General features: G+C 52.4%; 39 protein-coding genes, 1 tRNA gene and 1 riboswitch. Of the genes, 21 read left to right on the top strand and 19 right to left on the bottom strand.

The window, feature by feature from the left end; all coding sequences use genetic code 11:
* The 6 genes from WW58_RS04290 to sucB all read left to right on the top strand — a co-directional run.
* A partial coding sequence (locus WW58_RS04290; RefSeq protein WP_288143405.1) for a low molecular weight protein arginine phosphatase occupies nt 1-480 on the top strand: 480 nt, incomplete at its 5' end.
* 25 nt (nt 481-505) lie between these two features.
* Nucleotides 506-976 carry a L,D-transpeptidase gene (locus tag WW58_RS04295; protein WP_046435834.1) on the top strand — a complete coding sequence of 157 codons (471 nt, stop codon included), beginning with the start codon at nt 506-508 and terminating at the stop codon, nt 974-976.
* A gap of 152 nt (nt 977-1,128) precedes the next feature.
* Nucleotides 1,129-2,508, top strand: coding sequence for a cytochrome ubiquinol oxidase subunit I (locus WW58_RS04300; protein ID WP_046435670.1), 1,380 nt, complete (start codon nt 1,129-1,131; stop codon nt 2,506-2,508).
* Between the two features lie 22 nt (nt 2,509-2,530).
* A complete protein-coding gene (gene cydB, locus WW58_RS04305) occupies nt 2,531-3,568 on the top strand; it encodes a cytochrome d ubiquinol oxidase subunit II (RefSeq protein WP_022198840.1) in 1,038 nt (345 codons plus the stop codon).
* 63 nt (nt 3,569-3,631) lie between these two features.
* Entirely contained in the window at nt 3,632-6,397 is a 2,766-nt protein-coding gene (locus WW58_RS04310; RefSeq protein ID WP_046435672.1) for a 2-oxoglutarate dehydrogenase E1 component, read from the top strand.
* A gap of 15 nt (nt 6,398-6,412) precedes the next feature.
* Nucleotides 6,413-7,540, top strand: a complete 1,128-nt coding sequence (gene sucB, locus WW58_RS04315) for a dihydrolipoyllysine-residue succinyltransferase (protein WP_046435674.1) — start codon at nt 6,413-6,415, stop codon at nt 7,538-7,540.
* A 466-nt stretch (nt 7,541-8,006) separates the two neighbouring features.
* Here sucB and WW58_RS04320 read toward each other — a convergent pair whose 3' ends face one another.
* Nucleotides 8,007-8,936, bottom strand: a complete 930-nt coding sequence (locus WW58_RS04320; RefSeq protein WP_046435676.1) for a tyrosine-type recombinase/integrase — start codon at nt 8,934-8,936, stop codon at nt 8,007-8,009.
* Between the two features lie 77 nt (nt 8,937-9,013).
* Here WW58_RS04320 and WW58_RS12955 point away from each other — a divergent pair, with 77 nt between their 5' ends.
* Nucleotides 9,014-10,174: a restriction endonuclease subunit S gene (locus WW58_RS12955; RefSeq protein WP_257229021.1), complete on the top strand. Its 1,161-nt coding sequence runs from the start codon at nt 9,014-9,016 to the stop codon at nt 10,172-10,174.
* Here the strand turns inward: WW58_RS12955 and WW58_RS04330 are convergent.
* From WW58_RS04330 to WW58_RS04365, 8 genes are all read right to left on the bottom strand, one after another.
* On the bottom strand, nt 10,167-10,751 hold the full coding sequence (locus tag WW58_RS04330; RefSeq protein WP_215836761.1) for a hypothetical protein: 585 nt from the start codon (nt 10,749-10,751) through the stop codon (nt 10,167-10,169). The genes WW58_RS12955 and WW58_RS04330 overlap by 8 nt on opposite strands.
* Before the next feature lie 26 nt (nt 10,752-10,777).
* Complete coding sequence (locus tag WW58_RS12960) at nt 10,778-12,013, bottom strand: restriction endonuclease subunit S (protein WP_146023919.1); 1,236 nt, start codon at nt 12,011-12,013, stop codon at nt 10,778-10,780.
* Between the two features lie 38 nt (nt 12,014-12,051).
* Nucleotides 12,052-13,596, bottom strand: a complete 1,545-nt coding sequence (locus tag WW58_RS04340; RefSeq protein ID WP_046435678.1) for a type I restriction-modification system subunit M — start codon at nt 13,594-13,596, stop codon at nt 12,052-12,054.
* Between the two features lie 27 nt (nt 13,597-13,623).
* Nucleotides 13,624-14,007 (bottom strand): four helix bundle protein, encoded by a 384-nt coding sequence (locus tag WW58_RS04345; protein ID WP_046435680.1) that lies wholly within the window; start codon nt 14,005-14,007, stop codon nt 13,624-13,626.
* Nucleotides 14,008-14,027: 20 nt separating this feature from the next.
* Nucleotides 14,028-16,847 carry a type I restriction endonuclease subunit R gene (locus WW58_RS04350; RefSeq protein WP_046435682.1) on the bottom strand — a complete coding sequence of 940 codons (2,820 nt, stop codon included), beginning with the start codon at nt 16,845-16,847 and terminating at the stop codon, nt 14,028-14,030.
* 642 nt (nt 16,848-17,489) lie between these two features.
* Nucleotides 17,490-17,612 (bottom strand): hypothetical protein, encoded by a 123-nt coding sequence (locus tag WW58_RS13810; RefSeq protein ID WP_425122507.1) that lies wholly within the window; start codon nt 17,610-17,612, stop codon nt 17,490-17,492.
* A 661-nt stretch (nt 17,613-18,273) separates the two neighbouring features.
* The gene (gene lpdA, locus WW58_RS04360; RefSeq protein ID WP_046435684.1) at nt 18,274-19,668 is read right to left on the bottom strand and encodes a dihydrolipoyl dehydrogenase; all 1,395 of its coding nucleotides are present in this window, start codon (nt 19,666-19,668) and stop codon (nt 18,274-18,276) included.
* Nucleotides 19,669-19,800: 132 nt separating this feature from the next.
* On the bottom strand, nt 19,801-21,129 hold the full coding sequence (locus tag WW58_RS04365) for an amidohydrolase family protein (protein WP_046435845.1): 1,329 nt from the start codon (nt 21,127-21,129) through the stop codon (nt 19,801-19,803).
* Between the two features lie 147 nt (nt 21,130-21,276).
* On the opposite strand from WW58_RS04365, the gene WW58_RS04370 reads away from it, so the two are divergent.
* A complete protein-coding gene (locus WW58_RS04370) occupies nt 21,277-21,879 on the top strand; it encodes a porin family protein (protein ID WP_161994102.1) in 603 nt (200 codons plus the stop codon).
* A 253-nt stretch (nt 21,880-22,132) separates the two neighbouring features.
* Here the strand turns inward: WW58_RS04370 and WW58_RS04375 are convergent, their stop codons facing one another.
* The 3 genes from WW58_RS04375 to WW58_RS04385 all read right to left on the bottom strand — a co-directional run bounded on the left by WW58_RS04375 (nt 22,133) and on the right by WW58_RS04385 (nt 28,844).
* The gene (locus tag WW58_RS04375; RefSeq protein ID WP_102758558.1) at nt 22,133-24,475 is read right to left on the bottom strand and encodes a beta-galactosidase; all 2,343 of its coding nucleotides are present in this window, start codon (nt 24,473-24,475) and stop codon (nt 22,133-22,135) included.
* A gap of 98 nt (nt 24,476-24,573) precedes the next feature.
* Complete coding sequence (locus WW58_RS04380) at nt 24,574-26,691, bottom strand: extracellular solute-binding protein (protein WP_128153527.1); 2,118 nt, start codon at nt 26,689-26,691, stop codon at nt 24,574-24,576.
* A 146-nt stretch (nt 26,692-26,837) separates the two neighbouring features.
* Entirely contained in the window at nt 26,838-28,844 is a 2,007-nt protein-coding gene (locus WW58_RS04385; protein WP_046435690.1) for a TonB-dependent receptor plug domain-containing protein, read from the bottom strand.
* A gap of 35 nt (nt 28,845-28,879) precedes the next feature.
* A riboswitch (cobalamin riboswitch) is annotated at nt 28,880-29,016 on the bottom strand.
* Nucleotides 29,017-29,362: 346 nt separating this feature from the next.
* On the opposite strand from WW58_RS04385, the gene WW58_RS04395 reads away from it, so the two are divergent.
* From WW58_RS04395 to WW58_RS04425, 7 genes are all read left to right on the top strand, one after another.
* Nucleotides 29,363-31,939: a cobyric acid synthase gene (locus WW58_RS04395; RefSeq protein WP_046435694.1), complete on the top strand. Its 2,577-nt coding sequence runs from the start codon at nt 29,363-29,365 to the stop codon at nt 31,937-31,939.
* A 3-nt stretch (nt 31,940-31,942) separates the two neighbouring features.
* The gene (cbiB, locus tag WW58_RS04400; RefSeq protein WP_046435696.1) at nt 31,943-32,935 is read left to right on the top strand and encodes an adenosylcobinamide-phosphate synthase CbiB; all 993 of its coding nucleotides are present in this window, start codon (nt 31,943-31,945) and stop codon (nt 32,933-32,935) included.
* Nucleotides 32,932-33,972, top strand: a complete 1,041-nt coding sequence (gene cobT / locus WW58_RS04405) for a nicotinate-nucleotide--dimethylbenzimidazole phosphoribosyltransferase (protein ID WP_012420714.1) — start codon at nt 32,932-32,934, stop codon at nt 33,970-33,972. The genes cbiB and cobT overlap by 4 nt, the downstream gene beginning before the upstream one ends.
* A 19-nt stretch (nt 33,973-33,991) precedes the next feature.
* Nucleotides 33,992-34,732, top strand: a complete 741-nt coding sequence (gene cobS, locus WW58_RS04410) for an adenosylcobinamide-GDP ribazoletransferase (RefSeq protein ID WP_046435698.1) — start codon at nt 33,992-33,994, stop codon at nt 34,730-34,732.
* Nucleotides 34,729-35,544, top strand: coding sequence for a cobamide remodeling phosphodiesterase CbiR (cbiR, locus tag WW58_RS04415; RefSeq protein ID WP_046435700.1), 816 nt, complete (start codon nt 34,729-34,731; stop codon nt 35,542-35,544). Before cobS ends, cbiR begins: the two co-directional genes overlap by 4 nt.
* Nucleotides 35,519-36,109, top strand: a complete 591-nt coding sequence (locus WW58_RS04420; RefSeq protein ID WP_046435702.1) for a bifunctional adenosylcobinamide kinase/adenosylcobinamide-phosphate guanylyltransferase — start codon at nt 35,519-35,521, stop codon at nt 36,107-36,109. Before cbiR ends, WW58_RS04420 begins: the two co-directional genes overlap by 26 nt.
* A 442-nt stretch (nt 36,110-36,551) precedes the next feature.
* Nucleotides 36,552-36,634, top strand: a tRNA-Leu gene (locus WW58_RS04425).
* A gap of 65 nt (nt 36,635-36,699) precedes the next feature.
* Here WW58_RS04425 and WW58_RS12965 read toward each other — a convergent pair.
* Nucleotides 36,700-36,855 (bottom strand): hypothetical protein, encoded by a 156-nt coding sequence (locus WW58_RS12965; protein ID WP_153816443.1) that lies wholly within the window; start codon nt 36,853-36,855, stop codon nt 36,700-36,702.
* A gap of 43 nt (nt 36,856-36,898) precedes the next feature.
* Entirely contained in the window at nt 36,899-37,183 is a 285-nt protein-coding gene (locus WW58_RS04430; protein ID WP_012420707.1) for a hypothetical protein, read from the bottom strand.
* Nucleotides 37,184-37,580: 397 nt separating this feature from the next.
* Between WW58_RS04430 and WW58_RS04440 the strand changes: the two genes are divergently transcribed.
* Nucleotides 37,581-38,681 carry a substrate-binding domain-containing protein gene (locus tag WW58_RS04440; protein WP_094140155.1) on the top strand — a complete coding sequence of 367 codons (1,101 nt, stop codon included), beginning with the start codon at nt 37,581-37,583 and terminating at the stop codon, nt 38,679-38,681.
* A 947-nt stretch (nt 38,682-39,628) separates the two neighbouring features.
* On the opposite strand, the gene hxsC is transcribed toward WW58_RS04440, so the two are convergent.
* The 3 genes from hxsC to WW58_RS12975 are packed head-to-tail and all read right to left on the bottom strand — an operon-like array spanning nt 39,629 to nt 42,413.
* A complete protein-coding gene (gene hxsC / locus WW58_RS12970) occupies nt 39,629-40,699 on the bottom strand; it encodes a His-Xaa-Ser system radical SAM maturase HxsC (protein WP_102733494.1) in 1,071 nt (356 codons plus the stop codon).
* 4 nt (nt 40,700-40,703) lie between these two features.
* Nucleotides 40,704-42,116, bottom strand: coding sequence for a His-Xaa-Ser system radical SAM maturase HxsB (gene hxsB, locus WW58_RS04445; RefSeq protein WP_046435710.1), 1,413 nt, complete (start codon nt 42,114-42,116; stop codon nt 40,704-40,706).
* A gap of 15 nt (nt 42,117-42,131) precedes the next feature.
* Nucleotides 42,132-42,413: a hypothetical protein gene (locus WW58_RS12975; protein WP_128153526.1), complete on the bottom strand. Its 282-nt coding sequence runs from the start codon at nt 42,411-42,413 to the stop codon at nt 42,132-42,134.
* A gap of 384 nt (nt 42,414-42,797) precedes the next feature.
* Here WW58_RS12975 and WW58_RS04450 point away from each other — a divergent pair, with 384 nt between their 5' ends.
* From WW58_RS04450 to WW58_RS04475, 4 genes are all read left to right on the top strand, one after another.
* Entirely contained in the window at nt 42,798-43,043 is a 246-nt protein-coding gene (locus WW58_RS04450; protein WP_046435712.1) for a helix-turn-helix domain-containing protein, read from the top strand.
* Nucleotides 43,036-43,821, top strand: a complete 786-nt coding sequence (locus WW58_RS04455) for a sialate O-acetylesterase (protein WP_102733495.1) — start codon at nt 43,036-43,038, stop codon at nt 43,819-43,821. Before WW58_RS04450 ends, WW58_RS04455 begins: the two co-directional genes overlap by 8 nt.
* Before the next feature lie 78 nt (nt 43,822-43,899).
* Nucleotides 43,900-45,144 carry a 6-phosphofructokinase gene (locus WW58_RS04460; RefSeq protein WP_046435714.1) on the top strand — a complete coding sequence of 415 codons (1,245 nt, stop codon included), beginning with the start codon at nt 43,900-43,902 and terminating at the stop codon, nt 45,142-45,144.
* 512 nt (nt 45,145-45,656) lie between these two features.
* On the top strand, nt 45,657-46,643 hold the full coding sequence (locus tag WW58_RS04475; protein ID WP_128153525.1) for a hypothetical protein: 987 nt from the start codon (nt 45,657-45,659) through the stop codon (nt 46,641-46,643).
* A 65-nt stretch (nt 46,644-46,708) separates the two neighbouring features.
* On the opposite strand, the gene WW58_RS04480 is transcribed toward WW58_RS04475, so the two are convergent.
* Nucleotides 46,709-48,289, bottom strand: a complete 1,581-nt coding sequence (locus tag WW58_RS04480; RefSeq protein ID WP_257227956.1) for a beta-N-acetylhexosaminidase — start codon at nt 48,287-48,289, stop codon at nt 46,709-46,711.
* 235 nt (nt 48,290-48,524) lie between these two features.
* Here WW58_RS04480 and WW58_RS04485 point away from each other — a divergent pair, with 235 nt between their 5' ends.
* Entirely contained in the window at nt 48,525-49,904 is a 1,380-nt protein-coding gene (locus WW58_RS04485) for a replication-associated recombination protein A (RefSeq protein ID WP_046435850.1), read from the top strand.
* Here the strand turns inward: WW58_RS04485 and WW58_RS04490 are convergent.
* On the bottom strand, nt 49,899-51,593 hold a 1,695-nt coding region (locus WW58_RS04490; protein ID WP_046435852.1), incomplete at its 5' end, for a glycoside hydrolase family 2 TIM barrel-domain containing protein. The two genes, WW58_RS04485 and WW58_RS04490, sit on opposite strands and share 6 nt — an antisense overlap.

The raw sequence follows: 51,593 nt of genomic DNA on the forward strand, positions 1-51,593 counted from the left end.
CTCCAAAAGAGAACGCCCCGACTCATGACACAGCGCAAACACATCCTCTTCATCTGCACCGGCAACACCTGCCGCAGCCCCATGGCGGAAGGCCTGTTCCGGAAACTTTCCGCGCACCATCCGGAATGGCAGGCCGGTTCCGCAGGAACAGCCGCATGGCCCGGGCAGGCAGCCAGTCCGGAAACACTCCACGTCCTCCGGGAGCATGGCGTCAATCTCTCCAGCCATGAAAGCCGCCCTGTTACGGATGAACTGATGAAAAACGCCACAGATGTCTACGCCATGACGGAAAGCCACCTTGCCGCCCTGCTTGCCAATTTCCCCGAACATGCGGACAAGGTCAGGCTGGTCACCTGCTACACGGGCAACCGTGGCATCGCCGACCCCATCGGCTGCGGACAGGCAGCCTACAACAAAGTAGCGCAGCAATTGACAACCGCCATTCAGGCCATCATCTCCCGGATGGAACAACAGGAGTAACTCTTCTTTGACTCCTTCCCCCGTCATGGCTTCCCCTTTCATACGCATTAATCTGTCCTGTCAGGAACTGGAGCTGGAAAAATCCGGAAAAGTCCTGCTCCGATGCCCCGTCTCCAGCGGGAAGGCGGGCGCTGGCCATGAAGAAGGTTCCGGGAAAACTCCCACAGGGCATCTCCGCATCTGCAAAAAAATCGGGGACGGAGAACCGGAGGATACTATTTTCATCTCACGTCTTCCGGCAGGCCGCTATCCCACCGCCATCCCGAAAAATATGGATGAACATTCCGACTTCATTCTGACCCGAATTCTGTGGCTGGACGGATTGGAACCTCACAACGCCAATACCCGGAGCCGCTATATTTATATCCACGGCACCAACGATACGGAACTGCTGGGAACCCCGGCTTCCCATGGCTGCATACGCCTTTCTCCCAGGGACATGCTGGCTCTTTTTGCTCTGTCGGAAGAAGGAATGGACGTGTTCATCCAATGTTAAACCGTTCTTTTTTAGACACAATCTAAAAAAGTTATTCTCGGAAAAGGAAAATAATTGAACAAAGGCCCTTTTGGGATGTATAAAGTATGAAGGTATCGGTATTTGGCTGCCGTCCTCCTGTTCCATAAACATCCACTCATCCCCAATCAATCATGGACGATCCGGTCTTATTATCCCGTCTCCAATTCGCCATCACGATCATGTTCCACTACATCTTCCCGCCGATGACCATCGGTCTGGGGGTGGTTCTGGTCGCCCTGGAAGGCCTCTGGCTGAAAACGAAAAATGACCTCTACCACAAGCAGGCCAAATTCTGGACCAGAATCTTCGGCATTATCTTTGCCCTTGGCGTAGCTTCCGGCATCGTGATGGAATTCCAGTTCGGCACCAACTGGGCGGATTATTCCCGCTGCGTAGGCGACATCTTCGGCAGTCCCCTGGCAGCAGAAGGCATTTTCGCCTTCTTCCTGGAATCAGGCTTCCTGGCCATTCTGCTTTTCGGCTGGGACAAGGTGGGCCCCAAAATGCACTTTCTTTCCTCCTGCATGGTCGCTCTCGGCGCCCATTTCAGCGCCATCTGGATCATTGTGGCCAACTCCTGGATGCAGACGCCCGCCGGATACAAGCTGGTGGAAGTAAACGGAAAAATCCAGGCCCATATCACCAGCTTCTATGACGTGGTCTTCAATCCGTCCACCGTTGACCGCCTGACGCATGCGCTCTCCGGCTGCTGGCTGGCGGGAGCCACGCTCGTCCTCAGCGTCTCCGCCTGGTATATTTTGAAAAAACGTTTTACCGGTGGATCGGAAAAAAGCTTCAAGGTGGCATTGGTCATCGGCCTCATCGGCGTGGCAGGCATGGGCATCACGGGAGATTCCAGCGCACGAGAAGTCTCCATCCACCAGCCCGCCAAATTCGCGGCTATGGAAGGCGTCATGGAATCCGGCGCCCCACAGGACCTCCATCTCATCGGCTGGATGAACCCGTCCACCCATGAAGTGACGGGCATCTCCATCCCATACTTGCTCACCCTCCTGACCCATCATGACCTGGACACGGCCATCACCGGCATGAACGGCATCCCGCAGGACGAACGCCCTCCCATCCTGCCCGTCTTTTACTCCTTCCATCTCATGATCCTGATTGGCTGCGCCCTGGCGGCCCTGTTTCTGGTGGGCCTGTGGGGCTGGAAAAAGGGCTGGCTCTTCCAGAAGCGCTGGCTGCTCTGGTGCTTCGTTTTCTCCGTACTGGGCCCGCAAATAGCCAACCAGGCGGGCTGGGCCGTAGCGGAACTGGGGCGCCAGCCATGGATTGTGTACGGCATCCTGAGAACGGAACACGCCGTATCCCCCACCCTCACCGCGGCGGAAGCCCTTTCCTCCCTGGGTATGTTCTTTATCATTTATGCCCTGTTGCTGGCCCTCTTCCTCTATCAAATCACCCATAAAATCCGCAAAGGTCCGGATCAGGAAACTGACGAAGACGACGGCGCCGGGGAAGGCAAACTCCAGGTTCCTTTTGTCAAAGACTAATCTTCACCCCTCTTTTAAAACCATGTTGGACAATCTCACTCTCGCAGACCTGCAAATCATCTGGTTCATCCTCGTCGGCGTGCTTTTCTCCGGATACGCCATTCTGGACGGTTTTGACCTGGGAACCGGCGCCCTTCAGCTTTTCATCAAGGGCGATGAAAACAGAAGACTCACACTAAATGCCGTGGGCCCCGTATGGGACGGAAACGAAGTCTGGCTCATCACGGGAGGAGGTGCCCTTTTCGCCGCCTTTCCGTACGTGTACGCCTCCGTCTTCTCCGGGTTTTACCTGGCCTTCATGCTCTTGCTCCTTACCCTTATCTTCCGCGCCGTGTCCATTGAATTCAGAAGCAAGCAGCCCATGAAATGGTGGCGCAGGGGATGGGATACCACCTTCTCCATCAGCAGCCTTCTGGCGGCCCTGCTCATCGGCGTAGCCATGGGGAACGTTACCAAAGGCATTCCTCTGGATGAGCAGGGAAACTTCACCGGAACATTCCTCAGCCTGCTGAATCCTTATTCCGTTCTTCTGGGGCTGACGACGGTCGCCCTGTTCTCCATGCACGGGGGAATCTACCTGCTGATGAAAACCCAGGGCAGCCTTCAGGAACAAATCAGGAAACTGCTCAGACCCTGCGTCATCATCTTCACTGTCCTGATCATCCTGCACGGGGCTGCCACCCTGCTGTATGTTCCGCACGTAGCGGCGGCCCTGGAACGTTCCCCCTGGATTTACGGCATCGCCGCCCTGGCGGTCATTTCCATCGCGTCCATCTGGCTCTTCATCCACAGGAACCGTCCGGGCTGGGCCTTCGTCGCCTCCTGCTCCACCATGGGCTGCATGATGGCTCTCTTCGGGACAGCGATGTTCCCCAACCTGCTTTACTCCATGCCCAACCCGGAACACTCCCTGACGCTCGTCAACGGCTCATCCACGCGGGAAAGCCTGGTCGTGATGACATACATAGCCATCATGGGCGTGCCGCTCGTTCTGGCTTATTCCGCCGCCATTTACTGGGTCTTCCGTGGAAAAGTTCAGCTCAACGAACACAGTTATTGACGCCCTGCGGACAAAAATAGCGATCAGAGAACTGAAAACGCCCCGTACCATCCGCTCTGCCGCATGAATGCCTCCATCTTCTCCAAAATCCCTCCGGAGGAAATTACGGCACTCCATCAATCATGGAAAAACGATCCCCTGTCCGTAGATCCTCTCTGGGCGGCCTGGTTCGAGGGCTACGAACTGGGGAGCGGAGAAGCCCCCGGGAAAAAAGAAAACACAGGGACCGATGCGGACACGTCCCTTTACACCGTTCCTCCGGAAAGCGCGGAAGGCCGCGGGCGCATCAGCCAGCTCATCCGGGCCTACCGGGTCATGGGACACCAATGCGCCCGCTTCAATCCGCTGGAGCCGTCGGACCGGCCCCGATTCCCCGTCACCCCGGAGGATATGGGATTCCGAGAAGAGGATCTGGACCAGCCCGTCAACATCGGCACCTTCATGGACGGAGGGACACTCACGCTCCGTGAAATCATCAATCGGCTGCAAAAAATCTATTGTGGAGCCATCGGCTTTGAATACCACCACATAGACAATCTGGAAATCCGCTCCTGGATTGAAGAAAAAATCCAGCTCCGGGCAAACGGCGTGGATTATGGCCCGAAAGTCCGGAGAGAAGCCTTCTTCCATCTCTGCAGGGCGGAACTGTTTGAGGAATTCCTGGGCAAGCGCTTCATGGGGGAAAAACGCTTCTCCCTGGAAGGAGGGGAAGGAGCCATCGTCCTGCTGGACGCCATGATCAAGCGCTGTCCCGCCGCCGGAGTCTCCCACATTGAAATGGGCATGGCCCACCGCGGAAGGCTGAATGTGCTCGCCAACATCCTCCACAAACCGCTGAAAACCATCTTCCACGAATTCACGCCGGACTACCTTCCGGAATCCCCCATCGGCAGGAGCGACGTCAAATACCACCTCGGCTACGCCGCCACGCGCCACGTGGACGGGCATGACCTCCACATCCGCCTCTCCTCCAACCCCAGCCATCTGGAAGCCGTGTATCCCGTGGTGGAAGGCAGAGCCAGGGCCATGCAGCACAACCTGCAAGACGCGGAACGCAAGCATGTGCTGCCGCTCGTCCTGCACGGAGACGCCGCTTTCTCTGGGCAGGGAATCGTGGCGGAAGTGCTCAATCTTTCCCTGCTGAAAGGCTACCGCACGGGCGGCACCGTGCATCTCGTCATCAACAACCAGATCGGCTTCACCACCGGCCCGGACGAAGCCCGCTCCTCCCGCTACGCCACGGACGTGGCCCAGATGCTCCAGTCCCCCATCCTGCATATCAACGGAGAAAGCCCGGAAGACCTGGTATGGGCGGCGGACTTCGCGCTCCAGTTCCGCCAGAAATTCGGAAGGGACATCATTCTGGACATGTACTGTTACCGCCGTCTGGGCCACAATGAAACGGATCAGGCCGCCTTTACCGCACCCATGCAGACCAAGCGGATTGAGGCGCGTCCCACCGCCGCAGCCCTGTACGGAACGGCGCTCAGGGAACGCGGGGAATTGACGGAACAGCAGGAGCGGGACATCCGGAAAGACCTTTGGGAAGGCATGGAACAGGCCTACCTGCAAATGAAGGAAAATCCCGTGGACTACCTCCTGCCCGCCACCGCGCAGGATGCGGATGAAACGCCCATCCCGCGTACCAGCATACGGACGGGAATCAGCCCGGAGTTGTTCCAGCGCATCGGAAATATCCTTACGGAACTGCCGGACGGCTTCACGCTCCACCCCACGCTGGAAAAACGCTTCCTGGCTCGCCGCAGGGAGGCCTTCCGGGAAGGCGGACCGCTGGACTGGGCCATGGCGGAATCCCTGGCCTGGGGCAGCCTGCTCGCGGAAAACCACACCGTGCGCCTGTCCGGCCAGGACTGTCAGCGCGGCACCTTCTCCCAGCGGCACGCCGTCCTGCATGACTTCAATGACGGCTCCCTGTACACTCCTCTGGAAAAGCTGAACCACGGCACTACCGCGTTCCGCATTTACAACTCCTCCCTGTCGGAAGCCTCCGTGCTGGGCTTTGAATACGGCTATGCGCTGGAAAGCCCGGACGCTCTGGTCATGTGGGAGGCCCAGTTCGGGGACTTCGCCAACGGAGCACAGGTTATTGTGGACCAGTTCATTGCGGCCGCGGAGGCCAAATGGCGCCAGAAAAACCGCATGGTGCTGCTGCTGCCCCACGGCTATGAAGGGGCGGGTTCGGAACACTCCAGCGCCCGCATGGAACGCTATCTCCAGCTTTGCGCGGACGACAACATGCAGGTCATCAACCCCACCACCCCGGCCCAATACTTCCACGCCCTGCGCCGCCAGGTGCACCGAAATCTGCACAAGCCCCTGATCGTCTTTACGCCCAAAAGCCTGCTCTCCCGTCCGGATGCCGTCTCCCCGCACCGGGAATTTCTGGCCCCCTCCCGTTTCCGCGAAGTACTGCCGGACCCGGACGCTCCCGCGCCGGATCAGGTGACGCGCGCCGTCTTCTGCACCGGGAAAGTTTATTATGACCTGGCCGCCTGCCGGAAGGAACGGAATATTGCAGACACGGTAATCATCCGTCTGGAACAAATCTATCCTCTGGCCCGGGAACAGCTCACCTTCCTGCTGGCACCCTACCAGAAAGTGCGCGACTTCGTCTGGTGCCAGGAGGAACCCTCCAACATGGGGGCCTGGGGCCACCTGCGGAACAGGCTGGGGCACCTCTTCGCCACCTCCTTCCGCTATGCGGGACGGCCGCCCATGGCCTGCCCTGCGGAAGGAGCCAAGGCCCTGCACGCCGCCGCGCAAAAAAGACTTCTCGCCGCTGCCTTCGGGCCGCGGACGCAATCCTGAACCCATCTTCCTCCCATGAGCGACATCCTGACTCCCAACTTTGGAGAATCCGTCACCTCCGCCACCGTAGCCGCGTGGCACAAGAACGCCGGCGATCCGGTAGCCAAAGGCGATACGCTGGTGACGCTGGAAACGGACAAGGTTTCCACGGATTTGGAGGCGGAAGAAAGCGGCGTACTGGAAATCCTCGTTCCGGAAGGGGAAGAAGCCCTTATCGGCGCAGTTCTTGGCCGCATTTCTTCCGCTGACAGAACCGCAGCCGCACCGGAAAGGGAAACTCTGCTCATACCGCTTGAGCCGAAAAAAACGACCTCGCCGGAAACACGGAAGTCCCCCGTTTCCGCGCCTTCCGCCCCAGCTGCGGAATTTCCGGGACAAAAGCCACACGGGAAAGTCCCCCTCCCGGAACAGGTTCCTGCCGGAGAGGACAGGGAGGTAGAAAAGGAAATTGCTCTGCGCTTCATCAGAAAACCCATGAGTCCGCTGCGCCGCACCATCGCGGCCCGGCTGGTGGAGGCCCAGCACCAGGCGGCCATCCTCACCACGTTCAACGAATGCGACATGTCCTCCGTGATGGAACTCCGCAAACAATTCCATGCAGAATTCCGAGAACGGCACGGAACCAAGCTTGGTTTCATGAGCTTCTTTATCAAGGCAGTAGTCAAGGCCTTGCAGGAAATGCCCCAGGTCAACGCCAGAATTGACGGCGCGGACATCGTGGAAAACCTGTACTATGACATCTCTGTAGCCATTGGCACGGACAAGGGTCTCGTCGTCCCCGTGCTGCGGGACTGTGACCGGAAAACGTTTCCGGAGCTGGAACAGGAACTCGCCGTCCTGACGGAAAAAGCACGTAGCGGAAACCTGTCCATGCAGGACCTGCAAGGCGGATGCTTTACCATTTCCAACGGCGGCACGTATGGATCGCTTCTTTCCACCCCGATTCTGAACCCTCCCCAAAGCGGCATTCTGGGCATGCACGCCATTCAGGAACGCCCCGTGGTCCGGGACGGTCAAATCGTCGTCCGGCCCATGATGTACCTGGCCCTTTCCTACGACCACCGCCTGGTGGACGGCAAGCAGGCCGTGCAATTTCTCATTACGGTAAAAAATGCCGTGGAAAACCCGGTGTTCGAATTATGAGGCTTCGCAGGAAAAAAGGCCAAATAACAAAATGTTTTTTCATTTTCCGAGTGCTCAGGAAATGAATCCCTCTGGTTCATTCACTGAGTAGGAACATCCCGGAAGAATTTTCCACTACTGTAAAAAACCTAGGATCAGGAAATCCTTTCTTCCCAAAAATCGGAACCCAAGGTTCGCTCCTCTGCAAAAAAATACTAAATATCAGAAAATTACAAAACAACACCCAATTTTTCACCCAAAATCGCAAAGTTGGGTGTTTTTTTATGTATTCTTAACGGAATCAGCGAGGCAAAAAAGAAACGACGTTAACTTTTCGGCGCCCTCACAGCTCTGCGCCAAGCGTATCTTCTATTTTCTCATCAGTCATTACTTTTTTTCCTTTGCTCAGCCTCCATATACAGGTTTGGTTCGGGCATATATACAGCCCGAACCAAACCAAACTATAGTAGAGGGATGTTCCTCCGGGTCAGAGTGAGCGGAGCATTTTGTCGATGCACTTTTTCTTTTGCTCTGCCCCGGGGTGAACGTAGAGGTTAAGGGTTGTGGAGATGTCGGCATGACCGAGAATGACGCTGACGGTCTTGTAGTCGCAGTTGCTTTCGATGCAGCGTGTGGCGAAGCTGTGGCGCAGCCCGTGGAATTTCAACGGAGGTATGCCGAGCCGTTTCATCAGCTTCATGTAGTAGTTGCGGTATGTACGCGGCTCAATGGGCTGAGGCTCGTTGCTTATGACGTAGTAGTCGCCGTTGACCACCTTCTTCAATGGGCGTATCATCGTCATCAGGGGCTTATTGAGTGGTATTTCGCGGGCAGAGTTGGCGGTCTTTGGAGTGTTGACCACAATCTGAGTGTGTTTGGTGCCGTCATCTTCAAGGATGTATATTCTCTCCACCGTGCGTTGCACCGTCAGCATGGAGCGTTCTACGTCGAGGTCGCTCCATTTCAATCCGCATACCTCGCCGATGCGAAGCCCGGTAGTAAGGCAGATGTATATGCCGAGGTTGCGGAATGTGAAGTTCTGACTGATGTAGTCCAGAATCTTGCGATGGTTTGTTGCCGTCAGGACATCTATGCCCTGCTTTTCGGGAGCGGTCGGATATTTGATGTCCCACTCGAAATGCTGGAGATAGCCGTGTTTTTCTCCGAAGCGGACTATCATCTTCAGGACTATGAGTATGTCCTTGACATACTTTTGGCTCAGACCGGCATTAAGGCGGTCGATTACAAACGACTGCACATCCGCTTCGGTCACGGCATAAAGATTGCCGAACGTCGGGAAGATTTGGTTTTCTACGATGAGCGCGTAGGCTGAGTATGTGGATTGCTTCACATACTGTCGCTTGTCCTTTTTCCAAAGGACAGCGAGGTCTTTGATGTTGATTTTTTCTTTATCCATATTCGTTGAAATGAATTGATTAGGATAATTAAAGAAAATATCGCGTCAATTCGCCCGCTTCCACATCCGCTCCCGCCCTGCGCTTCCCCGGCTTCACTGAACCGTGGCAGAAATGTCGGTTGGGTGACTATATACGTATTTTCAGCGGAGAAAGCCCTAATCGTATTAATTCAGAATATGATAAAATACCATATTACAAGGTTGAACAACTCAATTGGTGTGAGAAGTATTTAGGAGAAACTCCATATTTGAGCCAACGGGGAAAGAATATTTTACCAGAAGGCTGTGTCGTTTTCTCTAAAAGAGGCGCAGCAATCCTAACCAATAAGGTCAGAATGAATCTATTCCCCATTAATATTGATACAAATTTGATGGGAATTAAAGCAGATAATTCGTTTATATTAGATCAATATTTGTTTTATTTCATTCTCCGAGCAAGATTAAACCGAATAGCGGATACCTCGACCATTCCTCAAATAAACAATATTCATATTAATCCCATTACTATATATGTTCCATCTTTGGCAGAGCAGGAAATCATTACAAAATTCCTTGCATTGCTTGACGAGCGCATTGCGACCCAAAGGAGACTGATTGAGGATTTAGAAAAATTAATGTCCTCAATAAATGAAACACTGTATGCGACGTTGACCATAAATTACAAGACCTCGTTTAATGAAATTGGCTGTGATTATGGCGGGTTGACAGGGAAATCTGCCGAAGATTTTGGAAAAGGAAAACCTTTCATCACATATCTGAATGTATATCAGAATCAAATAATAACCGGTTATAATTTTGATTATGTAGAGATTAGAGACAGGGAAAATCAGAACAAAGTACGAAAAGGCGATTTACTTTTTACTCTGTCATCGGAAACCCCTGAAGAAGCCGGCTATTCTGCTGTGTATATGGGAGATGCCAAAGAATTATATTTGAATAGCTTTTGTTTTGGAATACATATCCCAGAATCCGAGATGGTATATCCTCCTTATATGGGATACCTCACTTCAACATCGTATTTTCGCAGAAAAATAATTCCTTATGCACAAGGTAGCACCCGTTTTAATTTACATAAGCCATCGTTGATGAGCATGAAATTCTCTCTACCAGCAAAAGAAAATCAAATAAAGATTTTCAACACGCTCCAATTGATTGCCAAAAAAATATCCACTGAACAAGAAATACTCAGCAACTTCACTCAACAAAGAAATTATCTACTTACAAAATTGTTTATATGAACAGATTGCTAAGAAGATAAGCTCGTTGTTGTTCGTATCTATTCAGAATCGAGGCTTCAACATTTAGCTTATCACTGAGCATGGAGAGAGATTTTACTATTTCGGCTTGTTTGTTCTTGTGGTGAATAGAAATATTCATATCCAAAAACTCTTCAACATTTATAGAACGACCGTCTCGGATGCCATATGTGACGAGAACCAACGACTTTATAAACTTTGAGCTGTTGAAATATTCCTTCAGATAACCATACTCCAATCTCTTATTTGGTCGGAGTATTGTATAGGCTGGGCTGCAAATACCTTCGACTTCGGCAAAGGCAAGCCCACCCTGAAAGCTACGAAGATGTAAAACATAATCTCCGGGATGGACTCGCTTATACATCTTTACAGACTTGGCTTCTGCCTTTATATCAATATCAAGGCTATCCCTCTCAATCATTCCAAACTCTTGACTGGCTGACAATATCCTATAATCAGCTTTGCCGTCATTACGTTGTGTTGAGATTTCCAATATATCACGGAACTTAACGACTTCACCATCTACGTCTGAGAATATTCTGTCAACAATTGAGGACATTGATTGAAATATATCCCCAATTTATGTCACACGAACATCTTGGATAGCAAATATTCTCGCTGTTCTGTGTAATGAGTCAATACGGACTTTTCAAGAACAATCTTGTTTGTAATTGTATCCAAGCATTTTGCGAGGGCTGAGGCCTCGCTCTCATTTGATGGCAGGGGGACACTATTTGCTAAAAATCCGCTGTTTGTGATGTTGATTGTGTTTTTCGCGCCTTTCTGAATTATTGGATGAAGATAATTGAAAGTATTCACCTCACTCTCAAAGTAATATCCCAATAACATGCCTATCCAGTCTTGTTTAGGGACGAATACGCCATATAAAGGAGAAATGGCAGCCGGTTCTTTTTGAGTATCACGTTTGACTATGCCATATGGAAAACTTCCGGTCGGGCTTTTGGTATATATAATATCCCCATAGCGGGCAACATTATACTGTCTCGTTTCCTTGGCCGCAAACGAGCGACCGAGATATTCTATTTGATTTACAACTCCCTCAGAAACCGATACCGAGCAAACATCATATCCATCAGAGTTCCTTTCGCCTCGCTCGGTCAGAATGTCGTTTAACGTGGTAAACTTCCATGACTTCTTGGATAACCCTCTTTTTATTGCATCTTGCAGTATAGCTCTACGCAGAGATATAAAATCCTCAATCAGTCTCCTTTGGGTCGCAATGCGCTCGTCAAGTAATGAGAGTAAAGCTGTGATTTTACATTGTTCTTCTTTTGTTGGATAGCTGACTGGAAGTTGGAGGAACAAATCATCCTTTATACTCACTCTGTCGTGTCTAACTCCACTATCCCCATTTTCATAAATAAACCTATGCCAAGAACGTCCTTTGAAAAACATTCTAAGATATGTCGGTTCAATCCCAGAGACCTGAAAGCATAGATATAGTGGCGAAATAATCCCAATTTCTTGACCTTCATATATATTTACTGGTCCGAAAGGTGCGGTAACTGACTTCCGGGGATTATATACAAAATCTCCATGTTCAATCACATAATAACCATCCGTATTTTCTCGATTTGCAATATCTCGATCAAAATAATCACTTTGTGGTATCACTCCTAAGTTTGCGGAATTGCTTAGTATATTAGATATACTATTGTCCTTATTCTTTCTTGTGATTTTTTTCGCAAAATGATTTAGAGGAGATTTTTGCCACGGTTCAGTGAAGCCGGGGAAGCGCAGGGCGGGAGCGGATGTGGAAGCGGGCGAATTGGAGTTTTTGTTGTTTTCAGTGTCAGCCATCTGGATTTTCAATCTTTACGGTTCTACATTAAGGATTCTTACTCCACAATTCCGAGTTCACGGAGATATACCTCGATTTGCGCGTCAAGTTCGGAACGTTTCGCTTCAAGCTCTTTGATATCCGCCATTACTGCCTTGATGTCGATTTCTTCCTCTTCCTCGAATGTATCTACATAGCGGGGAATGTTGAGATTGTAATCGTTGTCGGCTATCTCCTGAAGCGGTGCCAGATGGCTGTATTTTTCGATTTCAGTACGATTGCGGTAAGTATCTACAATCTTCTGTATGTGTTCGGGACGCAGCTTGTTTTGCGTCTTAACTTTCTCAAACTCCCGGCTCGCATCTATAAAAAGAATGGAATCATCCTCTTTGCGGCATTTCTTGGCTACGATGATGCAGGTGGGTATTCCTGTGCCGTAGAAGATATTTGGGGGCAAACCGATAATAGCGTCAATGTAGTTCTTGTTCTCGATGAGATAACGGCGTATCTTTCCCTCGGCGTTGCCACGGAACAAGACCCCGTGGGGGGCTACACAGGCGAGTGTGCCACCATCATTGAGGTGATGGATCATGTGCAGGATGAAAGCATAGTCAGCTTTCGATTTAGGAGCCAATGCACCCGCCTTGCTGAAACGGTCGTCGGAGTTGAATTTCTCCGCCGCACTCCATTGAGCCGAGAAAGGAGGATTTGCAACTACGGCATCAAACTCCCTGTCGGGGAAGGCATCCGCTTCGAGTGTGTCGCCGTTCTCTATGGTGAAATCTTTGTACTTGACACCATGAAGCAGCATATTCATTCGGGCAAGGTTGAACGTGGTGGGATTCTTTTCCTGTCCATAAATGGTATCGGCATTGCCGTTGCGGGCTGTCCGCAGAAGAAGGGAGCCGGAACCGCAAGTAGGGTCATATACATCGCGCAGACGTGTCTTTCCGGTGGTTACTACCTCGGCGAGAATCTGACTGACTTCCTGCGGAGTGTAAAACTCACCGGCCTTTTTGCCGGCACCGGCGGCAAACTGACCTATCATATACTCGTAGGCATCGCCGAGAATGTCGATCTCGGAAGCCTCGTTAAGTCCGAAGTCTATGCCGTTGAGAGCGACAAGCACGTTGGATATGAGCGTATTTTTATCATCGGCAGACTTTCCCAACTTAGGTGATGCGAGGTCAATGTCGGAGAAAAGACCTCCGAAGTCCTCGTTGCTGTCCTGTCCGACCGTGCTGTCCTCAATTTTCTTCAGCGAGCGTTCAAGCTGTGGCAGGATATTCTCTTCGCGGTCAATCGCCTCAATTATGCTCGAAAAAAGAAATTCCGGTTCGAGGAAGTATCCGAGGTTGCTCAGACACTCATCTTTTATGTCGGCTTTTAGCTCGGCATCGTCGCTTGCCCACGCCTCCTTGAATGTAACACCGTCCTCCGACAATATGTCATCGGCATACATCTCTATCTTCTCTGACAAGTATTTGTAGAATATGAATCCGAGGGTGAAGTACATAAAATCGCTCGCCGACATATTGCCGCGAAGGTTGTTGGCCACAGTCCAAAGTTGACTGCGAAGCTGCTGTTGAAGTTCCTCGCTCATTGTTTTAATTTCTTTGAAATTAAAGGGTTAATGGTTAGGGGGTAGTTTTTCGGTGAAGGATTTAGCTAATGCCGATAGTTGGCGGGAGAGGGCATGGAAGCGAGGCTTAATGTCATGCAGTTCCGCTGCAGTGATATAGCTTAGGTCGGAGGCTATCTCTAACTGGCAATATGCTTCCATCAAAGAGCCATATGCAATTTCGATGAAATGAATTTTCTCTTTGACAGAACGGTGGCCGCTGCCTTCCGCGATATTCGATGGCACAGAAACGATGGATCTTTGCAGTTGCTGACACAACGCAAACGCCTCTGTGCGCGGAAACTTTGAAGAAAGCCGGTAAACTACCACAACGAGTTGCCTTGCATCCTGATAAACTCTCAGATTCTCAAAAGAAAAACAATTCTCTTCCATAATCTGTAACCTTTAAACATCTATTCCCAATTATATATTTCTATGATTTTACGGAGTTTTTGAATGATGCGGTTGAAAACGCCACGGCGTTGTTTCAGACCGAGTTTCTTTTTCTTGATGGCATCCTGAAGTATCTCGTCTTTCTCACGGTGGAGATAGTCGTATTCCTCCATGAATTTATGAAGTGCCGTCCGGTCGATTTCTTCCTCCTTGGCAAGTTGCTCGACGGCGCGGTCTTTTGCCTTGCGTACATATTCTACCAATCGGGATTCAAGATCTATGGTGCCGTCAGCCTTAGACCGTCGGAATTCATCCTGATTGGCATCGACATTCTCGCTGATGAAACCGTCGATAAGCTCAGCCTTGCTGCGCATCTCGGCATCACGAATCATCGTGTTAAGAATCTCCCGGCGTTTTTCCGAGTAGTCATCGCTTGACGGGTCAAGGTCGTGAATCAACGCGAGAATGTATGCCACGTTGATGACATCGCTGTGGAGCAGTTCGAGGCAGAAGTCAATATCTTCAAGTGTTGTCTGGGCTTCGTCATCATAAGCGGCGGCAGGTTCTGCAGCTACTTTGGCCGGGGACGCTCCAAAGTTCTGGGCAATGTCAAGATACTTGCTGCGAAAATCCTGAAACTCCTGCTCTGTCATTATGAACGATATATCCGAAGGTGAATATTCCTCATAAATCTGCATTTCAGCGTGTTTCTTGATTATATCGCGGAAGGCGAGGACAAAAGCAACCTTGTCGTTCTCGCTTTCGAGATTGTCTATCTCGTCCACATTCGGATATTTCGACAGGAACTGCTCCGTCTTTTCAATGTATTCACGTTTGACATCTTTGAACGGCGGTCGCACTATATCCTCAATAGGATTATTGTCGGAGAACAGCTTTATAGACGCATCCACGTTGCTTTTGAGGTCGCGGAAGCAGATTACCTTGCCAAATCTCTTTTTCTCGTTCAACACACGATTTGTGCGGCTGAAAGCCTGTAACAGCCCATGGTATTCAAGATTTTTATCGACATAAAGAGTGTTGAGCTTCTTAGCATCGAAACCTGTAAGGAACATCCCGACGACAAGCAACAAGTCCAAAGGCTTCATCTTCGGGTCTTTCTTCTTCATCCTCTTGTTGATATCATCATAATAGAGTCCGAAGTTTTCTACCGAGTGGGATGTGCCGAAGTTTTTGTTGTAGTCATTTATGATTTCCTGCATCTCATCGGCAGCGACTTTCAAATTTGCGAACCCCCGGTTCATGCCGGTGGCTTCATCATCCTGACTGCCGTTTGCTGCGTATGTAAATATCGCACCGATTTTGATATCGGGATTTAATTCCTTAAAAATTTTGTAGTAACGCAAAAGCATCGGCACTGACTGAACCGCAAACAAAGCGTTGTATTCGCCATCAAAAGTGGATTTATTGAAGTTGTTAAGGATAAACCTTGCAACTTCACGCATACGGCTCTCGCTTTCAAGGTCAAGTTCTGCGTTTCCGGTGTAATATTCAACAAGAAAGCCTAATACATTGTCATCGGCAATAGCATCTTTAATCAGATACTTATGCAGGCAGTTGCCGAAGATTTCTTTGGTTGTACGGTCATTTTTCGAGTTCTCGACGAATATCGGCGTGCCTGTGAAGCCGAATATTTGAAGATTTTTGAAAAAATTCACAATATTTTTGTGACTTTCACCGAAATGGCTTCGGTGGCACTCATCAAAAATCATCACGACCTTTTTATTGCGCACATCCTGAATATGTCTGTTGTAATAGTCTTTTGTGACTGCGCAATTCAGCTTTTGAATTGTGGTGATTATGATTTTTGCATCGCTGTCGAGACGGCGGATAAGCTCCTTGGTATTGTCCGTGCCATCAACGGCTCCCGGTTCAAAGGCTTCATATTCAGCCTGTGTCTGAGTGTCGAGGTCGTGACGGTCAACGACAAAAAGCACCTTGTCTATTTCATCGACCTCCGAAACGAGTTGTGCCGCCTTAAATGATGTTAAAGTCTTTCCCGCGCCGGTTGTGTGCCAGATATACCCGTTGTCGTTGCTGTTGACAACCCGGTCAAGAATCTCCTCTACGGCGTAGTATTGATATGGACGCAGAACCATGAGGCATTTATCACCCTCATGTAGCACGATATATTTACTGATGATTTTGCCAAGTGTACACGGGTCGAAGAATTCAGCGGCGAAAAGGCTGAGTTGATTGAACGGATTGTTTCTCCTGTCAGTCCAATTAAACGTGAACTTATAACCGCTATTGGGGTTATTGGCGAAATAGCGGGTATTCACGCCGTTGGAAATCACAAAAATCTGAATATAGTTGAATAGACCGTGGAACGATGTCTTGTGATAGCGTTGAACCTGATTATATGCCTGTTTCAGTTCCACACCCCGTTTCTTCAACTCAATCTGCACCAGAGGCAGGCCGTTGATCAGTATGGTAACATCATAGCGACACTGACGGCGACCTTCTACCGTAATCTGATTGGAAACTTGAAATTCATTCTGACACCATTTGTGACGGTTGAGAAATTCAAGCCATACACGCTGTCCATTGTTAAGCTCCAATGGCAACAAATCCCGCAATTTCTTGGCTTTCTCAAACGTAGTGCCGCCTTCAAGATAGAGCATGACCTTATTGAACTCATTATCTGTAAGCTCCGTTCTGCCATGCGACGCAAGCTCCTTGGCATTATGTTTTTCCAACTGTCGTTTGAAATTGGATATAAGGTTGGTTTCCTCATTGATTTCAACGTATTCATACGCCATATCAGTGAGGGTTTTTATCAAGCCTTTTTCCAGTGCATCTTCGCTTTGAGTAAGTGGCATCTAAAAATAATAAAACTCCGGGCAGTTTTCTGAAGGCTGACCGAGCCTGTAACGACTGCTTAGGAGCTTTGGAGTTTGTTTGGTTTTGTGGAATCGTTTCCGTTATGCTTTAACCGTTTCAGTCATCTTCAGAATCTTAAGGTTACTATATTGCAAGATTAGCGATTTTTTCTGACATGGCAATCGAAATATGTTGAGAAACATATGACTATAAACGAGAGGCTAATGAAAACATAGAATGCCACCGGCAACGATGGAGTGTTTTCGGTGGCATTGGTCGGGATTAAGGGGTGGTGGGATAATAGTACGAGAAGGTGGTGTCGGCTTGTGAACGCTGCTCATGGCGGCGAATTAAAGATTTGATGATGTCCGTTTCATGGCGGGAGTGTTTCACATGGGACAAATGACCCTTACGGGCATTTATGGTTGGTCACACTATCAGCCACCATGTGTCAGCGGTGTACTTTTCCTTATTGTGTTTCTCCCGCATGACGTAGCCGACAATATCGCCGACTCCGCCGCTGCATAGTATTTTCGCTATCATAACAATGCGGAATTTTGGAATTTCAACTTACCGAGAATGGCTAAAATTCCGTCGAGACAAACCTCGGCTTTGCGTCTCGTCGATGGCCCTGCATTGGCCTAACAAGCCTTTACTTGGTCATTGAGATTCTTTCCTTGGTACATCAGTTCGCGTATAGCATCACGCTCGAAGTCGGTGAGACGTTCAACAATCGAGAGCTTGAAGGCACCAATACGGAGCAATTCCGCTATGCTGATTCCGGCTTTGACGGCTTTCTCCTTTAGCCGGTAGAAAACTCTATGCGGTTGCCGTCGAATGTCAGACTCATGCGAATGGGCACATTCTCCGTAACGGCAATACCTTTCTTCTTTCGCTGTTCTAATTTAAAATTTACGATTCTTTTTATGTTCATAATCAATGGCGTGTAAAATTGTTTGCACCCAAAAGTACACCCAATTTTGGTGACGTCAAAATAGCGTTAACAATTGTTGATATTTCACGCAAAATCGCTAAACCGCACAATTACAAATACATGAGCCATTATGATTGTTTATTTGCCCAATATCTTCTTTCCCTCCCGCTCCGCCATCATGTTCATATTTCCCGCATACCGGGTCGGCATGGGGAAAATTTCTCATTAATCAGGAAAATCGCTTCCTCCGCAATGGAATCACCGCAAGTATGTACAAGCAAATTGCGGCCTTCCTGGGCTTGCAGCCGACCATCTACATTGACTATTGAACCAGCTCAAAGCCTATCTGAGTCTTCACGGGAACTGCTGGACTGTAGCCGTCATCAACAAATTCACCCTTTAGCGTCTTTTTCCAACGCAGATTGATATTCATCCTTTACAGGATAAAGGAATCAATGGGAGCCCCCTCCGGGGACTCCCATTGAAAACCGTTACATGTGGATGGCGATTCCCTCGGAAGCCAGCATGGATTCATGGATGGCCTCAGACAGCGTGGGATGGGCGAAAATGGTGGCATGGATGTCCTCGTCCGTCAGTTCCGCCTGAATGCCGATGCCCAGCACGGCAATCAGCTCCGTGGCTTCCGGCCCCACGATGTGGGCGCCCAGGAGTTCTCCGTTTTTGGCGCCGTACAGGGTTTTTACGAAACCGTCCGGTTCTCCGGCGGCTACAGCCTTGCCAATGGCCTGGAAGGGGAATTTCCCCACCTTGTATTCCACGCCCGCCTCTTTGAGGGCGCGTTCCGTTTTACCTACGGAAGCCACCTGCGGGTAGCAATATGTGCAGCTCGGGAAAAAGCCCACCTGCCTGGGCTGATAGTCCGGATTAAACATGCCTTCTACTGCCTGCACAGCTTCAAAAGAAGCCGTATGCGCCAGCAGCACGCCGCCGATCACATCGCCTGCCGCATACACGCCGGGTATGGAAGTCGCATAGCGGTCATTCACCTTGATGAATCCCTTTTCCGTCAGCTCCAGGTCCAGGCCGGGCGCGGCGGGAACAACCGGCTTCACGCCGATGGCCACCAGGCAGACATCCGCCGTGATTTCCTCTTCCTGTCCCCTGCTGTTTTTCACGCTGGCCTTGACCTGTCCGTCACAGGTTTCCGCAACGGATTCCACGGAGGCTCCCGTCATCACCTTGATGCCCTGCTTCTTGAATGCGCGTTCCAGCGTCATGCAGGAGTCGTCGTCTTCATTGGGAAGCATCCGGGGAAGCGCTTCAATAAGCGTCACTCTGGTGCCGAATGAATTGTAAATGTAGGCAAATTCCGTGCCGATGGCTCCGGAACCAATGATGATCATGCTTTCAGGCCGCTTTTCCAGCACCATGGCTTCCCTGGAGCCGATGACGGTAGTGCCGTTCAGGGGGAGGCTGGGCACCGTGCGGGTGACGCAGCCGGTACAGACCAGGATATTCTTTCCCTCCAGAACATTCACCGTCCCGTCGGCGGCCTTTACTTCCACCCTGCCGGGAGAAATGATGGAGGCTTCCCCCGTAACGGAATCCACCTTATTTTTCTTGAACAGGAACCCCACGCCGCCGGCCAGGCGGTCGCTGACCTTGCGGGAACGGCCGATCACTTCGCTCCAATCCACGCTGACGCCCTCCACCGTCATGCCGAATTCCCTGGCACGGGCCGTTACAGTCAGGTAGGCCTCCGCGTTCTTCAGAAGCGCCTTGGTGGGAATGCAACCCCAGTTCAGACAGGTGCCCCCTACCCGCTCGCGTTCCACGCACACCACGGATTTCCCCAGCTGGGCGGCGCGGATGGCGCCCACATAGCCGGCAGGGCCTCCACCAATGACGATGAGATCATATTGCATGAAATTACTATAAAGGCATCCCCCCTTGCGGGTAAAGAAGGAATATGAGCATGCGCCGACTCAGGGGGGCCGTTCCCGGAGAACAGTTAACAGGCAACAGCACGACAACTATTAGCCAATCACTATTAACTCTTAACTATCATTGCCCCCCTTCACCCACTCCACCAGGTCCCGCATTTCCGCGGCGGTATCCGCATACAGGCCATCCGTGTAAATTCCATGGTCATACAAAATTTTCCCTTCCACCATGGTGAACACGCAATCCTTGCCGGAAGATGCATAAACGGCATGGGATGTCTCGTTGAACATCGGGCACAGATTCGGTTCATCCAGGTTCAGCGCGATCATATCCGCGGGAGCTCCCGGAACCAGTGTTCCCAACCCCGGCGTCCGGAAAATGCGGGCGCCCTCCGCCGTAGCCATCTTCAACGCCTGCATGGCGGGGAGCGCAGTAGCGTCACCGCTGTACCCCTTGGCAAGAATAGCGGCCAGCTTCATTGTTTCAAACATATCCAGACTGTTGTTGCTGCACGCTCCGTCCGTTCCCAGAGAGACGGGAACGCCGGCCTGCACCATATCCCGCACGCGGGCGAAGCCGGACGCCAGTTTCAGGTTGCTGACCGGGTTATGGACAACCGCCGCCCCGGAAGCGGCCACCAGCTCCAGTTCCTCATCCGTCACGTCCACCATATGAGCCAGCACGGCGCGTTCATTCAGCAGCCCCATATCGCGGGCATAGCCCACGGGGCGCCTTCCTCCGTGCAGGGAACGGCACTGCTCCACTTCCCCGGCGGATTCGGACAGATGGATATGCAGCATCATATCCAGTTCCTCCGCCAGCTTCATGGAACGCCGGAGCACTTCGTCACTGGTAGTGTACACGCTGTGCGGCATCAGGGCCACCTGCACCCTGCCGCGGCCGGAAAAGCGTTCCGCCTGCTCCCGGTACAGGGCTTCCGCACCATCCCACCCCCCGTATGCCGGAGAGGGAAAAGCAAAAACGACTTCCCCGCCAACACAGCGCATTCCCATGCGTTCCGCTTCCTGGAGGACATTGGCCTCCAACAGGTAGGAATCTACAAACGCCGTGGTGCCCGTCCGCATCATTTCATACATGCCCAGCCGGGCCCCCAGGGAGACGATTTTATCCGTCAGCCGGGCTTCCACCGGGAAAATATGCCCGGTCAGCCATTCCATCAGCGGCAAGTCATCCGCAAAACCGCGCAAAAAGGTCATGGGGACATGCGTATGGGCATTAATCAGCCCCGGCATCAGCAGCGCATTCCCCAAATCCCTGCGAACGGAGGGCGTCCACCTGGCTTCCAGTTCTGCGGCGCTTCCCGTTTCCAGAATTTTCCCGTCCCGAACGGCGACGGCCGCATCTCCGGCAGCGCTGGACTGTTCCGCTCCGCCCAGCATGCGGAAAGCGGTCACCAACAAATCACACGCTTGTTGTTCCATGGCGCAGAATGTACCCCACCGGGAGCGTTCTGGCAACTTCATCTCCCCGGGTTTGAGGATTTCGCGTCCATTTGACATTTCATGTTTGACTTCAAAAGAGAAAACTGCCAAGAATGGACCACAGTTAAATTCACCATTTATCCCCATATGAACAAAACTATACTGTTAGGTTTGGCCCTTGCGGCCTCCGTGTCTTCCGCCAGCGCCTATCATGCCGACAAGTACGACGGCCAGTTCGGCATGTCCCTGGAAGGGGCTTACGGAATCGCCACCAAAGACGCCATGCCCAACGTGGCCGGCGGCAATCTGAGCATTTTCAACTATATTGAAACCGGCAGCATTGTTCATCAGATTTCCCTGAACGGCGGCATCCTGGCCGGTTCCCACCACCCCAGCGTGCAGGACCTGGGCATCAGCGGGCCTTATACCGCCAGCCTCCGTTCCACCTATATCCCGATGATGGCCGGTTACACGCTGAACCTTCCCATCGGCGACTACACCATGTTCTATCTGGGCGGCAAAGTCGGCGCCACTTACGGCGACGTGAAGACCACCATTCATGGACTGGAAGACGGCAGCCGTTCCCGAACCATTTCCTCCACCAAGTTTTCCTGGGCTGCCCAGGCCGGCTTCAAGTTCAGCATCTCCAATAGCGCGGACTTCGTGCTCGGCTACGAATATTACCAGATTCAGGGCTACAATGACCCCGGCTACCACACCATCAAGCTGGGCTTCTCCTGGAATTTCTAACAAACAATTATCAGGTTTATTACGGTCTTCCGGCGGCTCCGTTATACTGCGGAGCCGCCTTTTTTTGCGCATGGAATGCCGGCCCGCACAACAGCAGGAAACAAAGGGACGGAAAGCTGATACGCATCTTTAAACCGGAACGGCTCTTATCCGGGCAAAGGAGGACTGTTTCTTCCGGGATGTCCGGACGCAACAAGGCCGCCCCCTCATCCTGGAGGAAGCGGCCCTGAAAAGTTCAACAATTCAGAGAACCTTACTTGGCAGGCTTGAACGGCTTGGGAGACGCATAGACTTCATAGTCCTTGATGCGGCCGTTTTCCCTGTTCTGGCGCGGCAGGTAGCGGAATCCTGAAAGTTTCTGCACCTTGCCCAGATCCAGCACGATCATGTGCGGATGCTGAGGGTTGTCCCCCTGCCACTTGGTATGCCAGTAGGTGGTGGGCTGGTTGTCCATCACCAGGCCCGCCTGGGCGGCTTCCCCCGTCGTTTCATGGGAATCCGCATAAACCACGGACCACTGTTCGCGGGGAAGCAGGTTGCCGGAGGCGTCCAGGAAGTTCAGCTCCGCAATAGCGGCATGGGGGCCGTTGTCATGGGCGTTTTTACTGACAATGGCGATGTAACGGGCCTGGACGGGAGCGCGGAATTTGATTTCCTGCTGATCTGCCCCCTTGGCGAAGGAACCCCTGTGCACCAGCTGGCCGGCAGCGGGGGCCACAGGTTTGCCTACGCGGAAGACATCCGCCATGGCAGGGTCCCTGTTGACTTCATAAATGGCTTCCTTCACACCCTTCACCGTGCCGAAACCTCCGTCCACGTCCAGCACCACGATTTCATTTTTCCCAGGCTTCAGGTATTCTCCGGGGCAATAAAGAGCCTGCTGGGAGCCGATAAACCAGAAGCGGCCCAGATTGCGTCCATTCACCCACACAACGCCTTTCTTCCAGCCGTCCCGCATATCCAGGTAGGTATCCTTGGGATTGGAAACGTTGAAATACCCGCGGTGGAACACGGGCTGGTCGCCCGCCGGCTTCTTGCCGGAGAAGGGAAGAAGCTCCACTCCCTTGCACGGGAAGTTGTAGATAAGGAAGTTTTCCAGCTTTTTGCCGTCCAGCGTGATGGGCCCTCGGATGCCCTTGCGCTCGCCCTGTATCTGGCCGCCGAAGTTGATGCGGCCCATGTTTTCCACAAAAATGTCCACCGTATGAAGTCCGGAAGGAATCACCACATCACAGGAATCCTGCTTGTAACGGCGATCCGCCGCCCCCTGCCTCTTGCCATCCACGTAAACGATGGCGCGGTCCTGCATGTTGTTCATCTTCAGTTCTCCTTTCACCGGTCCTTGCACCTTTGTCCGGTACAGGATGAAACCCAGGCTTTGCCCCAGGGCTTCCATGTGGACGGGCTCCTTGCGGATGGAGGGCTGAGGAAGACGGGAAAACATGCCGGCCGTTTCCGTAAACGTGATGGGGGGCAGCTCCATCATTTCCGGCTGGGCGGGAGGTTCGGGAAGCTTGTACGTATCACCGTAATAATCCTGAATAGTCTGGCGGAAGGTGCGGTAGCGGTCCGTCAGGGTTCCGTTTTCGGAAATGGGGGCGCCGTAGTCGTAATTGGTTACATCCGGCGTATAGGCGCCTTCCCAGTTCGCCCCGTTCATGAAGCCGAAGGAGGTCCCCCCATGCACCATGAAGAGGTTGGGGGAGACGTTATTTTCCAGCATCCACTTCAGGTCTCGGTTGAAACCTTCCGTACTGCCGCCATTCTTGGGCTTGCCCCAGTGGTCAAACCAGCCCACCCAGAATTCGCCGTTGATGCGGGGCGTTTTACCCTTGTGCTTCTCCAGATTCGCAAAGGCGCCCTTGGCTCCGCCGCCGAAATTCATGGCGGGAACAACGCCCGGAAGCGTGCCGTTCTTGATCATCCAGTCGTTCGGGCCGTCCGACGTGAAGGGAACAACTCCCGGAAGTTCCTTCCGGATAACGTCCAGATGCTTTTTCACGTAATCCTTGTCAGAACCATAGGAACCATATTCATTTTCCACCTGGGCCATGATGATGGGGCCTCCCTTGGTAATCTGCAGAGGTTCCAACATGGAACAGACTTTTTTAAGATAAGCCATGGCCGGTTCCAGGAAGCGGGGATCCTGGGAACGGACTTTCAAATCTTCATCCTTCAGCAGCCAGCCGGGAAATCCGCCGAATTCCCATTCCGCGCACACATAGGGCCCGGGACGCACAATGACCCACAGGCCGGCCTTCTGCGCTTCCTTGATGAATTCCACAAAATCCAGATTGCCGGAGAAGTCCCATTTGCCGGGTTCCGGTTCGTGCACGTTCCAGAACAGATAAGTGCAGACGGTATTCATGCCCATGGCCTTTATGCGCTGGAACCTGTCCTTCCAGTGTTGGCGCGGCACGCGAGGATAATGCATTTCCCCGGAAATGATTTTGATGGGCTTTCCGTCCATCAAAAAATTTTCCTGATTAGTAGAGAAGACATGCCTGGCTCCGTCATTGGATTCCGGCAGAGGCATGGGAGCAGCCACGCAAAGATGCCCTGCCAGAAGCAGAACGGAGAAAAAGGATAATTTCATGATTATGGAATTAATAATTAATTACGGTAAATGCGAAGGAGATTATGATGAAAAATCACCTCCTTTCAATTTAAAAAGGAGACGGTGACCCGGTTTTATTACGGAACGGCACCATCCTGTCTTTCAAGATATATTATTTGATGCTTTTCTTCAAACGGTACGCCACGGCTCCGAGCCTCCAGCGTTTCCTTCTTCATTTCTTCATCCACCCAGTACAGGTGCGATTCCAGCGGATTGTAAATTCTGGGGGAACAGAACCGGGTGGGAGATTCCGGCCAGCGTATCCAGCGCCAGCAGGCGACATGCGTGTATGGTTCCCTCCAGCCGGGAATCCAGACGCAAAGTTCATAAAGACGCTGCTGGGCACGGTGAAGAGTCAGCTTCAGGGAACCGGTATCCGGGGCATTGCGTTCCGCATCCAGGGCGGCATCCAGTTCAGCGTCCGACACAGCCATAATATTATTCGTATTGCCTACGGGATTTCCGCGGGCATCATACGCCAGTTCGGAAGAAAATGTTTCATACAGCCGTGGGAACGGCGTCTGCAGCGGCCACGCCCACAGAGCCGCCTGATACCGTTTTTCAAAAACCTTACGGGAACAGACACTGTAGGTAAGAGAATCCAGACGCAGGTCCACCCCGCACTTCAGGGCCTCCTGCCGGAGAATGGAACAGACGTTGGTCATCAGGACGGATGAATCCGCAAACGTCAGTTCCACCACCAGCCGTTCTCCCCGTTCATTTTTCAGCACGCCGTCAGTCCCCATTTCCCGGTAGCCGGCGCGGGCAAAATATTCCATGGCTTTTTTCTTGCTGTATTCCGGAGCTTTCAGCGGAAGAGTCAGGTCTCCGTACCCCTCCATGTAGGAACCGAGCCTTCTCATATTCCCGCGGAACAAAGTATCAATCACCAGGCCCATGTTCACGGAATGCGCCAGCCCGCGGCGGATATCCGGATTTTTCAACAGTTTGTCCGAGCAATTCAGATACAGTCCGTACGGGGGACAGGCGTAATTGGCTTCCAGACTGTATTTATCTATATAGCCCCGGTGCACTTCCGGCAGTTCCAGACCCGTTTCCCACACCTCCGGCTTGCGAACGTTCATGATGTCCAGTTCCCCGCGGCGGAACATTTCAACCGCCTTGTTTTCCATGTTCACAAACACATGTTCCACCTGGTCCGCATTGCAGGAATGGCGGTAATACTTCCTGTCCTTCGCCCACCAATTTTTCACGCGGGCCAGGGTAATGCTTTCTCCTATCCGGATTTTAGCGGGAACAACCATGTAGCCACCCGTATTTGGAGGGACTTTCCACTGGTAGCGTTCCAGAAACAGAGCGTTGAAATCATGGTAAAAACCGGGATGGGCCGGATGAAAATCCGCACAGGCCATGTAAGGCAGCAGCGGCCCGCGGGACGGCAGCGTCAGGGCAATGATGGAATCCCCGTATACCGTAATCTGATCATACATGGAACGGAACAGGGTTGTCCAGAACGGATCCCGGGCAAAACCGGACGTACGGAGGCAAATGTTCAGCAGAAAATCCTGCGCTTTCACGATGCGTCCGTCCGAATAGGCCGCTTCCGGATCCAGATGATAAAAAACAGTTTTTCCGTCTGCGGACAAGGCCCAGCGGTCCGCCAGGCCCGGAATGGGACGGAAGGTTTCCGGATGAAGCCCCACGAGGGGAAGCCACACGTTGTCAATGGCGGAGTAATTGAAAAAATTTTCACTTCCCGGCCCGAAAGCACGCAAAGTTCCGGGAAACGGAGTATTGATCCACAACCGGACTCTTCCACCCTTGACGGCGCGCGGATCACCCACATCCGGCTCTTCCATTCCGGTTTGCCATTCCAATCCGTCCGGAACGTCTTCCAGAGGAAGAAGGCGGATATGGTCTTTCAATAACAGCCTTTTCCTGATGCGTTCCACGGAACGAGCCTGTTCCGCCAAACGCCGGCCGTCCCCTTCCCCGCGGGAAACGACCAGAAGTTTTTCCTTCCTCTCCCCTTCAGCCAATTCACGGCGCAGCTCCCGTTCCACGGCCCTGTTCCAGCGTTCCACAAAACCGTCAAATACGGCAGGCATCCCCCTGCCGTCCATCCGGCCGGAAAATTCATGCCAAACATTCTTCTCACGCTGGGAAAAGTAAAAGACACCTCCCAGAAAGACGGAAAGGGCCAATGCCCCCAGTATGGATATCCAGCGCAACACAACTCAGATGGCCGCCACATGTTAACCGATTCCGGAAACTACGGAAAACAGAAAACCCATCTTCCGCGCGGAACCGTTCACTTCGCCTGAAACAGTCCGCAAGACGGAAGATGGGGGAGCAATCAACAATTAATATTGAAAGGAACTTAGAATTCGACCGTCACACCGCCGAAGATTCCGAATCCACGGGCTTCACGCGGGCCGAAGTTATAATCATTCGTCATGATGAACTTCTGGTCAAACAGGTTTTCCAGACGCACATGGAGGGACACATTGTCCGTTGCCTGGTAACGGGCAAACAGGCGCGCCGTAAAGAAATTGTCCAGACGGGCATAATTGTAATCCGTGCGTCCCATGGCGGCCGTTACGCCGAAGCCGACCGTCAGCTTTTCAACCGGGGAGGTATAAACCTCTGCGTTGATGGTGTGGCGGGCGGTATTGGCCATCTGAATGGTTTCGTATTTGCCGATGGAATCGCGCTTGGGCATCGTGAAGGTGTAATTGGCATAATAGCCGCTGTTCCACGCGTCCTTGAACTGTCCCTTGAACGCCACTTCCACGCCGTAGGAAGTGCAGTGGGAATAATTGGTGTAAGTGGTATAGGAGTTCGGCCAGGTGCCTACGCTCATGGTGCCGATTTCATCGTCGATACGGGTCCAGAAGCCCGTCACGGAAGCATAATGGCCGTCCGCCAGACGCTGTTCCACCCCCAGATCGCCGCCCAGGGACTTGGACACATCCAGATCAGGGTTGCCAACATAACCATAATTGGCCGCATACTGCTCAAAATAGGTGGGCGCGCGGAAACCGGAACCCACGGAACCGAAAATACGGGTGGGGGAATCCTTGCCCGTCACTTTCCAGGAATTGGAATAACGCCACGTAAAATGATTGTTCCAGACGGAATCATGTTCCAGGCGCAGGGCCACGCTGGCGTCAAAGCTGTCCGTGGGTGACCACATTTGCTCCGCAAAGAAGGCAAGCGTGCTCTGCCATTCATCCTTGGCAACGTAATTGTTTTCGCTCATGTAGTCGGAACGGTCCCAGGCCATGCCGGCGATGGTTTTCCATTCCTTGTTCCACGTCAGCGCATTACGCCACTCCGCCTGAAAACGGCGGTTGCGCATCACATTGGGCTGGAAATCAAATCCGGGAGTATGGCAGGAATAGTCCATGTTGTAATGCCCCACCATGAAGCTGGTGGACCACAGCTTGGAAATTTCCGCATCCACACGTCCTGTCACCAGGTTGCTGCGGTTCTTGTCTTCCGTATTGTACAGATGGGGATCCGGAACGGAAGGCCACTGGTTATAATCCACATACGGCGTGGGATATTCAAAGTAGGAATCCAGGCGGCGATAGGTAAAGCTCACCTTCACCTTGTCATTGATATCATAGCCCAGGCGCACGGCTTCCTGCCACTGGCGGAAATCGTTCATGCCTGTCCTGTTGTCATAAATGGCCGGATAGATTGACGGATCGTTTTCCGTAGTTTCAAACCCAACGCCTACAAAATAGGAAAGCTTCTTGATCTTGCCGGAGGAAGTGACATAGCTGTTGAAAGAGCCGAAAGAACCGGCCTCCGCAAAAATCCTGGTTACGGGATCGCCTTCCCCCTCCGGAGTATCCATCGCGACAACGCCTCCAATGGCGCCGGAACCAAAAACGGCGCCCTGCGCTCCTTTCACCACTTCCACATTGCCCACCGTAAAGAGATTGGTGATGCCCAGCAGCTTGTTGCCGGACATGTTGGCATCACTGATGCGCATGCCGTCAACCATGGTCAGAGTGTAGGTATCCTTGTTCATCCCGCGGATGACGGTGTTGCTCACGGAACCGCGCTGCCAGGTGCCGCCTCCGTCCAGCGTGAAAACGCCGGGCGTCTGGGAAAGGGCTCCCGTCAGGGTTTCAATGCCCGCCTTCTGGAATTCTTCCGGATTGATGATGGAAACGGACACTCCAGACCGGTTGTACGGCACGCCCACAAAGTGGGATGCCATAGTCAGTTCCGGCATAACCTGCATGGTTTCCGTCCTGACGGAGGGCTTGGAGTCTTCCTTTTTAGCGGACTCGGCAAGAGAGGACTGGCCTGCGAATGCGGCAAGGCCAACAGCAATTGCGCCCATTTGAAGGGCTTTCTTCGTATAAAGCATGGTTGTAGTGCCTTACGTTCGGTAACTCGCCGAACAGTTGGACAACCTCACAGGCTGGTTTTCTGGCTTGCGAGGCAGGCTCGCTTACAGTGGCGGTACCGCTCCGGACTCACACCGGTATTCCCCATTTATTTCCTGCCCGGCTACGGGCGTCCCTGAGGTCTGTAACCCTTCCCATAAGGGTTCATGGGACGGATGAAATACCAAAGAGACCGGTATGACAAGACAAAAAAATTTTTCTTTGAACATCCAGATGAATTGCAGTCGTTTTCCCTTTTCAGCGTATTGTTCTCCATCCCTCTTTTCCTCACGGGGCTTTCCATTTTTGTCTTGTCACTCCCGGCGCATACAGGACATGATGCGCTCATGACGCTCCTTGTTCCCACGTTCCCGCAACAGGGAAGATTTCCCGTCTCCGGCGAAGCTTCCGGCTACGTGGAATTCCGAACTTGCAAGGCGCTTCCTTTTTTTCTCCGGCGCGGGCAGCCCTTCGGTACGCCGGTTCCAATTACTGTGGCATGAACGTTTTTTCACATGGCGGAGATTTAAAATCCCTGGCGGAGGAGGCCTGCCGCCCGGAACGGGATATTTTGGACTTCAGCGTCAACCTGAGGCCGGAAGGTATGCCGGAGTTCATCGTTTCAGCATTGTGGAAGGCCATGGAAAACGCAGTACCCTACCCTTCTCCGGATGCGGCGGATCTACGGGAACTGGCGGCGGTTCATTACGGGCTTCCTTCCGGCTGCTTCGTATTTGGAAACGGGGCCAATGAACTCATTCACGCTCTTCCGCGCGCATTAAACCTTAAACAGGCCGTCATTCCGGAACCCGCTTTTTCCGAATACAGGCTGGCCTGCCTGCGCCACGGCACGGATGTTCTTTCCATCCGGACGGAGGAACGAAATTCCTTCCTCCCGTCTCTTTGCCGTCTGGAGGAACAGGCCGCAGACGGAAGCGCTGTTTTTCTGGCAAATCCCAGCAATCCGTCCGGCGGCCTGCTGGACGCAGCGGCCCTGCACAGGGTTGTCCAGAGCCGCCCCGAAGTCCTCTGGATCATTGACGAATCTTTCATGGATTACGTACAAGGAGCGGAATCACTGCTCCGTGAAGCGGCCCTCCTTCCCAACCTGGTGGTTCTGCGCTCCCTGACCAAATTTTACGGCATGGCCGGCGTCCGGTGCGGTTTTTCCATCTGTGCCGCTCCGCTCGCGGAGCGGCTGCGGCAATCCCTGCCCGCCTGGAACGTGAATGCCTTTGCGGCGGCAGCGGTGAAGGCCGTGCTGGCACAGCCCTCCTCCTGGGCAGACAGGGAACGCACCCGGAACCGGGAACGCCGGGACGACCTGTTCCGCAGGCTCTCCTCCCTGCCGGGCTCCGCCGTACTCCCGTCCGAGGCCAACTTCCTTCTCTTCCGCCTGGCGGGGGCGCCTCATGGCCTGGCAGCCCGGCTCCTGAAAAAATACGGCATCGCACTGCGCGACTGTTCCAATTATCCGGGGCTGGAAACGAGCGGCTGGTTGCGCTCCGGCGTCCGCACGCCGGAGGAACACGCCCTGCTGGCGGAAGCTCTGCGCGCCGAACTGGCGGGAAACGGCCCCTCCATTATCCGTAAGGCTCCCAAACCGGCCCTGATGATTCAGGGCACCTGCTCCGATGCAGGAAAAAGCGTTCTCACGGCAGCCCTGTGCCGCATTTTCCTTCAGGACGGCTATCACGTGGCGCCGTTCAAGGCGCAGAACATGGCTCTCAACTCCGGCGTAACTGCGCTGGGAGAGGAAATGGGCCGCGCCCAGCTGGTGCAGGCCCAGGCCTGCCGCATTGATCCGGATGCCAGAATGAACCCCATTCTTCTCAAGCCCCATTCCAATACCGGCTCCCAGGTGATCGTGATGGGGCGCCCCGTAGGCCGCATGGACGCGCGGGAATACTTCACGGCTAAAAGGCGCTTCTGGCCGGACGTATGCAAAGCATACGATTCCCTGGCGGACGAATATGAACTCCTCTGCCTGGAAGGGGCCGGAAGCCCCGGAGAAATCAATCTGAAATCAGCAGACGTGGTCAACATGAACATGGCCCGCTACGCGCGTGCCAGAGTCCTGCTCGCCGGGGACATTGACCGTGGCGGAGTGTACGCCTCCTTTCTGGGAACGTGGATGACATTCGCCCCGTGGGAAAAAGAACTGCTGGCGGGGTTCGTGGTCAACAAATTTCGAGGAGATCCGGATCTGCTGGCCCCGGCGCACAGCTACATGCGGAACCGTACGGGCAAGCCTGTGCTGGGCGTCATCCCGATGATGCGGGACATCAACATTCCGGAAGAAGACCGCGCCACGCTGCCCCCTGGCCACGGGGAGCACGGGAAACATGCGGATTGCCTGGATGTGGCCGTAGTCATGCCCGCCCACGTCTCCAACTTCACGGACTTCGCCCCTCTGGCGGCGGAGCCGGACGTCCGGCTCCGCCAGGTGCGGACACGGGAGGAATGGGGAAATCCGGACCTGGTCATTCTGCCCGGCACTAAAAGCGTGGCTGCGGACCTGGCTTCTCTCCGTTCCGCCGGGCTGGAAGAACCCATCCGCCGTCATGCCGAAAAGGGAAAGTGGCTTCTGGGCGTCTGCGGAGGGCTGCAAATGCTGGGGACGGACATTCTGGACCCGCTGCACATGGAATCCCCGGAGGAGCGCACGCCAGGACTGGGGCTGCTGGAACTTTCCACCACCTTCTCTTCAGCCAAAACCCTGATCAACGTGCGCCGGGCAAGCACGCCGCTGCCCGTTCCCGCCGCAGGTTATGAAATCCACCATGGCGTCACCAGCCATCAAGAATCCAGCCCCCCCGTCATGTTCCGGGAAGACGGCTCCCCCTGCGGCTACGGCAAAGGCCGTATCTGGGCCACGTATCTGCACGGCATGCTGGACGGAGACCAATTCCGCCGCGCATTCATCAACATGGTCAGGAAAGATTCAGGGCTGAAAGCCAACCCAGCCCTGCACACCGCCTATGACCTGGACGGAGCGCTGGACCGCCTGGCGGACGTGGTCCGGAAACATCTGGACCTGAAAACCATTTACCGAGCTCTCCAACTGAAACGCTGACCCATGTTCCCGTGCCCGTTCATCCTGCCTGCGGCCTTCCTGCTGGATATTCTGGCGGGAGAACCGCCCAACAGGTTCCATCCCGTCTGTTTGATCGGCCGGTGCGCGCGCCGCATGGAAACACTGGCGAGGCAAAGGTGGGGAGGAACTTTTCATGCGGGAATGGCGGCAGCGCTGGCAACCTGCATTGCCGCATGGTTCGGCTGCGCGGCGCTCTTCCTTCCCTTTTCCCTGTTACCCTCCCCCTGGGCACCCTGGATTCCGTCCGTTCTGGTCATTTACATCTGCATGGCCCCGCGCAGCCTGGCCGAGCATGCCCGGAAGGTGGAAAACGCCCTGCGCAGCGGGAACGCCGGAGAGGCCCGGCACTCCGTCTCCATGATCGTGGGACGGGATACGGAACGGATGGACGTCTACGGCATCGCCAGAGCGGCCATTGAAAGCGTGGCGGAGAACTTGACGGATGGCGTTTTTTCCACCCTGTTCTGGGCCTCAGCAGGCTGCCTGGCAGGAGGCGCCTCCGGGGCGGCTTCCGCCGCGCTGGCGCATCGTGTTTTCAACATCCTGGATGCCATGTGGGGGAAAAAAAATGACCGGTACAAACACTTCGGCACCTTTGCCGCACGCACGGATGACGCGCTCAACTTCATCCCCGCACGCCTTATTTTACCGTGTATTTCCTTTTCCTCCCTGATGGTGAAAGGAACCTCCGCCCGGAGGGCGCTCACCATGGGATGGGCCTTCCGGAACGCCCACGCCAGCCCCAATTCCGCATGGAGCGAAGCGGCCTTCGCTGGAGCGCTGGGCCTCCGTCTCGGGGGCCCGGTCTCTTACAAGGGAATTCCTGCAAACTACCCCTGGATAGGAACAGGGCGAACCAAAGCCTCCGCCAGCGACCTGGCCCTGGCCATTCGGCTCATGTGGACGACTGCCGCCACGGGTACGCTGGCGTTCACTCTCCTTCTTCTCTTCACCCCCCACTTCTGGACATCATGAACAAACTGCATATCCCCCCGTTGGACGAACAGGCCGCAAAAGCGGCCCTGGAACATCAGAAAATTCTGGCCAAGCCTCCCCTTGCCCTGGGAAAACTGGAACCCGTGGCCATCCGTATTGCCGGCATGACCGGCAATCCCGCGCCGCGCCTGAAGGACAAAGCCATAGTCCTGTTCGCCGCGGACCACCACATCGCCGACCACGGCCTCAGCCTGACATCCACGGACGTTACCTACATCCAGACCCGCAACTTCCTTCAGGGCGGAGGCACGATCAACGCCTTTACACGCAACGCGGGAGCACGCCTTTCCGTAGTGGACGTAGGCGTCAATTACGACTTCGGCGACCTGCCGGGGCTGGTCAAAAGAAAAGTCATGCACGGCGCCAACGACTTCAGCAGGGGGCCGGCCATGACGCGGGAACAGGCCCTGAAATGCCTGCAAGTGGGCATTGACATGGCCCGTGAAGAAAAAAACAAAGGGCTGGACATTGTGGCCGCCGGAGAAATGGGCATTGGCAACACCACCCCCTCTTCCGCCATCGTGGCCGTGCTCACAGGCACCCCTGTGGAAACCGTGACGGGACGCGGTTCCGGCGTCAGAGGAGAAGTCATCCGCAAAAAAATAAAACTCATCGAACAGGGAATCGCCCTGAACAAGCCAGACCCTTCCGATGCCATTGACGTGCTGGCGAAGGTGGGAGGACCGGAAATAGGAGCCATGGCCGGACTGATGCTGGGGGCGGCCTCCCTGCGCGTCCCCATCGTCATTGACGGCTTCATTGCCGGGGCGGCCGCGGCCATCGCCCAGGGCATTCGCCCGGAAGCGGCGCAATACTTCATCGGCTCCCACAACTCCGCGGAACCGGGGCATAAGCTCATTATGGACCACATCGGCGTCACCATGTACATGGACCTGGGCCTCTGCCTGGGGGAAGGCACGGGGGCGGCCCTGTTCTTTCCCCTGCTGGACGCCGCCACGCGCGTACTTTCTGAAATGAAAACCCTGCCGGAACTGGACATCACCGTTCCGCGCTGACCCTTTCTTCCCTGTATCCATGGCTGTCATCACCACCATCCGCTCCGCCTTCGGCTTCCTGACCCGGCTACCCGTAGGGCCGTGGCCGCTGCAAAATGACCTGAACGGAATTTCCGCCTGGCTACCGCTGGTTGGCCTGGTGGTGGGGGGGCTTGCGGGTGGCCTGACCTGGACGGCAACCCTGCTCTTCCCCCCCCTGGTCTGCGGCGTTATCGGCTGTGCCTGCTGGGTAGTCGTCACAGGCGGCCTGCACCTGGACGGAGTAGCGGACTGCGGAGACGGGCTTCCCATTGAAGTATCCCGGGAACGCAGGCTGGAAATCATGAAAGACTCCCGCCTGGGGACCTTCGGCGGCACGGCCCTGTTTTTCAACCTGGCGTTCAAGGGAGCCGCCCTGGCGACTCTGGCGGCCCACGGCTCCTGGGAACTTCTGCTCACGGCGTGCGCTCTGGCAGGATTGCTTGCCCGCAGCCAGATATTCATCGCCATGCGCTTTCCGGGCGCACGGCCTGGAGGCATGGGGGAAGCGTTCAAGCAGGGAACGTGCCCCGGGCACGCCCTGGCTGCCGCAGCCGTCACCCTGGCTGCCTGCGCTCTGGCAGGATGGAACGGGCTGTACGCCCTGCTCTCCGCCCTGGCCGGCTCCATGGGCCTGCTTCTATACGCGCGCCGCCGCCTGGGCGGCGTTACCGGGGATGTATTCGGCTGTACCGTAGAATGTACGGAATGGCTTGTCCTGCTCACCTTCTGCACTTTATGAAAACTCCACACAAATGCCGCGTTCCAGGCCTCAACATCGGATGCACCTCCTTCATCATCCCGGACTACTACGTGCCCTCCATCAGGGAATGCGTCCATTACGCGGATGATGTCGCTCTGCTCCTGCTGGAAGCCGGAGAATGCGGAAAGGAACTCATTACCCCTGCGGAAATACGGGAACTGGCCGGAATCGCTGCAGATGCCGGGGTTACCTGGAACGTCCACCTGCCTACGGACGGCAGCTTCGCCACGGAAGAATCAAGCCGCCGTTATACGGAAAACATCATTCGCGCCATTGACCTGACACGGGAACTGGAGCCCCACACCTGGGTCATGCATGTGGTCACGGACCATATCCCCGGTCCTGATATGCGCCCCCATCTTACGGAACGCGAAACGGAACGAATCCTCCGGAGTCTGGAACAAATCACACCCCACCTCCCCGCACCGGAATGCCTGGCCCTGGAAAATTTGGAACGCCATCCGACCGACTATCTGGACAAACTGGTAGCCGCTACACCCCATTCACGTTGCTTTGACATAGGCCATGTCTGGAAAGAAGGCCTGCGGCCGGAAAAACTTCTGCCGCTCTGGCTGCCGGACATACGCATGTGCCACCTGCACGGGCTGGAAAAACGGGACCACAAATCCCTGCACCACATGCCTGCCGCTACGCTGGACGCCATTCTGCACCCCATGTGGGACCTTCATTTCTCCCCCCTTATTACGCTGGAAGTCTTCAGCCTGGATGACTTCCTGAACTCCCACCAGGCCATGCTGGAATCCCATGAACGCTACATCACCAAACACTGACGCCAATACCGCACGCATGACGCTCGTCCTGGGCGGCATCAGAAGCGGCAAAAGCCAATACGCTGAACAAATAGCCGCCGGATTCGGGAAAAAAATCCTGTACGTCGCCACGGCGGAAGTCTGGCCCGGAGCCGGCTCCATGGAATACCGCGTGCGCAAGCACCAGGAACGCCGTCCTAAAAGCTGGCTCACGCTGGAATGTCCCCGTCATGTAGCTTCTGCCGTCGGGGAATCCGGCTTGCTGGACCAGGTGGACGGCGTCATTCTGGAATGCGTCACCCTGCTCGCCTCCAATACCCTGTACGCCCAGAAGGACCCCACGGACTACGAGCCGTTCCAGGAAGCGCTGATTGAGGAAATAGAAGCTTTGAAAAAGCTCATCCGCCAAGCCCCCGTACCATGGGTGCTTGTTTCTTCTGAAACCGGCATGGGCATCAGCCAGTCAGATGCGGAAACGCGCCACTACTGCGACGGGCTGGGCATTGCCAACCAACTCCTTGCCAAAAGCGCGGATGAAGTCTACTTCATGGTGGCGGGACTACCCCTGACCGTGAAAAAAGGCTGAAACGCCCGGAGAGCGGTTCTCCCGTTAGTCAGGAAAAGAAAACGCCGGAGATTAAGCATATCATCCCCCTTGTGCCATGTTGGTTCCGCTTTCATCATCCATGAAAAGCTCTTCCGGGAAGTTCGCGGCACAGGCGGGGAATAAAAAGGAAATCCGGTGTTCGGCCGGGACACCATACCTCAATCGTCAACGCTGGTCTGAACCGAACCATCTCTAGAGTTTGGGAGCCGAAACCTTCTACCGCCTGGAACAGAAGGAACACATGGTCAACCAAAGCGTTAACGCTGCCGTGCATTGCTCATTCCAAACATTTATTTCCATCCGGAAACATGACGGAGGGAATCCACAGAAAAATCCCTCCGTTTTTTCAGCAGCTCACCATATTCCACAGGAAATTCTTGACTCTCCGGCCCTCTTGCCTCTTAATTCTTTCGCTTCACGTGCCGTCGTGGCGGAATGGTAGACGCGCTCGACTCAAAATCGAGTTCCAAAAGAGTGTGGGTTCGAGTCCCACCGGCGGTACCAATCAATAAACCCTGGTAGCTAAACGCTCCCAGGGTTTTCTATTACCAGTCATAACGCTTCATTTCTCAAAGAGACTCCCCGTAGTAATTCCAGAAAGGAATGAAACGGACTTCCGCACCCAGTCCGCGCCAGACAATAATCTGGCGGTGAAGTCCCGTCCCCCGCTCCCCGTAAAGGTTCGAAAAACCATGGGCGAACAGCCTTTTGACTGGATTGCTCATGAGCGCTGCGCTTAATCGCGGACGATCAGAAAAAAGAAATGGTTCATACCGCTTTTTCCACCGTCGGATTTTTCAAATCGGCATTTACTCCCGGCCTTATGCCGCTGCGGGCAGACAATCCCGGAGCGGCTGCTTTAAAAGTTTGTGTCACCAGGGCGTGTTCGTCTGATACCTCTATTGTATCAGTGGGAGCTATAAAAAAATATTGTCCGGGGTTTTCCGTTTCCAGGATAACCAGAGAAGAAGCGTCGCTAAGAAGCGCATGGATAGTACACGCAGCCGTACAAGTCAGCGCATAGGATGCGCCCGGTATGGTATTCACTTTCATCAAGCAGATTTAGTGCCGGAAACGGGAGAAAAGTCATCCATGCTGATACGTGCACATTTCCTGCCGGAAATATGGAGGAAAGTGAGAAAAGGGAGGTAATAAATGGCCCTGTCTAACAAAATACGCAATAAAATATTTATCTTAAATGAATTAAAAATAATTACAAACCACCTGAAGCCGTACCGCTCAGGAATGTAATGCATTGATAACACTATATCATTTATACATTATCCGCCCACTTTACCTCATCAAAAAAAGACCAGTAGCTTAAATCCTAAAACGATTTACAGAATATCAACAACTTGCAACAACACCAGATCTCCTTTCGGATTCTGCGGGCCAGGCAATCCCTACAATTGGCTCGAATTCACGCAATGCGATACGTATATACAAGAGTATGACTTCGTTGCCAGCTTCTTCATTGGTTGAAACAGTAGCCAATAAAATCAAACAGATGATTCTCAGCGGCAGCCTGGTCAATATCCTGCCCGGAGAAAGAGAACTCGGGCACAGGTTATCCGTAGGCAGGGAAACCATCAGAAAGGCCCTGGCCCTTCTGGAAAGGGATGCATGGATTGCCCCCCCACGCATCAAGGTTCCGCGGCGCATCCTGAAAACTACGGAAGAAGAAACGGTTAAAAATATCTTTTGCCATCCGGTTCAGGAAAAAAAAGAAATTCTCGGGTTTCTGACGCCCCAGCCCCTCAAAAGGCTGGCTCAAAGCGTATTGGCGGAAATATATACCATCTCCAAAATTCTGGAGGAAGACGGCATCAGCGTCCGTATCTTTGAAGCTCCCTGGATCTTAGGCAACAATCCGGACAAGAGGCTTGCCAAGCTGGTTACCAAATCCGAATGCGTCTGCTGGATACTTCACCGTTCCTCGGAGCAAACCCAGCTCTGGTTCAAGACGCACCGCATCCCCTGCATTGTGCGCGGCACCTCCTACCAGAGCAGCAACCTTCCCTATCTGGACCGCCACTGGGCGGCCACCACGCATCATGCGGCGCAGCATCTTTGGAACAAGGGGCATCGAACGGTAGGCCTGTGCCTGCCTCCTGATCCGTTGAAGGGCCACCAGCTCATGCAAAAAGGTTTTTTCAGCTTTGCGGAACAGGGATGGAATCCCATCCTGGTACCCACCCCGTTTGAAACGCCGCTCTTCTTTGAATATCTGGCCAAAGCGTTTAAAAAACATCCGGATATGTCCGCCCTGGTAGCCACACGGGGCAACCAGATCGTTCCCATTCTTTCCTGGGTGGAAGCCCGTTCGCTGAGCATTCCGGATCAGCTCAGCCTGGTCAGCCTGACGTATGAACCCTTCATGGAACGCCTGCTGCCCACGATCACCTATTATGAAGAGAACCAGACAAAAACGGTTCACAAGCTCATACGGATGCTCCGCTCCCTGACAGCCGGGAAAAATATCAAGAGCATTTCCGTCATTCCGGAAATATACCCCGGCCAATCCGTTTCCCTGCACGCACCTTCCGCATAATGCCTTTTTCCGGAAAGGAAAGAATCAAGGGAACAGGAAAGAGGAATGCATCAACAGAAAAGTATTCCGACAATAAGAAAAAAGCACTCCCTCAAAAGATAGCGTCGTCAAAACGTCTTGTTCCCCTGAACCCAGCGTTTTAATCTCCCAATCTTTTTGAAATAATACTAAACCTGATCACAACATTTCAAAAAAATCCCACAGGCAAATAGGATATCATCCAGCATTACCTAAGTGGAAAGAATCGTTTTGCTATGGACTGGAACAGATATGGCTTATTAATTTGTACACAAAATTTAAAAAATTAATTAATAAAAATTTGTTTATTGGAGTGATAGTATTTATTATAAAAAAATGGAATTATGCAGAATAGTCTTGTCGCAAGATTTTCAGAATATTTTAAATATTGATATTTAGTAAATTGCTTCGATAAAAAATCGGAAAAATCAACGAAACAAGACTAAAATAAATAATACCGTAAAAAAATCTCAAAAAAAACATATAATGTCACTATTAAAATAGCAGAAATTATTCAATTATATAAATAATTACAAACTTATATGGGGATAGTTTTGCCGAGAAATATAATATCAAATATAACACAAAAAGGCATTTTCCTAATTAGGAAAATGCCTAGGTACTATTTCTTCGTAATTCTTACCAGCCCGAACGGTGGGAACTGTGCGAACTGTGGGAACTGTGCGAAGAGTGAGAGGAATGGGAAGAATGTCCATATTGTGAACACTTACTATCTTTCGCAGCTCCCGCCTGATCGAAATAGAGCGGTGTGTCTTCGTCTATAGAAGCAATTAATGTATTTCGCTCTTCTAACTCCTGATATGGAGTCATAATTCCATGAGTAGTTCCAGTAGAAGTAACTAGTGCTATGATAGGTGCAATTAGTGTTTTAAACTTCATTGTTTTATTTATAATTTATATGTTTTATTTTATTTCGTTACCGGAGAAATTCCCCGAGAAAGGTATTGACCACTCGTAAGGAAAACTCCACAGCATTCATCGCGTAGCTTGCAGCCGGAACAGACTGGGGTATAACCCTGCTTCCAGTCTGAAATCGAACGTGTTGCGAATCGATGAAGATTTTTGGGTAATAAGCAAAGAGGAATATTATAAATAGAAACACAAATTCGCATTTGGTCTAAATATTCTACAGCTTGATGTAAATTTTCAATATAATCTGTAGGATCCACCCAAATTTCGTCATAATTATTCCGTGCACATCCTACAATTTCTTGGCCCATGAATGCAACATGAGAAACATAAGGGAAATTTCGAACGATAAAAACAGCGAAATCATACAGATACCTATAATTAGCCTTTGTGATAACTGGTCTAATTTCTATCATTTGTCTAAGTTTCCCCAAGTTATTAATACCACAAACAGCATCTTTAAAACTAGTTCCTACACGATTAATTTTTTGTTGTACTTTTGCTACATCTGAGTGTAAAGATACGCAAAAAGTTGTATTTATAGGTGATGCTAAAGCTATTTCTTTACATAAAGAAAATTTAGACAAGCGAGTTGCATTTGTAAGAACATCAACTTGGCAAGAAGGCCATCTACGGTTTATTATTTCAAAATAAGCTTTAACCCGATCAGGGAACAAAAACGGCTCACCTCCTGAAATACAAATTACTTTTGGATCATAGTCAATCAAAGAAAGAATTTTCAAATTATCTTTATGTACTTGCACATTATCTGAGCACGGAGGTTGAGGACACATGAGACATTTAACATTACATGCAGGAGTAGTAAAAAGCACGTTATGAATTGATCCTCTACTCCACAACACTTTACATAATCCATCCGGATATAATTTTACAATATCTCCTTCACCAAGTTCGTTGGTATTGGTAGTTATTGCTCGATATCCCCATCTCAATAATGGTTTTCCTACGAACAGTACATTATTACGAGAAAACCTCAAATGTTTTGTTACCCTCAAAATCTCATCACTACGTATGTGGGATTTTGACAAATGCAGATTTATATTTTTCATAATTTCAATGAATCCAAGAATTCATAATCTTTACAAAATTTTCATCCTTCATTTTTTCAAAAAGATAACGGAAAATGAGTTTTTGCTTTTTACAAAAGAAACTATCCGGAGCGACAGCATCAACTCTTCCATTCTCTAAATAGTTGCGGAACACATCAACACCGCAGTATGGACGATACACACAATCACTGCATCCAGGAATTGTTTCTATACAAGAATCTTTGACGATGGAATGCATAAGTTCTCCGTCAAAAATAGAATCATAACTGTTACTATAGACATTTCCTAATTTAAAATGTGTATTCCCCATTCTGGCAAGCATTCGACCTTCATCAGCCGGATATACATCACCATTATAATCATAAATTACACCACTTATCCCGGCCCCTGAAGGTGATTGTAAATCTACAAAACCTGTCGGATATGGAGTCATTATACGTTTCCATAATAGCTCTGTCAGATATTCGACGAAAAATACACCTTTTTGGTTTAGCTCCACAATGTATTCTAATCCGGTTTTGTACATTTCAAAAAAACTTTCTGGAGAGTAATATAACCTATTTTTTATAGCATCCCCGTATGGATTAAGACTACGAATAAACAAACCTTCGAATCCCAATTTGACATATTCATCGACAATGCTTTTAATCTGGGATAGAGAGTCACTACAAGTAGTCATCAATGCAGATACTTTATCTCTTCCCAGCTCTTTGCGGACCCAATTAAGATTTTCTATAAATTTATCATAACTGCTGAGCTTTTTTACACGCATAGGACGATGAGTATCATGTAAAATTTTAGGACCATCTAAAGATGTTGAAATATGAATATTGTGAGCTTTAAAATAATCAAGATGATCCTGGTTCAATGCGTATATGTTGGAGCAAATCACAAAAGAGATATTCTTTTGATATGCCTCATTCAATTTCTCCGCATATTCGACTGTTTGCATGATAACAGACCAATTCAGAAGTGGTTCTCCTCCCTGAAATTCAATCTTGATACTCCTTGATGGCGCTTGGAGAATCATCTCAACAATCTTGCGGGCTGTGTCTGAGCTCATATCATATTTAATAGCATCCGCATTTGCACTTGAAACCTGACAATATTGACACGAATGGTTGCATTTGAGCGTAATTACCATCATGTGAAGGACAGTAAAATCGCGCAGAAATGCTTTTCTCGTTCGATATTTATTAGCTATTAAGTTGATAGTAAAATCAACGTCTTGTTTATCACAGACAAAATGTCGACTATAAAGGGTATGAAAAGCTGCTTCTGATATTTGTGTAAATTCATGCTTAATTAAATGATCAAAATCTTTTTCAGTTAAATGGATGAAATCTCCACTCTCGTTAGAAAGTAAAACATAGCCAGACTCCCGAGAAAACTCAAATGGGAGAAGAATAGTATTCATATCAGAAAAATAGCTTCATTTCGTCCGAATTGCAGAAAAAGCACAATTCACAATTTGCTCGCGCATTAATCTAAAGTTTGCATCAAGATTTTCTCGCAATACATTATCACTTACAGCTTGTATAATAGTTTCAGAAATATTGTCTGGTGTTGTTGAATCTTCATTATAATGGAGCTCGAGTAAACCAGTCGTTATATTTTTCTTCAATTCGAGTTTTAAAATACCTCTAAACTCTCGAACTGTAGCAATTAGGGAGGAAGGAGTGTAAATTGCAGTATCAAAAGAGAGTGTAGCCATAGCCTATCGATTATTGAATGTTTTTGTAAGTTAAAATATTTTTGCTAAACATGAAACATATTTTTATAAGTTACATATATTGTGTTTATTATATTCTCATTTTTTATCTTTCTAACAAATAATTAGAACACGCTTTATTCAAGCAAGTTCAAGAATTTTGGTAAAATCTATGTGTAAACAGTCGTCGACACTTATGGTTCCTTTGCACTCGCAGTATATGACACCGATAAACCCCATTCTTCCAAGTAATAACATTTCCATAGTCCCTCATCTGTTAGCGTTCCCATTTTAGGAAAACAAAGATTTACTATCACAGAACAAATGACATGTAAACATTTTTGTACCCAAATTTGGTACACACCCATTCCCTGTTACTGTTCCATAATGAGGAACAGAAACAGCATTGAAGAAAAAAATCTTCGTAAAATATTAAAAATTAGACGTTTGGAATTAAATTTAACTCAACGGGATTTGGGGAAACTTTTAAACACTCCTCATACCTTCGTCAACAAATATGAAGTAGGAGAACGCTACCTCACCTTTACGGAAGTCATTGATATTTGTAAAAATCTAAAGATAGACATTCATAACCTTCTGAATGATGTAATGAAGCCCCCTTCCAATGAATGACAGGACCGGCAGAACAGCTTGTTCCCTTGAGCCCGGCATCCGAATCCCCCGACCGTTTTGGCGTGGAACTAAGCCTGGGAACAGCGTTGCAGAAAAAATTCCCGCAAAAAAATGGGCCATCATCAAACACGCCCGGAGCGGAAGCAACCTTTTCCGGCAATGGAACCCAGGAAAAACTTCTCAGGATAAGCAGGGGGAAGAATACGTCAAACTGATCCGTACCGTCCGCAACGGAATGGAAGCCCTGAAAAAACAGGGACATGCTCCTGTCCTGAAAGCCATGGTGTGGCAACAGGGGGAAGGAGACGCAAGGGACATTGCCGGCATCAAAAACGCTCTGTCTTACGGCGCCAACCTGAACAACCTGATTAAACGCATCAGAGCGGATCTGGAAGCCCCCGGTCTGGCCTTTATCTACGGCAGCGTTCTTCCCGTGCCCGCTCCGGCCCGTTTTCCGGGCAGGGAAGAAGTGCGGCAGGGGCAAAAGGATGTGGCGGAAGAATCCCGTACCTCCCTCTCCGTCAACAATGCGGTTTATGTCCCCGCAGACGATCTCCAGCTGCGCAGCGTGGACTTCCGCACCCCCTATCCCACGGATACCGTCCATCTGGGCACGCATGGAATTCTGGCCCTGGGAGAACGCTTTGCCTCCGCACTGGAAAAGCTCTGGAGACAAAAAACTGACACCCCGGATCTTTTTTCTTCCCCACTTTCTCCAGCCCCGCCAGCCCCATCCGGAAAACCAATAATGTTTGACATCCCTCCGGGCTGCGGATAGGTTTGACTATCATTTCATTTCCTGCCTCCAACGCCGTTGAAAGGGGGCGCAACACAACTCTCTCATCCATTATTGCCCATGAACCCATTGAAAGGAGCATGCATCATCGGCCAGTCCGGTGGCCCCACCGCCGTCATCAACGCCAGTGCGCTGGGAGCCATTCAGTCCGCCCTGCAAAGCGAACAGGTCACGCGCGTGCTGGGAGCCGCCAACGGGATTGAGGGAGTGCTCAAAGAACGCCTGTTCGATATGGCTCGGGAAGACCCCGGAGAATTGGAATTGCTCAAATATACCCCGGCCTCGGCCCTGGGTTCCTGCCGCTACAAGATGGCAGCCCCATCCGTGGATGATACGGATTACCGCCGTCTGCTGGAAATATTCCGAAAATACGACGTACGCTACTTTTTCTACAACGGGGGCAACGATTCCATGGATACCTGCAACAAGATATCCAAATTCATGCAGCAGTCCGGTTACGAATGCCGCGTCATCGGAATCCCCAAAACCATTGACAATGACCTTCACGGCACGGACCACTGCCCCGGCTTCGGCTCCGCCGCCAAATTTATCGCTACCTCCTGCATGGAAGTTCACCAGGACCTCCGCGTGTACGACAAGGGACGCGTCACCATTGTGGAAATCATGGGCCGCCACGCCGGCTGGCTGGCCGGATCCGCAGCCCTGGCCACGTATGCGGGAGCAGGTCCGGACTTGGTTTACCTTCCGGAAGTTCCCTTCCGCATGGAGGAATTCTGGCAGGATGTGGACCGGATTTACAGGCAGAACGGCAGCTGCATGGTCGCCGTCTCGGAAGGCGTGCAATATGCAGACGGCCGCTTTGTTGCGGAATCCGGAGACAGGGACGTCTTCGGCCATACGCAGCTGGGAGGCCTGGGAGCCATGCTTGCGGAATCCGTCAAGCGGCAAACCGGGGCCAAAGTCAGAAGCATTGAACTCTCACTCCTCCAGCGCTGCGCCTCCCATGTCGCCTCCAAAACGGATATCGATGAAGCGTATATGGCGGGAAAAGCCGCCGTGGAAGCCGCCATTTCCGGCCAGACGGATAAAATGGTAGCCTTTGAACGAATCATGGAGAACGGCATTTATTCCTGCAAAACTAAATTGATAGGTCTGGGAGAAGTGGCCAATGTGGAAAAACTTGTTCCCCGCGAATGGCTCAACGCCCGCGGCAATGGCGTGGAACAGCCGTTCATTGATTACGTTCTTCCCCTGATCCAGGGAGAAACGGCCATGCAAAAGGAATATTCCCTGCCCCGCTTCGCGAAACTCAGGAAAGTGCCGGCAAAGCCGGAACAGCGGTAGCAGTTTCTTCAGGGAAGCGTTTTTCCTCATCAACCCGTCCGGAACTACCTGCCCCACGCTCTTGCAGATAAAATCCGGCCGGGGCTCTTCTCCCCGCCCGGTCTCTTGAAAAGGATGAAGGAAAAGCCGGCGTAGCGGTTTCATTCATAAACGGGAAAAAACATTTCCATGGCAGGAATACTCTTTTCCCCTTATCCATAACACACAGTTTTACCATTTCGGAATCCTCCGCTTATAGAAAACCGCATCTTTTTCACCAAAAGAAAATGGAGTCGGTTTTTCCCCATATTTGTTTATGGGACAATGCTTTTTAAACATATCAAAAACAAATAGAAAGAAACAGGTAAACAAAAAATCTTGCAGGCAAGGATGGAAAAAGGCTAGAATAATAAAGGAGTTCAACATTCAGCTTCTATCGTTTCGCGGCGCAAAACTGCTTGTTTCCGGATACTTTTCAGGAAATCGGCATGGAATCGCTCCCCGCTTGCCTATCCAAGTTTTTCCCGCATGCCATGCTCGATTATCTGTTTCAACATTTTTATTCAACGCTGGCCATCTTCTCTTTTTGCATTGCCATTCTGATTCTGAGAGCCCTCGGCAAACGCAGCATTTTCTGGATTCCCGTCTCCACGGCCCCTTTAGGCTGCATAACCTTCTTGGCTGTCTTTCTCCTGCTGACGGCGTTCATTATTGGAACATTCGGCTTTTTCACCACAATTCCCATAGCGGAAAATCTGGCTTTTGCCCTGGCATGGCTGGCAGCCATGGCTGCCGCTCTGACCGTTATTTCACGCCTGACCGGCTATTACCTGCGGCAGGAACCAGCCGCAGGCAGGCATTATCCGGAGGAATATGGAAAAATGCTGTCAGCCCAGCTCCGGAACAAAGGCATCCTGCTATTCGCCATCATCGGCATCATCAGCTGCGCCATTGACATCATTACGTTCCCCTTCCCGATTCCGGAACTCCCTCCGGGGTCGCCCCTGTCTGCCTCCACCATGATTCCCCTGCCGCCGGAAGTACCTTTTGAAGTATGCATCTCCTCCCGTGTTACGACCAGGTTTTCCGGAGAATGCGACTTTGACGCGACCGTCCGGAAAAAGGGTGGCGGCAAACACGTTTTCCCCGCCATTTTGATCAATCCCGGAGGGAGAAGCGCCGTTACCATTTACAGGCTGTGGCCGGAGGACAAGCATCATCAGGGCAGCCTGATTTTCACTAACGGAATACAAAGCTGCCTGCTTAATATGGATACCATGCAGATGAAGTCCCTGAACGGCCCCGCTTCCAATTATCCTCCTCCCTCCAGTGAAGACCTGTCCGGAGAAGATATGAATCTCCGCCTGGAAACGGTAGGACTGTACAGGGGGCTTTCCTTCGTACGCGGAGCGGAACACTCGGCTACAACGCGTTCTTATATTCTGAAAATTCTGGAAAACATGCAGGCGCGGGCGGAATGCCTTAAGAAGCCACAGACAGGAACTCTTCCGAATCCTTAACCAAGTAACAAGCGGGCTTACTGTTGACTCAGCCAGGACGCTTCTCCCCGGCGGCGAATTTTCAACTATTCCTTTTCCCCGTGCCGGATGCCCAGGGCATCCAGAATTTTTTCATACCCCGTCAAACGCCTCCGGAAATCCTGAAAATTTTTATCCTCCTTCCGGGTCCACCCCGTCTCCGCATAAGCGGCAATACGGGGAAATACATGACGGTGCAGTTTCTCCACGTCCGCAATCCATTCCGTCCAGACCTGGCAGCCCAGCCCGATGACATTCTTCTGCTGCTCCGGATTCAATCCCGCAAAAACGGGCTCAAAAGAATAGGACTTGGACAGAGGGAGCTTGTCATACCCTTTGTTAATGTAAGTCATGTGGGAAGTGGAATTCACCACCTGGCGGCCTTCCCTGATCGCCTTGGCAGCAATTTTATCGGACCCATACCAGAAATGAATGATAGCACTTGCATCCAGCTTGCCGAGCGCCGCTCCCCGGCCGCCGTCATTGTGTACGTCGGACCCCAGGATTTCATTCCACCCCATCATCCGGCGCCCCCTCTCAGCCAGCATGCCGGAAATCCGATTCGTAAACATGATTTGAAGGTCGGGAAAAGTCTTAATGCCCTTTTTCTTCATGAACGCTTCAATGTGGGGCACGCCTTCCCAGTACTTTTTGTACCGCACCTCGTCACCGCCGATGTGAATGATACCTCCGGGAAAGAGGGAAGCCAGCTCTGTCATGATGTCTCCCAGGAACTGGTAGGCACGTTCGCTGGTGGGATCAAACGCCGCTCCGTCATTGAAACTCACGGGCACTTCCGCGAGAGGCCTGGCGGACAATTTCAACTCCGGATAGGAAACGATGGCGGCGGCGGAATGGCCCGGAATATCTATTTCAGGAACAATCGTTATGTTCCTGTCGGCCGCATACCGGACAATGCGCCTGACCTGTTCCTGCGTATAAAAACCTTCATGGGGCCTGCCTTCATACTTGCCGCTCCCCCACGTCTCTATCTCCGTATCTCTTCTCTTGCCTCCCACGGATGTCAGTTTGGGATATTTTTTAATCTGGATGCGCCATCCGGCATCATCCGACAAATGCCAGTGCAGGACATTCATTTTCAGGAGCCCCATTTGGTCAATCAGCCTCTTCACCTCCTCCTCTCCAAAAAAATGCCGTGCTTCATCCAGCATGAAGGCTCGCCAGGCAAAACGGGGATAATCCAATATGGAAAAAGGCTTCACCGCCACATTCCAACTTACGCTCTTTTTGTCCACGCCATTGTTGAAAAAGGCGGCAGGCAGCATCTGCGCCAGACTTTGCCCTGCATAATAAACTCCTTTGGGAGTCGCGGCGCTGATGACGATATTTCCGGGAGCCGCTTCCAAACGGTATGCCTCCGGCCCGTACTGCTTCAGGGCAGCGTCCTTCACAACGCGGATTATTCCCGTACCGCCAGCCCCGTCCAGAGCCAATCCGGTTCCGCGTGACAAAAACTGCTGCAACAAGTGAGCCTGGCGCCGGAACTCCCCGTCCTTCTCCTTGCATACAATGCGCATTCCTTCATCCAGCTTCACGGGCGTTGCCGCCCCCTTGGCCTCCACCCTCACGGACACGGGCCGGGGTATTATCTGATCCTGAGCATTCACGACCGCGCCGCATAAGCCGGAAAACAGAAAAAGAAACACATGGGAAACATGTCTGAACATCATGCTCAATATACACTGTTTTTCCCAGGAATCTTTCCTTTTCTCCCCTGCTTCTCTTCCACCCGTCAAAACCGGGGTGCAACCTCCTCTCCACGACGTGCCGTCGAGCCGGGCCGCCTGAAATGCCATCAGGCTCCCCTTGCCTTCCTTTTACCGGCGGCGTATGATGGGCATCATGAAAAAAGACGACACCCCGGGCCTGTTTTCCGCCTTCGCGGACCGCCCTCTGGCGGACCGCCTGAGGCCGTCCGCACTGGAAGACATCATGGGCCAGGATCATCTGCTGGGGGAAGGAGGACCTCTCCGGCTCATGGCGGACTCCGGCAAGATGACCAGCTTTATTCTGTGGGGGCCGCCCGGCTGCGGAAAAACCACGCTGGCGCGCATTCTGGCGACGCGCACGTCCATGCATTTCGCAGCTCTCTCCGCCGTCTTCTCCGGCATGGCGGATTTGAGAAAAGCCTTTGACGAAGCGGCCAGGCGCAGGGAATACGGCCATGGGACCCTCCTGTTCGTGGATGAAATACATCGGTTCAACCGCGCCCAGCAGGACGGTTTTCTGCCATATGTGGAAAACGGAACCGTTACGCTGGTGGGGGCCACTACGGAAAACCCCTCCTTTGAACTGAACAGCGCCCTCCTCTCCCGCTGCAAAGTCTTTGTCATGCACTCCCTGGACGCCCCGGCTCTGGAAAGCATCATTGAACGGGCGGAAACCCTTCTTCAGCGAGAACTGCCGCTCGCGCCGGAAGCGCGCGCCACCCTGATAGAACTGGCAGACGGAGACGGACGCTACCTCATTAACCTGATGGAAAGCGTCTTTGACCTCTGCAAGCCCGATGAAATGCTGGGCTCGGACGCACTGCTGAAAATTGTCCAGCAGCGGGCCCCGGTTTACGATAAGGACCGGGAAGGCCATTACAATCTCATCAGCGCCCTGCATAAATCCCTGCGGGGGTCGGATACGGACGCAGCCCTGTACTGGGCCGCACGCATGCTCGAGGGCGGGGAGGACCCTCTCTACCTCCTGCGCCGCCTGACCCGTTTCGCCATGGAGGATATCAGTCTGGCGGACCCTGCCGCACTTCAAATGGCCATTGCCGCGTGGGACACCTATGAACGCCTGGGCTCTCCGGAAGGAGAGCTGGCGATTGCTGAACTGATTATCTACCTGGGCTGCGCCCCCAAATCCAACAGCGCCTACACCGCGTGGGGAGCGGCACGGAAAGCGGCACGGGAATACGGGTCCCTGATGCCCCCGGCACACATCCTCAACGCGCCCACCAAACTAATGAAGGAACTGGGCTATGGAAAGAATTACGCATACGATCATGACGCGCCGGACGCTTTCTCCGGGCAAAACTACTTTCCGGACAACATGCCCCGCCGCCGGTTCTACAGGCCGCCGGAACGGGGTTTTGAACGGGAAATCAATAAACGCCTGGCCTATTGGGACAAACTGCGCCGCCAGCGGACGGAAGAAGACGCCGGAAACTCCGGTACGCGCAGTAACAGGAAAAAGCCTCCTGTTCCGGAAAAACGGGAACCCTCATGACGCATCCGCCGGCCATACGGCCACTTCCGCAATTCCCTGCCCCGGAGACAGACGGATGCGTACGTACCTGGCGCCGGTCCCTTCCGGACACATTGCGGTCAGCTCCGTCCCATCCTTGCGCAAAACGGCTTTAATGTCTTTCCAGCTATTTCCGTCCCTGCTGACCTGAACCGCGGGAGCCGGCCCCTTCCAGCTTCCGGCGGCCTTCACCTCCACCCGGTCCAGGCGGAATTCAAACTCCATGTCCAGCTGCCACCACGGCGCTTTGTCTTCCTCGGACGGATGCCATGCGGAAACATCGTCACCGTCGGAAGCCTTCATCGCCTCCTGAAATCCGGAGGAAGCGGAACAGGGCCTCAATACAGCCAAATTGGCTTTCTCTCCGGATTCGGGCCGTCCGTACCGCGCCAGCTGGATATCCCTCTCCTTTGCGCTAAAACGCTTGTAGGGCCTTTCCCGCGTTTCCGCGCTCCTGCCCGCTACGTAAGCCGGAGCATTCCGGCAAACGATTTGGAGGCTATCCCCCTTCAATCCGGGAGAAGACGCCCTGATCACTGTCTTCCCGGCATAATAAGACCGGAACTCAATCGCCGCACAGCCGTCAATCAAATCAATATCCGTTCCGGGCGTGAACGTAATGCTTTTGCCGGTGGGGAACTCCCCGGGTCCCGATTCCACCGTAAGCGTTACCGGCACGGCATTGGATATCTGCCTCCCGGCGGCGTCCGCCACTTTCACGGTCACATGCACGTCATCCGTGCCGTCCGCCGGGTTGATAACTTTCTTGTCCGCGGACAGCTTCACCTGTGCCGGAGTCCCCTCCACAGGCCACTCCGGAGGAGGAATATTCCTCAACGCGTTCCTGTACCAGTACCAGGCCCGCTTGGGAATGCGGAAGTAATCCACAATGCCCATGCGCCCTCCGGAAGGCCAGATGCTGCCGTGGTCAAAGCCGCACCAGACCGCCTCTCCCACGCGCCAGGGATAGCGAATCCCCGCTTCCTTATCCTTTTTCATATCCCCCCAGCCAGGAGCATACACCCCCGGCCTCCGGCAGCTCACGGAACCATACTCCGTCACCATGCTGGGCCTGCCGGGCGTCTTCACGTGAGAGCCGTCCCCGTTAAAGGCGGCCATGTCCCCCAGCTTGTCAAAATTTCCGCGCTGCCCGCCCCCGGCGCACACGGGGCGTGTCGGGTCCAACTCCTTCACCAAGGTAATGAGCCTGTTGCACAAAGCCCTGGCCTCCGGCGCATGCCTGGTAAAAAACGGTTCATTGCTGATGCTCCAGATGACGATGGAAGGATGGTTGCGGAATTGCAGCACCATCTCCCTCACCTGGCGCATGCAGCTTTCCTCAAACGCAATACGGTCCTTCTTTTCCGCTGGATAGGCATCGCAATTCCAGTACCTGTCATGCTCCTTGAACCCGCCCATTCCCCAGAAAACGCCTTCATTCAGCATGCACATGCCCTCCCGGTCGCAAGCATCCAGAAAAGCCTGGGAATGAGGGTAATGGGAGCCGCGGATGAAATTAAACCCGGCGTTCTTCATCAGCCGCACATCACGGCGGGCCCCGGCGTCCGTCACGGCATCCCCCCACCCGGCGTGGTCCTGGTGCACATTGGCCCCCTGCAGATAAACAGGTTTCCCGTTAATCAGCATGCCCCGATCCGCCGTCACCTCCAG

Origin of the sequence: Akkermansia sp. UNK.MGS-1, from assembly GCF_000980515.1 — a bacterium.
In the GTDB taxonomy this organism is placed as follows: Bacteria; Verrucomicrobiota; Verrucomicrobiia; order Verrucomicrobiales; family Akkermansiaceae; genus Akkermansia; species Akkermansia muciniphila.

Bases quoted from the DNA above. Each gene is read 5' to 3' on its own strand.
- cobS (WP_046435698.1), top strand. From the start codon at position 33,992: ATGGCTGTCATCACCACCATCCGCTCCGCCTTCGGCTTCCTGACCCGG.
- WW58_RS12965 (WP_153816443.1), bottom strand. From the start codon at position 36,855: ATGAGCAATCCAGTCAAAAGGCTGTTCGCCCATGGTTTTTCGAACCTT.
- WW58_RS04485 (WP_046435850.1), top strand. From the start codon at position 48,525: ATGAAAAAAGACGACACCCCGGGCCTGTTTTCCGCCTTCGCGGACCGC.
- WW58_RS04350 (WP_046435682.1), bottom strand. From the start codon at position 16,847: ATGCCACTTACTCAAAGCGAAGATGCACTGGAAAAAGGCTTGATAAAA.
- WW58_RS04450 (WP_046435712.1), top strand. From the start codon at position 42,798: ATGAGGAACAGAAACAGCATTGAAGAAAAAAATCTTCGTAAAATATTA.
- WW58_RS04375 (WP_102758558.1), bottom strand. From the start codon at position 24,475: ATGAAATTATCCTTTTTCTCCGTTCTGCTTCTGGCAGGGCATCTTTGC.
- hxsB (WP_046435710.1), bottom strand. From the start codon at position 42,116: ATGAATACTATTCTTCTCCCATTTGAGTTTTCTCGGGAGTCTGGCTAT.
- WW58_RS12975 (WP_128153526.1), bottom strand. From the start codon at position 42,413: ATGGCTACACTCTCTTTTGATACTGCAATTTACACTCCTTCCTCCCTA.
- WW58_RS04330 (WP_215836761.1), bottom strand. From the start codon at position 10,751: ATGTCCTCAATTGTTGACAGAATATTCTCAGACGTAGATGGTGAAGTC.
- WW58_RS04370 (WP_161994102.1), top strand. From the start codon at position 21,277: ATGAACAAAACTATACTGTTAGGTTTGGCCCTTGCGGCCTCCGTGTCT.
- WW58_RS04460 (WP_046435714.1), top strand. From the start codon at position 43,900: ATGAACCCATTGAAAGGAGCATGCATCATCGGCCAGTCCGGTGGCCCC.
- hxsC (WP_102733494.1), bottom strand. From the start codon at position 40,699: ATGAAAAATATAAATCTGCATTTGTCAAAATCCCACATACGTAGTGAT.
- cbiB (WP_046435696.1), top strand. From the start codon at position 31,943: ATGTTCCCGTGCCCGTTCATCCTGCCTGCGGCCTTCCTGCTGGATATT.
- WW58_RS04385 (WP_046435690.1), bottom strand. From the start codon at position 28,844: ATGCTTTATACGAAGAAAGCCCTTCAAATGGGCGCAATTGCTGTTGGC.
- cobT (WP_012420714.1), top strand. From the start codon at position 32,932: ATGAACAAACTGCATATCCCCCCGTTGGACGAACAGGCCGCAAAAGCG.
- WW58_RS04345 (WP_046435680.1), bottom strand. From the start codon at position 14,007: ATGGAAGAGAATTGTTTTTCTTTTGAGAATCTGAGAGTTTATCAGGAT.
- WW58_RS04300 (WP_046435670.1), top strand. From the start codon at position 1,129: ATGGACGATCCGGTCTTATTATCCCGTCTCCAATTCGCCATCACGATC.
- WW58_RS04440 (WP_094140155.1), top strand. From the start codon at position 37,581: ATGACTTCGTTGCCAGCTTCTTCATTGGTTGAAACAGTAGCCAATAAA.
- WW58_RS04430 (WP_012420707.1), bottom strand. From the start codon at position 37,183: ATGAAAGTGAATACCATACCGGGCGCATCCTATGCGCTGACTTGTACG.
- WW58_RS04320 (WP_046435676.1), bottom strand. From the start codon at position 8,936: ATGGATAAAGAAAAAATCAACATCAAAGACCTCGCTGTCCTTTGGAAA.
- WW58_RS04295 (WP_046435834.1), top strand. From the start codon at position 506: ATGGCTTCCCCTTTCATACGCATTAATCTGTCCTGTCAGGAACTGGAG.
- WW58_RS04455 (WP_102733495.1), top strand. From the start codon at position 43,036: ATGAATGACAGGACCGGCAGAACAGCTTGTTCCCTTGAGCCCGGCATC.
- WW58_RS04310 (WP_046435672.1), top strand. From the start codon at position 3,632: ATGAATGCCTCCATCTTCTCCAAAATCCCTCCGGAGGAAATTACGGCA.
- WW58_RS04340 (WP_046435678.1), bottom strand. From the start codon at position 13,596: ATGAGCGAGGAACTTCAACAGCAGCTTCGCAGTCAACTTTGGACTGTG.
- cydB (WP_022198840.1), top strand. From the start codon at position 2,531: ATGTTGGACAATCTCACTCTCGCAGACCTGCAAATCATCTGGTTCATC.
- WW58_RS12960 (WP_146023919.1), bottom strand. From the start codon at position 12,013: ATGGCTGACACTGAAAACAACAAAAACTCCAATTCGCCCGCTTCCACA.
- WW58_RS04420 (WP_046435702.1), top strand. From the start codon at position 35,519: ATGAACGCTACATCACCAAACACTGACGCCAATACCGCACGCATGACG.
- lpdA (WP_046435684.1), bottom strand. From the start codon at position 19,668: ATGCAATATGATCTCATCGTCATTGGTGGAGGCCCTGCCGGCTATGTG.
- sucB (WP_046435674.1), top strand. From the start codon at position 6,413: ATGAGCGACATCCTGACTCCCAACTTTGGAGAATCCGTCACCTCCGCC.
- WW58_RS04475 (WP_128153525.1), top strand. From the start codon at position 45,657: ATGCTCGATTATCTGTTTCAACATTTTTATTCAACGCTGGCCATCTTC.
- cbiR (WP_046435700.1), top strand. From the start codon at position 34,729: ATGAAAACTCCACACAAATGCCGCGTTCCAGGCCTCAACATCGGATGC.
- WW58_RS04395 (WP_046435694.1), top strand. From the start codon at position 29,363: ATGAACGTTTTTTCACATGGCGGAGATTTAAAATCCCTGGCGGAGGAG.
- WW58_RS04365 (WP_046435845.1), bottom strand. From the start codon at position 21,129: ATGGAACAACAAGCGTGTGATTTGTTGGTGACCGCTTTCCGCATGCTG.